60 protein-coding genes (1 of these 60 running past the window's edge) are annotated in these 55,509 nt (G+C 71.6%); 16 read left to right on the top strand and 44 right to left on the bottom strand.

Annotation, left to right across the window (positions count from 1 at the left end; all coding sequences use genetic code 11):
• A protein-coding gene (locus ACFQE5_RS07215; RefSeq protein WP_379584031.1) for a TetR/AcrR family transcriptional regulator crosses the window boundary here: on the top strand, positions 1-103 show its 3' portion. The gene continues 524 nt to the left of window position 1, outside the view; only the last 103 of its 627 coding nucleotides appear in the window; its start codon lies beyond the left edge, outside the window; the stop codon is at positions 101-103.
• 263 nt (positions 104-366) lie between these two features.
• Here ACFQE5_RS07215 and ACFQE5_RS07210 read toward each other — a convergent pair whose 3' ends face one another.
• Together ACFQE5_RS07210 and ACFQE5_RS07205 are read right to left on the bottom strand one after the other, a co-directional pair.
• Entirely contained in the window at positions 367-597 is a 231-nt protein-coding gene (locus ACFQE5_RS07210) for a DUF3107 domain-containing protein (RefSeq protein WP_379584030.1), read from the bottom strand.
• Positions 598-732: 135 nt separating this feature from the next.
• Complete coding sequence (locus ACFQE5_RS07205) at positions 733-1,410, bottom strand: ferritin-like fold-containing protein (protein ID WP_379584029.1); 678 nt, start codon at positions 1,408-1,410, stop codon at positions 733-735.
• 330 nt (positions 1,411-1,740) lie between these two features.
• On the opposite strand from ACFQE5_RS07205, the gene ACFQE5_RS07200 reads away from it, so the two are divergent.
• Positions 1,741-3,501 (top strand): DEAD/DEAH box helicase, encoded by a 1,761-nt coding sequence (locus tag ACFQE5_RS07200; RefSeq protein ID WP_379584028.1) that lies wholly within the window; start codon positions 1,741-1,743, stop codon positions 3,499-3,501.
• A gap of 4 nt (positions 3,502-3,505) precedes the next feature.
• Positions 3,506-4,753, top strand: a complete 1,248-nt coding sequence (locus ACFQE5_RS07195; protein WP_379584027.1) for an Rv3212 family protein — start codon at positions 3,506-3,508, stop codon at positions 4,751-4,753.
• A gap of 24 nt (positions 4,754-4,777) precedes the next feature.
• Here the strand turns inward: ACFQE5_RS07195 and ACFQE5_RS07190 are convergent, their stop codons facing one another.
• From ACFQE5_RS07190 to ACFQE5_RS07170, 5 genes are read right to left on the bottom strand one after another with little or no spacing between them, the layout of a single operon-like run.
• On the bottom strand, positions 4,778-5,107 hold the full coding sequence (locus ACFQE5_RS07190; protein ID WP_379584026.1) for a hypothetical protein: 330 nt from the start codon (positions 5,105-5,107) through the stop codon (positions 4,778-4,780).
• Positions 5,104-5,958, bottom strand: coding sequence for a RecB family exonuclease (locus ACFQE5_RS07185; RefSeq protein WP_379584025.1), 855 nt, complete (start codon positions 5,956-5,958; stop codon positions 5,104-5,106). The genes ACFQE5_RS07190 and ACFQE5_RS07185 overlap by 4 nt, the downstream gene beginning before the upstream one ends.
• 39 nt (positions 5,959-5,997) lie before the next feature.
• Positions 5,998-6,861, bottom strand: a complete 864-nt coding sequence (locus tag ACFQE5_RS07180) for a PHP domain-containing protein (protein WP_379584024.1) — start codon at positions 6,859-6,861, stop codon at positions 5,998-6,000.
• 10 nt (positions 6,862-6,871) lie between these two features.
• On the bottom strand, positions 6,872-7,411 hold the full coding sequence (locus ACFQE5_RS07175; protein ID WP_379584023.1) for a PH domain-containing protein: 540 nt from the start codon (positions 7,409-7,411) through the stop codon (positions 6,872-6,874).
• Positions 7,412-7,415: 4 nt separating this feature from the next.
• Complete coding sequence (locus ACFQE5_RS07170; RefSeq protein WP_379584022.1) at positions 7,416-7,622, bottom strand: hypothetical protein; 207 nt, start codon at positions 7,620-7,622, stop codon at positions 7,416-7,418.
• Between the two features lie 59 nt (positions 7,623-7,681).
• Between ACFQE5_RS07170 and ACFQE5_RS07165 the strand changes: the two genes are divergently transcribed.
• Positions 7,682-8,077 (top strand): NUDIX hydrolase, encoded by a 396-nt coding sequence (locus ACFQE5_RS07165; protein ID WP_379584021.1) that lies wholly within the window; start codon positions 7,682-7,684, stop codon positions 8,075-8,077.
• A 51-nt stretch (positions 8,078-8,128) separates the two neighbouring features.
• Here ACFQE5_RS07165 and ACFQE5_RS07160 read toward each other — a convergent pair whose 3' ends face one another.
• Positions 8,129-8,632 (bottom strand): MaoC family dehydratase, encoded by a 504-nt coding sequence (locus tag ACFQE5_RS07160; RefSeq protein ID WP_379584076.1) that lies wholly within the window; start codon positions 8,630-8,632, stop codon positions 8,129-8,131.
• Positions 8,633-8,892: 260 nt separating this feature from the next.
• Between ACFQE5_RS07160 and ACFQE5_RS07155 the strand changes: the two genes are divergently transcribed.
• Together ACFQE5_RS07155 and ACFQE5_RS07150 are read left to right on the top strand one after the other, a co-directional pair.
• The gene (locus ACFQE5_RS07155; protein ID WP_379584020.1) at positions 8,893-9,984 is read left to right on the top strand and encodes a magnesium and cobalt transport protein CorA; all 1,092 of its coding nucleotides are present in this window, start codon (positions 8,893-8,895) and stop codon (positions 9,982-9,984) included.
• Between the two features lie 120 nt (positions 9,985-10,104).
• A complete protein-coding gene (locus tag ACFQE5_RS07150; protein WP_379584019.1) occupies positions 10,105-11,085 on the top strand; it encodes a DUF5914 domain-containing protein in 981 nt (326 codons plus the stop codon).
• Positions 11,086-11,105: 20 nt separating this feature from the next.
• Here ACFQE5_RS07150 and ACFQE5_RS07145 read toward each other — a convergent pair whose 3' ends face one another.
• Complete coding sequence (locus ACFQE5_RS07145) at positions 11,106-11,924, bottom strand: class I SAM-dependent methyltransferase (protein ID WP_379584018.1); 819 nt, start codon at positions 11,922-11,924, stop codon at positions 11,106-11,108.
• Positions 11,925-12,084: 160 nt separating this feature from the next.
• Here ACFQE5_RS07145 and ACFQE5_RS07140 point away from each other — a divergent pair, with 160 nt between their 5' ends.
• Entirely contained in the window at positions 12,085-12,930 is an 846-nt protein-coding gene (locus ACFQE5_RS07140; protein ID WP_379584017.1) for a chromosome partitioning protein ParB, read from the top strand.
• A gap of 12 nt (positions 12,931-12,942) precedes the next feature.
• On the opposite strand, the gene ACFQE5_RS07135 is transcribed toward ACFQE5_RS07140, so the two are convergent.
• From ACFQE5_RS07135 to ACFQE5_RS07100, 8 genes are all read right to left on the bottom strand, one after another.
• Positions 12,943-14,151, bottom strand: a complete 1,209-nt coding sequence (locus ACFQE5_RS07135; RefSeq protein WP_379584016.1) for an ABC transporter ATP-binding protein — start codon at positions 14,149-14,151, stop codon at positions 12,943-12,945.
• A 12-nt stretch (positions 14,152-14,163) separates the two neighbouring features.
• Complete coding sequence (locus ACFQE5_RS07130) at positions 14,164-15,006, bottom strand: carbohydrate ABC transporter permease (RefSeq protein ID WP_379584015.1); 843 nt, start codon at positions 15,004-15,006, stop codon at positions 14,164-14,166.
• A gap of 2 nt (positions 15,007-15,008) precedes the next feature.
• Positions 15,009-15,959 carry a carbohydrate ABC transporter permease gene (locus tag ACFQE5_RS07125; RefSeq protein ID WP_379584014.1) on the bottom strand — a complete coding sequence of 317 codons (951 nt, stop codon included), beginning with the start codon at positions 15,957-15,959 and terminating at the stop codon, positions 15,009-15,011.
• Complete coding sequence (locus ACFQE5_RS07120) at positions 15,956-17,257, bottom strand: ABC transporter substrate-binding protein (protein ID WP_379584013.1); 1,302 nt, start codon at positions 17,255-17,257, stop codon at positions 15,956-15,958. Before ACFQE5_RS07120 ends, ACFQE5_RS07125 begins: the two co-directional genes overlap by 4 nt.
• A 249-nt stretch (positions 17,258-17,506) precedes the next feature.
• Positions 17,507-18,028 (bottom strand): general stress protein, encoded by a 522-nt coding sequence (locus tag ACFQE5_RS07115; protein WP_379584012.1) that lies wholly within the window; start codon positions 18,026-18,028, stop codon positions 17,507-17,509.
• A gap of 185 nt (positions 18,029-18,213) precedes the next feature.
• Complete coding sequence (locus ACFQE5_RS07110; protein WP_379584011.1) at positions 18,214-19,422, bottom strand: acyl-CoA dehydrogenase family protein; 1,209 nt, start codon at positions 19,420-19,422, stop codon at positions 18,214-18,216.
• Between the two features lie 119 nt (positions 19,423-19,541).
• Positions 19,542-20,501 carry an HpcH/HpaI aldolase/citrate lyase family protein gene (locus tag ACFQE5_RS07105; RefSeq protein WP_379584010.1) on the bottom strand — a complete coding sequence of 320 codons (960 nt, stop codon included), beginning with the start codon at positions 20,499-20,501 and terminating at the stop codon, positions 19,542-19,544.
• Between the two features lie 123 nt (positions 20,502-20,624).
• Positions 20,625-21,500: a PhzF family phenazine biosynthesis protein gene (locus tag ACFQE5_RS07100; protein ID WP_379584009.1), complete on the bottom strand. Its 876-nt coding sequence runs from the start codon at positions 21,498-21,500 to the stop codon at positions 20,625-20,627.
• Between the two features lie 60 nt (positions 21,501-21,560).
• On the opposite strand from ACFQE5_RS07100, the gene ACFQE5_RS07095 reads away from it, so the two are divergent.
• Together ACFQE5_RS07095 and ACFQE5_RS07090 are read left to right on the top strand one after the other, a co-directional pair.
• Positions 21,561-22,889 (top strand): magnesium transporter MgtE N-terminal domain-containing protein, encoded by a 1,329-nt coding sequence (locus ACFQE5_RS07095; protein ID WP_379584008.1) that lies wholly within the window; start codon positions 21,561-21,563, stop codon positions 22,887-22,889.
• Positions 22,882-23,436, top strand: coding sequence for a DUF1003 domain-containing protein (locus tag ACFQE5_RS07090; RefSeq protein WP_379584007.1), 555 nt, complete (start codon positions 22,882-22,884; stop codon positions 23,434-23,436). Before ACFQE5_RS07095 ends, ACFQE5_RS07090 begins: the two co-directional genes overlap by 8 nt.
• On the opposite strand, the gene ACFQE5_RS07085 is transcribed toward ACFQE5_RS07090, so the two are convergent.
• Positions 23,414-23,908: a MarR family winged helix-turn-helix transcriptional regulator gene (locus ACFQE5_RS07085; RefSeq protein WP_379584006.1), complete on the bottom strand. Its 495-nt coding sequence runs from the start codon at positions 23,906-23,908 to the stop codon at positions 23,414-23,416. The genes ACFQE5_RS07090 and ACFQE5_RS07085 overlap by 23 nt on opposite strands.
• Positions 23,909-24,021: 113 nt before the next feature.
• Here ACFQE5_RS07085 and ACFQE5_RS07080 point away from each other — a divergent pair, with 113 nt between their 5' ends.
• Complete coding sequence (locus ACFQE5_RS07080; RefSeq protein ID WP_379584005.1) at positions 24,022-25,176, top strand: Mrp/NBP35 family ATP-binding protein; 1,155 nt, start codon at positions 24,022-24,024, stop codon at positions 25,174-25,176.
• A gap of 33 nt (positions 25,177-25,209) precedes the next feature.
• Here the strand turns inward: ACFQE5_RS07080 and tatB are convergent, their stop codons facing one another.
• The 5 genes from tatB to glgC form a co-directional block, all read right to left on the bottom strand.
• The gene (tatB, locus tag ACFQE5_RS07075) at positions 25,210-25,644 is read right to left on the bottom strand and encodes a Sec-independent protein translocase protein TatB (RefSeq protein WP_379584004.1); all 435 of its coding nucleotides are present in this window, start codon (positions 25,642-25,644) and stop codon (positions 25,210-25,212) included.
• A gap of 70 nt (positions 25,645-25,714) precedes the next feature.
• Positions 25,715-27,253, bottom strand: a complete 1,539-nt coding sequence (locus tag ACFQE5_RS07070) for a S1C family serine protease (RefSeq protein WP_379584003.1) — start codon at positions 27,251-27,253, stop codon at positions 25,715-25,717.
• 74 nt (positions 27,254-27,327) lie between these two features.
• A complete protein-coding gene (locus ACFQE5_RS07065) occupies positions 27,328-28,008 on the bottom strand; it encodes a hypothetical protein (protein ID WP_379584002.1) in 681 nt (226 codons plus the stop codon).
• Positions 28,005-28,670: an RNA polymerase sigma factor SigE gene (sigE, locus tag ACFQE5_RS07060; protein WP_379584001.1), complete on the bottom strand. Its 666-nt coding sequence runs from the start codon at positions 28,668-28,670 to the stop codon at positions 28,005-28,007. The genes ACFQE5_RS07065 and sigE overlap by 4 nt, the downstream gene beginning before the upstream one ends.
• 214 nt (positions 28,671-28,884) lie before the next feature.
• The gene (gene glgC / locus ACFQE5_RS07055; RefSeq protein WP_379584000.1) at positions 28,885-30,141 is read right to left on the bottom strand and encodes a glucose-1-phosphate adenylyltransferase; all 1,257 of its coding nucleotides are present in this window, start codon (positions 30,139-30,141) and stop codon (positions 28,885-28,887) included.
• 143 nt (positions 30,142-30,284) lie between these two features.
• On the opposite strand from glgC, the gene glgA reads away from it, so the two are divergent.
• Positions 30,285-31,466 (top strand): glycogen synthase, encoded by a 1,182-nt coding sequence (gene glgA / locus ACFQE5_RS07050; RefSeq protein WP_379583999.1) that lies wholly within the window; start codon positions 30,285-30,287, stop codon positions 31,464-31,466.
• Here glgA and ACFQE5_RS07045 read toward each other — a convergent pair.
• The gene (locus ACFQE5_RS07045) at positions 31,454-32,014 is read right to left on the bottom strand and encodes a CGNR zinc finger domain-containing protein (protein ID WP_379583998.1); all 561 of its coding nucleotides are present in this window, start codon (positions 32,012-32,014) and stop codon (positions 31,454-31,456) included. The genes glgA and ACFQE5_RS07045 overlap by 13 nt on opposite strands.
• 67 nt (positions 32,015-32,081) lie before the next feature.
• Between ACFQE5_RS07045 and ACFQE5_RS07040 the strand changes: the two genes are divergently transcribed.
• Positions 32,082-32,291 (top strand): hypothetical protein, encoded by a 210-nt coding sequence (locus ACFQE5_RS07040; RefSeq protein ID WP_379583997.1) that lies wholly within the window; start codon positions 32,082-32,084, stop codon positions 32,289-32,291.
• A 65-nt stretch (positions 32,292-32,356) separates the two neighbouring features.
• Here ACFQE5_RS07040 and ACFQE5_RS07035 read toward each other — a convergent pair whose 3' ends face one another.
• The 7 genes from ACFQE5_RS07035 to dapE form a co-directional block, all read right to left on the bottom strand.
• Complete coding sequence (locus tag ACFQE5_RS07035) at positions 32,357-32,524, bottom strand: DUF3117 domain-containing protein (protein WP_084795897.1); 168 nt, start codon at positions 32,522-32,524, stop codon at positions 32,357-32,359.
• Between the two features lie 196 nt (positions 32,525-32,720).
• Positions 32,721-33,071: a DivIVA domain-containing protein gene (locus tag ACFQE5_RS07030; RefSeq protein WP_379583996.1), complete on the bottom strand. Its 351-nt coding sequence runs from the start codon at positions 33,069-33,071 to the stop codon at positions 32,721-32,723.
• Positions 33,056-34,039 carry a glucosyl-3-phosphoglycerate synthase gene (locus ACFQE5_RS07025; protein WP_379583995.1) on the bottom strand — a complete coding sequence of 328 codons (984 nt, stop codon included), beginning with the start codon at positions 34,037-34,039 and terminating at the stop codon, positions 33,056-33,058. The genes ACFQE5_RS07030 and ACFQE5_RS07025 overlap by 16 nt, the downstream gene beginning before the upstream one ends.
• Positions 34,040-34,047: 8 nt before the next feature.
• Positions 34,048-34,935, bottom strand: coding sequence for a dihydropteroate synthase (gene folP, locus ACFQE5_RS07020; protein WP_379583994.1), 888 nt, complete (start codon positions 34,933-34,935; stop codon positions 34,048-34,050).
• Positions 34,932-35,498 carry an LOG family protein gene (locus ACFQE5_RS07015; RefSeq protein WP_379583993.1) on the bottom strand — a complete coding sequence of 189 codons (567 nt, stop codon included), beginning with the start codon at positions 35,496-35,498 and terminating at the stop codon, positions 34,932-34,934. The genes folP and ACFQE5_RS07015 overlap by 4 nt, the downstream gene beginning before the upstream one ends.
• The gene (locus ACFQE5_RS07010) at positions 35,498-36,265 is read right to left on the bottom strand and encodes an LOG family protein (protein WP_379583992.1); all 768 of its coding nucleotides are present in this window, start codon (positions 36,263-36,265) and stop codon (positions 35,498-35,500) included. Before ACFQE5_RS07010 ends, ACFQE5_RS07015 begins: the two co-directional genes overlap by 1 nt.
• A gap of 25 nt (positions 36,266-36,290) precedes the next feature.
• Complete coding sequence (dapE, locus tag ACFQE5_RS07005; RefSeq protein ID WP_379584075.1) at positions 36,291-37,352, bottom strand: succinyl-diaminopimelate desuccinylase; 1,062 nt, start codon at positions 37,350-37,352, stop codon at positions 36,291-36,293.
• Positions 37,353-37,482: 130 nt separating this feature from the next.
• Here dapE and dapD point away from each other — a divergent pair, with 130 nt between their 5' ends.
• Both dapD and ACFQE5_RS06995 read left to right on the top strand, forming a co-directional pair.
• A complete protein-coding gene (gene dapD, locus ACFQE5_RS07000; protein WP_379583991.1) occupies positions 37,483-38,421 on the top strand; it encodes a 2,3,4,5-tetrahydropyridine-2,6-dicarboxylate N-succinyltransferase in 939 nt (312 codons plus the stop codon).
• 45 nt (positions 38,422-38,466) lie between these two features.
• Complete coding sequence (locus ACFQE5_RS06995) at positions 38,467-39,417, top strand: CHAD domain-containing protein (RefSeq protein WP_379583990.1); 951 nt, start codon at positions 38,467-38,469, stop codon at positions 39,415-39,417.
• Here the strand turns inward: ACFQE5_RS06995 and ACFQE5_RS06990 are convergent.
• The 3 genes from ACFQE5_RS06990 to fdxA are packed head-to-tail and all read right to left on the bottom strand — an operon-like array spanning position 39,392 to position 42,047.
• On the bottom strand, positions 39,392-40,627 hold the full coding sequence (locus tag ACFQE5_RS06990; RefSeq protein ID WP_379583989.1) for an MFS transporter: 1,236 nt from the start codon (positions 40,625-40,627) through the stop codon (positions 39,392-39,394). The genes ACFQE5_RS06995 and ACFQE5_RS06990 overlap by 26 nt on opposite strands.
• Positions 40,624-41,724 (bottom strand): succinyldiaminopimelate transaminase, encoded by a 1,101-nt coding sequence (gene dapC / locus ACFQE5_RS06985; protein WP_379583988.1) that lies wholly within the window; start codon positions 41,722-41,724, stop codon positions 40,624-40,626. Before dapC ends, ACFQE5_RS06990 begins: the two co-directional genes overlap by 4 nt.
• On the bottom strand, positions 41,721-42,047 hold the full coding sequence (gene fdxA, locus ACFQE5_RS06980) for a ferredoxin (RefSeq protein WP_379583987.1): 327 nt from the start codon (positions 42,045-42,047) through the stop codon (positions 41,721-41,723). Before fdxA ends, dapC begins: the two co-directional genes overlap by 4 nt.
• Positions 42,048-42,196: 149 nt before the next feature.
• Here fdxA and ACFQE5_RS06975 point away from each other — a divergent pair, with 149 nt between their 5' ends.
• Positions 42,197-43,186, top strand: coding sequence for a GNAT family N-acetyltransferase (locus ACFQE5_RS06975; RefSeq protein WP_379583986.1), 990 nt, complete (start codon positions 42,197-42,199; stop codon positions 43,184-43,186).
• A gap of 8 nt (positions 43,187-43,194) precedes the next feature.
• Here ACFQE5_RS06975 and ACFQE5_RS06970 read toward each other — a convergent pair whose 3' ends face one another.
• The 10 genes from ACFQE5_RS06970 to typA form a co-directional block, all read right to left on the bottom strand.
• Positions 43,195-43,953 (bottom strand): hypothetical protein, encoded by a 759-nt coding sequence (locus ACFQE5_RS06970; protein ID WP_379583985.1) that lies wholly within the window; start codon positions 43,951-43,953, stop codon positions 43,195-43,197.
• Positions 43,946-44,329: a hypothetical protein gene (locus ACFQE5_RS06965; RefSeq protein ID WP_379583984.1), complete on the bottom strand. Its 384-nt coding sequence runs from the start codon at positions 44,327-44,329 to the stop codon at positions 43,946-43,948. The genes ACFQE5_RS06970 and ACFQE5_RS06965 overlap by 8 nt, the downstream gene beginning before the upstream one ends.
• Before the next feature lie 8 nt (positions 44,330-44,337).
• Positions 44,338-45,210 (bottom strand): N-acetyl-1-D-myo-inositol-2-amino-2-deoxy-alpha-D-glucopyranoside deacetylase, encoded by an 873-nt coding sequence (gene mshB / locus ACFQE5_RS06960; RefSeq protein WP_379583983.1) that lies wholly within the window; start codon positions 45,208-45,210, stop codon positions 44,338-44,340.
• Between the two features lie 68 nt (positions 45,211-45,278).
• Complete coding sequence (locus ACFQE5_RS06955) at positions 45,279-46,295, bottom strand: ABC transporter ATP-binding protein (RefSeq protein WP_379583982.1); 1,017 nt, start codon at positions 46,293-46,295, stop codon at positions 45,279-45,281.
• Positions 46,292-47,353: an ABC transporter ATP-binding protein gene (locus tag ACFQE5_RS06950; protein ID WP_379583981.1), complete on the bottom strand. Its 1,062-nt coding sequence runs from the start codon at positions 47,351-47,353 to the stop codon at positions 46,292-46,294. Before ACFQE5_RS06950 ends, ACFQE5_RS06955 begins: the two co-directional genes overlap by 4 nt.
• Positions 47,354-47,390: 37 nt before the next feature.
• Complete coding sequence (locus ACFQE5_RS06945; protein ID WP_379583980.1) at positions 47,391-48,335, bottom strand: ABC transporter permease; 945 nt, start codon at positions 48,333-48,335, stop codon at positions 47,391-47,393.
• Positions 48,328-49,308 carry an ABC transporter permease gene (locus tag ACFQE5_RS06940; RefSeq protein ID WP_379583979.1) on the bottom strand — a complete coding sequence of 327 codons (981 nt, stop codon included), beginning with the start codon at positions 49,306-49,308 and terminating at the stop codon, positions 48,328-48,330. Before ACFQE5_RS06940 ends, ACFQE5_RS06945 begins: the two co-directional genes overlap by 8 nt.
• Before the next feature lie 122 nt (positions 49,309-49,430).
• Positions 49,431-51,185, bottom strand: a complete 1,755-nt coding sequence (locus tag ACFQE5_RS06935) for an ABC transporter family substrate-binding protein (protein ID WP_379583978.1) — start codon at positions 51,183-51,185, stop codon at positions 49,431-49,433.
• A gap of 224 nt (positions 51,186-51,409) precedes the next feature.
• Positions 51,410-53,206 carry an ABC transporter family substrate-binding protein gene (locus ACFQE5_RS06930; RefSeq protein ID WP_379583977.1) on the bottom strand — a complete coding sequence of 599 codons (1,797 nt, stop codon included), beginning with the start codon at positions 53,204-53,206 and terminating at the stop codon, positions 51,410-51,412.
• Between the two features lie 53 nt (positions 53,207-53,259).
• Complete coding sequence (gene typA, locus ACFQE5_RS06925) at positions 53,260-55,155, bottom strand: translational GTPase TypA (RefSeq protein ID WP_379584074.1); 1,896 nt, start codon at positions 55,153-55,155, stop codon at positions 53,260-53,262.
• Between the two features lie 91 nt (positions 55,156-55,246).
• On the opposite strand from typA, the gene ACFQE5_RS06920 reads away from it, so the two are divergent.
• A complete protein-coding gene (locus tag ACFQE5_RS06920) occupies positions 55,247-55,453 on the top strand; it encodes a hypothetical protein (protein WP_379583976.1) in 207 nt (68 codons plus the stop codon).
• Positions 55,454-55,509: the final 56 nt, after the last annotated feature.

Genomic DNA, 55,509 nt, shown 5'->3' with positions numbered 1-55,509 from the left:
CTGGCTGGACACCGAACGGTCCGTGCCCCGCGACGAGGCGGTGACGCTGATGTCCGCACTGGCGTGGAAGGGTCTCGCGGGCTTCCCGCTCGTCCACGACTGACCCGCGCCACTCAGCAGGCCGTCGACCGTTGCGAGACGGCGCGCACCAGCGTCGACCGGTGCGCCCGCCCCCACGACGTGCAGCCGGGTCCCGTCGGAGGTGGTGATCTCCGCGATCTCATACCCGGTGCACCTGCGTCGGAGATCGTCGCTCGTCCGCCGAGACCCCGCCGGGCCTACCCGGTCGCGGGGCCCGCGCAACGCCTCCGCCGCAGCTCACGACCTGTGCTGAGCCGGGGAGAACCGGTGCACCCGGAGCGGGCGTCAGTGACCGACGGCGAAGCCGACCCGGCGGACGTCGGCGGGCGCGATCTCGATGTAGGAGATGCGCGCCGCGGGCACGACGAACCGGCGACCCTTGTCGTCGGTCAGGCTCAGCAACCCGTCATCGGACTTCAGCGCATCGCTGACGAGCTTCTCGACCTCGTCCGGAGTCTGGTCGCTGGACACCAGGAGCTCCCGCGGACTCTCCGCGATGCCGATCTTGACCTCCACCGGGACCTCCTGGTCACAAGTTGGTGCGCGGGTCGAGACGCGTCGTCTCGACGAAATCGCGGCCAAGGCTAACCGAGAGCGGACGACCCGGTGGCCGCGACCGCCCCGCCCGCGGTACGCGTTCGGCGAACGAGATCACGTCAGGCCGAGCCGGGCCATCCGCTTGCCGTGATTGGACTGCAACCGCTTGATCAGCGCGGCGAGGCCCTCGATGTCTCCGGATCCTCGTACGAGCAGATCCGCCAGCTCGTCGCGCTCGGCCACGACGTGCTGGGCCTGGGTGACCGCCTCGCCGAGCAGCCTGCGTCCCCACAGCGCAAGCCGGTCGTGCACCCGCTGGTTCGCCTCACACGCGGCCCGCACCTCACGTTCGGCGAAGGCGCTGTGCCCGGTGTCGGCAAGCACCTGCCGCACCAGCTCACCGGTGGCGTCGTCGACCCAGCCCGCGACCTCCCGGTAGAAGTCGGCGGCCAGCCCGTCGCCGACGTAGGCCTTCACCAGCGACTCCAGCCAGCTGCGCGGGGCCGTGGTGGCGTGGTAGGCGTCGACCGGCGCAACGAACGGGGCCATCGCCTCCTCGACCGGCACGCCGAGTTCCCTCAGATGCTCCTCCAGCAGCCGGAAGTGCCCGATCTCCGCCGCTGCCATCACCGAGAGCTGCGCCCGCCCGGTCAAGGTCGGCGCGGTACGGGCATCGGCCGCGAGCCGGTCGAACGCCGACAACTCGCCGTAGGCCAGCACCCCGAGCAGATCCACTGTGGCCTGAGCCGGTACCGCCCGCTTCGCCGCGCCGAGCCCTGTGTCGCCCACCATGGGGCGAGCGTAGTCTCGGCGGCCCGGCTCCGGTCCCCGAACAGGCCTGAATTGCGCTGATATCGGGCGAATCGGAAAAAAGTCGGTATTCCCGCCCCGGGTAGCGGCGCATATCACCCGACGCGCCACGGCGTCCAGACTGCCGAGTGGCCGCCCCGGGCGGGTATCATGTCGAGCAACGCAGCGCCCTAATCGGGTGCGCGTCTTACCGACGGAGCCGGCTTGCGAAGACGTTGACACCTCCGAGCCGATCCGCAACGCACTGGTGCGTACAGCGCCTCGCCGGTTCTCCCGCCCGAGCGTCCAGACGCCGCGGTCGACGGGCCGGCCTTGGGCTCCTGTGCGCGGAGAGAGGCGATCATTCTGTCCGTTCCGAGCGACAACTCAACCACTGCGACGGCCACCGCACATGCGGTCACCGCGGAGGCCGACTCCGAACCGCACGCCGATGATCTCGGCGCCGAAACCGACATCGACGAGGCCCACCCGCTTCAGGCAAGCGCCCCCGTCCGCGCCGACTCACCCACCTTCGCCGAGCTGGGCGTGCGCCCCGAGATCGTCAGGGCGCTGGCCGAGGCAGGCATCGAACGCACCTTCGCCATCCAGGAGCTGACCCTGCCGCTGGCGCTCGCCGGCGAGGATGTGATCGGCCAGGCCCGAACCGGCACCGGCAAGACCCTCGGCTTCGGCGTCCCACTGCTGCAGCGGATCGTCCCGCCCGCCGAGCGCCCCGCCGCCACCGCCGAGGGCGAGGCCGCCGACCGGACCAGGGACGTCCCGCAGGCACTCGTCGTCGTCCCCACCCGTGAGCTGTGCGTGCAGGTGGCCAAGGATCTCGCCGACGCGGGCCGTCACCTCGGCGTGCGGGTCACCGCGATCTACGGCGGCCGGGCCTACGAGCCACAGCTCGCCGCGCTGCGAAAGGGCGTGGACATCGTCGTCGGTACCCCGGGCCGCCTGCTCGATCTCGCCGAACAACGCCACCTGGCGCTCGGCCGGGTGGACATGCTCGTCCTCGACGAGGCCGACGAGATGCTCGACCTCGGCTTCCTGCCCGACGTCGAGCGAATCCTGCGCATGCTGCCCGACAAGCGGCAGACCATGCTGTTCTCGGCGACCATGCCCGGCCCGATCATCCAGCTGTCCCGGACGTTCCTGAACCGGCCGACGCATATCCGCGCCGAGGACGCCGGCCAGGGCTCCATTCACGAACGCACCCGTCAGCTCGTCTACCGGGCGCACGCGATGGACAAGCTCGAGCTGATCTCCCGAGCCCTCCAGGCGCAGGACCGCGGTCTGACGATGATCTTCGCGCGGACCAAGCGCACCGTGCAGCGCGTCGCCGACGACCTTGCCGGCCGCGGCTTCGCGGCCGCTGCCGTGCACGGCGACCTCGGCCAGGGTGCCCGCGAACAGGCCCTTCGGGCGTTCCGCTCCGGCAAGATCGACGTTCTGGTGGCCACCGACGTCGCCGCTCGCGGCATCGACGTCTCGGGCGTGACCCATGTCATCAACTACCAGTGTCCCGAGGACGCCAAGACCTACGTGCACCGCATCGGCCGCACCGGCCGGGCCGGCCGCGAAGGGGTCGCGGTCACTCTCGTCGACTGGGACGAGTTCCCGCGCTGGAAACTCGTGTCCGACGAGCTGGGACTCGGCATCGACGAGCCGACCGAGACCTACTCCACGTCGCCCCACCTGTTCACCGATCTCGGGGTCCCGTCCGGCGCCACCGGCAGACTTCCGCTGTCGAAGCGGACCCGCGCCGGCCTCGACGCCGAATACGTCGACGTCGAGGGCGACCACCCCGAGTCGGGCAGGCGCCGTCGCGGCCGGGGCCACCGTGTCTCCGCGGGAGATGGCGAACGCCGGCAGCGCCGGCGCACCCGCAGCCGGGGCGGGGTCGTTCTCACCACCGGCCCTGCGGCGTCCGAGACCGGGACGGCGCCGGCGAGCGGACCCGAGACCGTGACCGAGGAACAGGCCAAACCGGCTCGCAGGCGCCGGCGCGGCAGGTCCGGACGGGGGCCCGGCGCCCAGTCCGAGGGCAGCGGACCCGCGCAGGCAGCTCCGGACGTCGCCGCAAGCTGATGGCATGTTCCGGCTGCGCCTGACCGAGCCCGAACGGCGCCGCCGCGGTGACGTGCTGGCCGCCGCTGTGCTGGTCGTCGTCCTGGTCACGACCGCGGTGCTGTACTGGCGGCAGAGTCCAGCGGCCAACACGATCTCGGAGCTGGCCAGCCGGGCCGCGGCCGCGGCACCGGCTCCACCCGCCGCGGTGCCGCAGCAGCTGACCGAGGCGTGGCGGGCGGCCAGCGGGGCGACCGCCGTCCCGCTCGTCGCCGGACCGGTGGTCGTCACCGCCGACGGTTCGGCCGTGGTGGGCCGGGACGCCGCGACCGGGGCGACCCAGTGGAGCTACACCCGCAACGTGCCGCTCTGCGCCGCGGCCGAAGGCTTCGGCCGAGTGCTCGCGCTGTTTCACAACGGCTCGGGCCGGGACAGCGACTGCAGCGAGCTCACCGAGCTCGACGCCGTCACCGGAGCCAGGGCCGCGCAGCGTAACCCCGACCTCCGGCCGGGCGCCCAGATGATCACCGACGGCAGCCACGTCGCGGCCACCGGCACGAACTACCTCGAGGTGTGGCGCTCGGACCTGGTCAAAACCCTCGAGTACGGCGACATCCGCACCCCTGCGCAGCCGGGACGGCAGCCTCGTCCCGACTGCCGGTACGGCTCGTTCGCGATGGCCCCCGGCAGGCTCGCGGTGCTGGAGCGGTGCGCGAGCGACTCCGGCGACCGGCTCACCGTGCTCAAACCCGATGGTCGGGACGCCACCCGCCCGGAGGTCGAATCCTCCACGCCGGTGCCCGGATCCGGGGCGCAGGTCCTGGCTGTGTCGGCCGAGCGGGTAGCCGTGGCGCTGCCCGACCCGGCTCGGCTGCTGATCCTCGACAACGCCGGAAGGCAGGTCGGGCTCGTCCCGATCGACGTGCCCGCGGCCGACCTGAGCTCCGATCCGCCCGGCGGCGTCGCGTCCGTGACGGGCGACGAGCGCCGGTACTACTGGTGGACCGGCTCGCGGACGGTCGCGCTCGACCGCACCGATCTGGTTCCCTTGTGGACCCTCCGGGACACTCTCGGCCCCGGCGTCGACTACGCCGGCTCGCTGTTGGTCCCGGTACCCGGCGGGACGTGGGTCGTCAACCCCCTCGACGGGGTCGCGGAGCGGACGATTTCGGTCGACCGCGGCGGCTGGACCGGCCCGGTCGCCCTCGCGACCCAGGGTGCGATCGTCCTGGAACAGCGCGGTCCCGAACTCGCAGCTCTGCGCGCCCCGTGAGTGCGTAACAGTGTTAGAACACTGTTACGCACTCACGGGTGGCCATAACCAGTAGATTCCCAGCACCGCGGCGGTGACCGCCAGCACCCCGAGGGCGGCGATGGTGCCCGTCCGGTCCGTCCGACGGTCGGCGACGACCTGAGCCACGCCGGCCACGACCGCGGCCAGCCAATGCCCCATGAGCATCCCCGTGCCCGGTCCCGCCGATCCCGTCCGTGTCGTGAAGAACCACCCGGCCAGCAGCACCATCGCGAAGGTCACGAGGCCGCCTGCGAGAACCCCGGAGCAGCCGCGCAGCACCCGTCCGACGCGACCGGGACGAGCCGGGGTCGCGCGCTCTGCGGATCGGCTCACGACGCCAGCAGCGCCCACGGCTCGAGGACCGGACCGGCCGCTTTCCCCTCCGGGCAGAACCTGCGCATCTCACAGGTCGCGCAGCGGGACGAGGGATGCGGTGGGAACAGCACGTCCGGGTCGCCACCGGACTCCAGGCCCGCGGTGGCGGCCTCGATGGCGGCGGCGCTGTGTTCGGCAGCCTCGACGTGCTGGTCCAGCGATGCGGCGTCGTGCTCCCAGGCCAGCACCCGCCCGCTCGGCAGGTGGTGCAGCTCCACCCGGCTGCAGGGACGGTGCAGCATCGTCCGCACGGCCACGGCGTAGAGCGCGAGCGCCTGCGAGTCGCGCGCATCGGCGGTCTCGAGCCGACGTCGTCCGGTCTTGTAGTCGACGATCACCAGCTCGTCGCCGCGGGCGTCGATCCGGTCCACCCTGCCCTCCGCGACGAGGCCGCCCACCGGAGCGGACACCCACCGCTCCACGCCGACCGGCTCGATATCGGGGTCGAGATCGGCGGCGTAGTCGGCCACCCAGCCGCGGGCGCGGTGGCGGTACTCCACGGCCTGCGTCCGGTCCCGGAATCCCTCAGAGGTCCAGTGCCGGTCGACGAGGGCCGCGGCGGCCTGCGGGGTGCGCCGCGCGGCGGGAATCGCGAACAGGGACCGCAGTGCCAGATGCACGACCGCGCCCAGCGTGGTGTGGGCCCATGCCCCGCCGCGGGCCGACGTCGGGCGATCGAGGTAGGTCATCCGGAACCGGCGCGGGCACTGCGCCCATGTCGCCAACCGCGCGGGTGTCACCCGGACGAGGGGCTTCGCGGCGAAACCGACCCCGAAATCGAGCCCGAGTTGCCCGCCGTTCGCGCCCATGTCGCTCAACGTAGCGGCCTCCCGCGATCGGCCCGTCGACTACCCCAGAAGGACCTCAGCGCCGTCGGCCTTGGCGACGAGCTCCTCGAACGCCTCCGGGTCGGTGGTCTCGGCGGCGATCGGGATCGGCTTGTTGGTGCCGTGGTAGTCGCTGGAACCGGTGCCGACCAGGCCCAGCTCGGCGGCCAGCGCGCGCAGCAGCGCCCGGTCGGACGGGGCGTGATCGGGATGGTCGATCTCGATCCCGGTCAGCCCGGCCGCGGCCAGGTCCCGGAGCACCGAGAGCTCGACGACGCGACCGCGTCTGCGCGCCAGCGGATGGGCGAACACGCTCACGCCCCCCGCCGCACGCACCATCTCGATCGCTCGCCGCACCGGGGTGTCGGCTCTGGGCACGTAGAACGGGCTACCGGTGTACAGCAGCGTCGCGAACGCCTCGTCGACCGACCCGACCACCCCGGCGGCGACGAGCGCGCGGGCCAGGTGCGGCCGCCCCGCGCTGGCCCCGTCGGCCAGCAGCCCGAGCACCGTGTCGACGTCCACCGGATAACCGGCGTCGGCCATCCGCTGGGTCATCAGCCGCAGCCGCCGCATGCGCTCGGCACGCAGCCGCCGCTGCTCGGCCACGATCGACTCGTGCGCGGGGTCGAACAGGTAGCCCAGTAGATGGACCGAGATGTCGCGACCATGGCCGTCGTCGCTGACGCACGAGAACTCGGCGCCACGGACCAGCCGCATTCCGGACGGCAGCGCCGCGGCGGCCCGGTCCCAGCCTCCGGTGGTGTCGTGGTCCGTGATCGCGAGGACATCGAGCCCCGCCGCGGACGCCGCGGCGACCAACTCCTCGGGCGTGTCGGTGCCGTCGGAGGCGGTCGAGTGCGTGTGCAGGTCGATCCGGGCCACGACCGCCACGCTATCGGGAACGCCAGCGCGACTTGGCGAGCATGCCGGTCGCGCGTGTCTTGCCCTTCTCACCGAAGACGAGCTCGGACAGGGCCTCGTAGATCTCCTCGGGACGGGGCATGTAGTCGATGCGGTTGAGCGCCTGGATCTGGCCCGCCGACTCCACGACCATGGTGCCGTAGCCGAGCATCCGGCCGAACAGGGTGCGCTGGAACGTCAGGTCGGTCACCTTGCCCAGCGGCATCATGCCGACGCTGTGCGTGATGATCCCCTGGGCGAGCATCACGCGCTTGTCGGTGATCACGATGCGTTCGATCCACCACAGCATGGTCAGGACCGTGAATCGGATCACAGCGGCCAGCGCGAGGTAGAAGGCCAGGTTGTCCAGGAGCACGCTGTCCGGCAGGAGGCCTTCGCCGACCACCACGAGCAGCAGGAACGCCAGGGTCTGCACGACGTGCTTGCCCATGACGGCCCAGTGCTGACGTACCCGGATGACCCTGCGTTCGGTGGGGAGCAGGTACTCGTCGATCTCGCGGGGAGCGAGCACCGTACTAGCTCACAACTTGGGTGAAGAAGCTGGTGATGGAGTTCGCAGCATCGCGCAGGATCGTGCCGATGTTGCCCAGGGCGTTCGCTGCGCCCGTCGGCTGGGTGACGATGAAGAACACTACGAGAGCGACTCCGAGCAGCGTCAGAATCTTCTTGAGGTTCAACGCAACCACCGTTCGTTCCGGCACGAGGGACTCTGGCGTGATCATTCCTACCGCACCGCGTCGCCTCGGGGTACCGGCGCACGGGGAGCGTACCGTACTGGCTGATGACTGAGGGTAGCGGACATATCCCCTGCGTGGGAGCGATCGTGCGTGACCGATCGGGGCGGCTCCTGCTCGTGCAGCGGGCCAACGAGCCCGGCGCCGGGTTGTGGGCCGTGCCCGGTGGCCGGGTGGAGCCGGGCGAGACCGACCATGCGGCCGTCGTGCGCGAGACCGCCGAGGAGACGGGCCTGACCGTGCGGGTGGGCCCGCTCGCGGGCGAGGTTGTCCGCGGGCCGTTCCGCATCGCGGACTATCACTGCGAGCCCGCGGGCGGGCGGCTGCAGGCCGGCGACGACGCGACCGACGCGCGTTGGGTCGACGCCGCCGGCCTGGCCCAGCTCCCGCTCGTCGACGGGCTGCTGGAGGCCCTCACCGAATGGGACGCCCTCCCCCGCTGACCCCGCGAGTCGGGGGATTTCCGCGACCGAGTCGGGGGATTTCCGCGATCCTCATCCCCGCGGTTCCGGCCGCCCCGGCTGCTCCCCACCACGGGTGTCGCCGTAGCTGCGCTTGGGCACCATCACCTTGCGCCGGAACGTGCACACCACCGTTCCGTCCTGCTTGTAGCCGCGGGTCTCGACGTAGACGACGCCGCGATCGTCCTTGGACTTCGACTCGGTCTTGTCCAGGACCTCGGTCTCGCCGTAGATCGTGTCACCGTGGAAGGTCGGCTTGGTGTGCTTGAGCGACTCCACCTCGAGGTTCGCGATGGCCTTGCCCGACACGTCCGGCACCGACATACCCAGCAGCAGCGAGTAGATGTAGTTGCCGACGACGACGTTGCGCTTGAACTCCGTCGTCTCCTCGGCGTAGTGCGCATCCATGTGCAGGGGGTGGTGGTTCATGGTCAGCAGGCAGAACAGGTGGTCGTCGTACTCGGTGACCGTCTTTCCCGGCCAGTGCTTGTAGACCGCCCCGACCTCGAACTCCTCGAAGTACCGCCCGAACTGCAACGTCAACGCCTCCAACACCGATACATCCTGTGGATGGGTAATCTAACCCGTGGACCAGCCGTAGGCCCGATGCCGGAGATCACAGGTCAGGAGGTGAGCGCGGTGCCGTCAGCACCCGGCTGCAGTACCTGCCGCGTCCCCACGCCCGTGTTCAGCAGCACCGGCTGAGCGGCCCGGCGAGCCGACCGGGGACGCGACGCACCGTTCTTCGCAACAGCCCTTTGCGGGCCTTGCGTCCGTCTCCCCTCAGGAGGTCCGCCGTGCCGTCCCTGTCCTCGACCCGGTCCGCCGTGTCCCGCACCCGCCTGATCGCTCGTGCTCCCCTCCCGCTGCCGAAACTGCGGGTGCCCATGTCGGCATATGTCGTCGACTGCGCCGTCTATGTGGACGGCAGGCGGCTGCCGGGCCGCTGGACGCACGAGAAGGCGGTCGCCGAGGTGCGCAGGCGCGGTGAGGGGTTCGTCTGGATCGGCCTGCACGAGCCGACCGACGAGCAGATCACCGGAATCGCCGACACCTTCGGTCTGCACGAGCTCGCCGTCGAGGACGCGGTGCACGCGCACCAGCGGCCGAAGCTGGAGCGCTACGACGACACGCTGTTCATGGTCCTCAAGACGGTGCGTTACATCGGCCACGCCGAGCCGCGGACGGCCACCGAGATCGTCGAGACCGGCGAGGTGATGGCCTTCCTCGGCCGCGACTTCGTGGTGACCGTCCGGCACGGCCAGCACTGTGCACTGCGGGACGTGCGCCACAAGCTGGAGGCCGACGCCGAGCAGCTGGCGCTCGGTCCGGCCGCGGTGCTGCACGCGATCGCCGACCACGTCGTCGACAGCTACCTGGAGGTGACCGAGGCGATCGAGGACGACATCGACGAGATGGAGGGGGAGGTCTTCACCCCCCGCTCGGCGATGGACGCCGAGCAGATCTACGTCATGAAGCGCGAGGTGCTCGAGCTGCGTCGGGCGGTGACGCCGCTGGTCGCGCCGGTGCGCAAGCTGGCCGAGGGCTACTCGGCGCTGGTCCCGCACGAGGTGCGGTCCTACTTTCGCAACGTCGACGACCACCTGGGCACCGTCGCCGAGCGGGTCGCGGGCTTCGACGAGCTGCTCACCACGCTGGTCGACGCGATCCTGGCCAAGCACACGATGCAGTCGAACAAGGACATGCGCAAGATCACCGCCTACGCCGCGCTGATCTCCGTGCCGACCATGATCGCCGGCATCTACGGGATGAACTTCGACGTCATGCCCGAGCTGCACTGGAGGTTCGGCTACCCCGCCGTGCTCATCCTCATCGGAGTGCTCTGCATGGTGCTCTACCGCAACTTCCGCAAGAACCAGTGGCTCTAGCCCATCGGTGGCCGAGCCGCCGGTCGGACCTCGGGCCACAGCTGACCCGGCCGTCCGCCGACGACCCGGCCGGGGACGGCCGGTTCCGGTATCCGAGCGAGGCGACCTAGCCTCGAGGATGTGAGGGAGCGTCTGCCGGGCAACCCGCTTCGCCGGCTGCGCACGGTCGCCTGGGTGCAGCAGCGGCCGACCTTCGGCGAGGCGGTGCCCGGGGTCATCTCCGCGGCCCTGCGTCGCGCGCTGGCCCGACCGTCCGGTGGCTGGTACGTGCTGGCTGGCAGCCGCGAGGTGCGGCCGGGTCGTGCGTTCGGCCGGGTCGTGGCCGGTCGCGAGGTCGTGGCCTGGCGCGACGGCTCCGGCGCGCTGCACGTGGGCCCCGGCTCCTGTCCGCATCTCGGGGCCCCGCTTGCCGACGCGGCGGTGCACGAGGGACGGCTCGTCTGCCGCTGGCACGGGCTCTCCCTGGGCCCGTGCGGGCGGCCGGACTGGCGGCCGTTGCCGGCCCACGACGACGGCGTGCTCGCGTGGGTACGGCTGGCCGACGCGAACCCGCCCACCCCCGTCCCGATCCTGGGCCCGCGACCCGATCCGGCGGCCAGTTTCGCCTCCGTCGCGACGGTCGTCGGTGTCTGCGAACCGCAGGACGTCCTCGCCAACCGGCTCGATCCCTGGCACGGCGCATGGCTCCACCCGTACTCCTTCGCCGCGCTGCGGGTCACGAGCGCCCCGCCGATCACCTGCCCGCCCGAGGCGGACCGATTTCTCGTCGAGGTGACATTTCGGGTGTCGAGGCGACTCGGCGTCCCGGTGGTCGCCGCGTTCAGCTGTCCGGACCCGCGCACGGTGACCATGGAGATCGTCGACGGCGAGGGCACCGGCAGCGTCGTCGAGACACACGCGACCCCGCTGCGCCCCGGACCTGACGGGCGACCACGCACCGCGGTGATCGAGGCCGTCGTCGCGCATTCGCGACGACCCGGGTTCCGGAACGCGCTGCGGATCGCCGCAGCGCTGCGCCCGCTGGTGGTCGGCGCCGCGACGCGACTGTGGCGCGACGACATCGCGTACGCCGAGCGGCGCTACGCGCTGCGCAGCGGCTGATCGCGCTGCGCCGGCTCCACTCAGCCCACGCTCGGGGAGCCCGCCGGTGGAGTCTCGACATCGGCGAGATCAGCGGGCCGCCCGGCGTCGGCATCGAGCGCCGGATCGTCCTCGACGGGACGCCTGCCGAGGAAGGTGTGCACGATATGGGTCTGCCACCCCGTCATGGTCTGGGTGCGGATGTCGGTGAAGCCTGCGCGCGCCATCCGGTCGGTGAAGGCCCCGACACCGTCGAACTCGCGGACGCTGCGCCACAGGTAGCGGTAGAGCTCGGTGGAACCACTGCGTAGCCGTCCCATCGGGATGATCACGCCCCAGCACACGGCGTCCCAGACCATCCGGCTGCGCAGCGAGTCGCGCGCGGAGTACTCGTGCACCGCGATCGGCGCACCGGGCCGCAGCAGATCGTGCAGAACGCGCAGGCCGGCGTCGGGATCAGGGAGGTTACGCACCAGATAGGCGGCGAGAATGGCGTCGAAGGGCCCGGTGATCCCGGCGCGGTCGAGGTTCTCGAGTCGCGCATGCACGAACCGCACGCCCGGGGGCCAGTTCTTGCGCCGGGCCTGGGCGAGCATCTCGGCCGAGGCGTCGACCGCGACAACCTGCGCGCCCGGCACCGCGTCGAGCAGCGCGGCCGTCGAGGCGCCGGTACCGCAGCCCACGTCCAGCAGCCGCAGGCCTGAGCTTCTGGCCAGGCCCATCCGGCGCGCGGAGAGTCGGAGGTGATCGTGGTAGCGCCGGTTCGAGGCCACCATCCGGTCGTAGCTGCGGGCGTGGGCGTCGAACGCGCGGGGCAGGCTCGCAGGCCCCAGCGGCCGTCGTGGGTCGGGTCCGGGCACGTCCGCATCCTGGCGCACGTGCCCGGCGCACCCAAGCGGACGCGCCCGCAGGTTCCGGATGGCCGAGGCCCGCCCTATGGTGATCGCGTGCCCGCCCGCGTCCCTGGTCACTCCCGTGCGCGCCCGGTCGCGGGGCACCGGACGCCGGAGTGCCACTGACATGGACACCGGATTCAGCCACGCCGACGCCGAGAACGACTTCCTGCGGGTCCGGCGCCGTCAGGTACTGTCCCGGCTGGCGTCGTGGCTGCGCCGCGAGCCCGACGACATCTCCGAGATCCTGCCCTTCGACGAGGTCGTGACCGCGCTCGGGCGCACCGGCGAGCGGCCGTTGGGGCTGCAGGTCATCCCGCTGGACTCCATCGTCGGCAGCGTCGATCGGACCGCCGACTTCGACCGCTGGTTCCGGCCGCGCTCCCAGCGCACCCGGGAGCGCTGGGAGCGTCTCGCGCGGGCCCAACGCCGCGGCGAGCCGATCCCGCCGATCGACGTCTACCGGGTCGGCGGCCTGCATTTCGTCCGCGACGGGCACCATCGCGTCTCGGTCGCGCACGCCGTGGGCCTGCGCGTGATCGAGGCCAGGGTCACCGAGGTGACGACGCGGCTCGACACAGCCGGGATCGAGCACCGCAGCGACCTGATCACGAAGGATCTGCGCCGGGTGTTCCTCGACCGGGTCCCGCTGACCGGCCGGGCGCTGGAATCGATCCGGATCACCGACGCCTGGAGTTATGCCGAGCTCAGCGAGACGGTCGAGGCCTGGGGGTTCCGGCTCATGCAGCACGAGCGCCGCTATCTCGATCGGGAGACGGTGGCCCGTCGATGGTGGTCCGAGGAGTTCCAGCCGGTGGTGCGCATGCTGCGGGACGCCGACCTGATCGATGGCCGCACCGACGCCGAGGCCTATCTTCAGCTGGCCGGCCAGCGCTACCGGCTGCTACGCACCCATCGCTGGGACGATGAGGTGGTCGCCCGCCTCCGCCGCAACCCTGGCCGCCACCACTGACCCCCTGCCCCGCTAGCGCGACTCGCGGGCGAGCGGCACGGGTTGAGGGATGGTCAGGTTCGCCCCGGTGGTGGGGTTGAAGATCTGGATCTTGTCCGTGTCGACCCAGACCTCGCAACGGGCGCCCTCGGTCGCCGCCGAGGTCGCGGAGAACCGGGTGACCAGCTGTCCCGCGCTCTCCGGGACGTCCGCGGTGCCGGCGTCGGCGGCCAGGTCGGCCAGATCGGCGGACATCGCCTGCTCGCCCTCGACCTTGAAGTAGGCGAACTTGTCCGACCCCATCGACTCCAGCACATCCACCTGGGCGGCGAACACCGAACCACGGGCCCGGACATGGTCCTCGACGAGCGCGGCGTCCTCGAAGTGCTCGGGGCGGATGCCCGCGATCACCTCGCGCGGCGCCTCGGCATCCTCCAGCGTGCGGCGCAGCTCGTCGTTGAGGGCCAGGTCGCCCAGGGCGGTGCGCAGCGCCCCGTTCTCCAGCCGGGCCGGCAGGAAGTTCATCGCGGGCGAACCGATGAACCCGGCGACGAACAGGTTGGCGGGGTGGTCGTAGAGGTGCTGCGGCGAACCGATCTGCTGCACCACCCCGCCGCGCATCACGACGATGCGGTCCCCCAACGTCATCGCTTCGGTCTGGTCGTGGGTGACGTACACGGTCGTGGTGGACAGCCGCTGCTGCAACTTCGCGACCATCGTGCGCATCTGCACACGCAACTTCGCGTCCAGATTGGACAGCGGCTCGTCCATCAGGAACGCCTTGGGGTTGCGCACGATCGCCCGCCCCATCGCCACGCGCTGGCGCTGGCCACCGGACATGTTCGCCGGCTTGCGATCCAGGTGCTGGGTGAGGTCGAGGATCCCGGCCGTCTCCTCGACCTTGCGGTTGATCTCCGCCTTGTCCATCTTCGCGATCTTGAGAGGGAACGCCATGTTCTCCCGCACGGTCATGTGCGGATAGAGCGCGTACGACTGGAACACCATCGCGATGTCGCGATCCTTGGGGGCGCGTTCGTTCATCCGCTGGCCGCCGATGCGCAGCTCGCCCTCGGAGATGTCCTCCAGACCGGCGATCATGTTCAGGACCGTCGACTTCCCGCAGCCGGACGGTCCGACGAGAATGATGAACTCACCGTCGGTGATCTCGACGTTGACGTCGTTGGCGGCGACGGTGCCGTCGGGGTACCGCTTGGTCACGTGGTCCAGGACGATGTCAGCCATTGTCGGTACCTTTCAACCCTTCACTGCGCCGGAGGTCAAGCCGGCGACGATCCGGCGCTGGAAGAACAGCACGAAGACGATGATCGGGATGGTGAGCAGGACCGCGGCCGCCGCGATCGAACCGGTCGGCTCGGCGAACTGCGACGCCCCGGTGAAGTTCGCGATCGCCACCGGCGCAGTCTGCGAGGCACTGGTCGAGGTGAGCGAGATCGCGAACAGGAAGTCGTTCCAGCAGAAGATGAACACCAGGATGGCCGTGGTGAACACCCCGGGTGCGGCCAGCGGCACGATCACCGATCGGAACGCCTGCAGCGGGGTGGCTCCGTCCATCTTCGCGGCCTTCTCCAACTCCCACGGGATCTCCCGGAAGAACGCGGAGAGGGTGTAGATCGCCAACGGCAGCGCGAACGTGATGTACGGGATGATCAGCCCGGTCCAGGTGTCGAAGATCCCGAGTCCGCGCTCGATGTCGAACAGCGGAGACACCAGCGAGATCTGCGGGAACATCGCGATCAGCAGCGAGACCCCGACCAGGAGCTTCTTGCCGGGGAACTGCAGCCGAGCGATGGCGTAGGCCGCCATCGTCCCGATCACCACGGCGAACACGGTGGAGATCAACGCGATCCCGATGGAGTTGCGCAGCGCCGCGGTGAACAGACCGATCTGGAAGATCTCGGCGTAGTTCTGCACCGTCCAGCTGCGCGGGATGAAGTTGCCGTCAGTGATCGTGTCCGCGGTCTTGAACGACAGCGACAGGATCCACAGCACCGGGATCAGCGCGTAGAGCAGGACCAGCAGGTCCGCGACGGCCCACCAGCCCTTGCGGCCGGTGCCCGCGCTCGTCGCGACGGCCATTCTCAGCGCCTCCCCTCGACCTCGGCACCGGGCGCGGAGGCCCCGAACGCCTTGATGAACAGCACTGCGATCAGGGCGACCGCGATGAAGATCAGCACGCTGATCGCCGATCCGATGCCGAGGTTGAACGCCTTGAACAGGTTGTCGTAACCGAGCATCGACACCGAACCCGTGCCGTTGGAGCCCTGGGTGAGGATGTAGATGTTGTCGAACACCCGGAAGGCGTCCAGGGTGCGGAACAGCAGCGCGACGAGGATCGCCGGCTTCATCATCGGCAGGATGATCTTCGTCAGCCGCTGCCACGGCCCGGCGCCATCCACCTGCGCGGCCTTGAGCAGGTCGTCGGGCACGAGTGCGAGGCCGGCCATGAGCAGCAGCGCCATGAACGGCGTGGTCTTCCAGACCTCGGCCAGGATGATGATCGCGATGGCCGAGACCTGATCGGTCAACGGGGCGGTCCCGCCGGGCAGCAGCGCCGCCAGGTAGCCCTTGTCGGGGGTCCAGGCGAACTGCCAGCTGAACGCGGCGACGACGGTGACGATGCCGTACGGGATCAGCACGACCGTCCGGGTCAGTCCGCGGCCGACCAGGGTGCGGTGCATGACCAGGGCGAGCGCGAGGCCGAGCACGAACTCGATCGCCACCGAGATCACCGTGATGATCATGGTGACGAGAAACGCCTGCCACCAGTAGCTCGAGGTCAGCACGGCCACGTAGTTGGACACCCCGGCGAACGTCCGGTCGGCCGGGAAGCGCAGGTCGTAGCGCTGCAATGACAGCCAGACCGCGTAGATGATCGGATATGCGGTGACCGCGAGCATGATCAGTGCCGCGGGGGCGCAGAGCAGCCAGCCGAGCCTGCGTTCGGCCTTCACGCCCTCCGACACCGCCGCCCGGCGCGGCGGACGCCCGAGGGTCGGCGGCGCGGTCGTCGTGGGAGTCGCCGTGCTCATGGGACCAGCCCCTCCGATCTCGTGGCCTGGCCGATCTGGTCGGCCAGGATGGGGACCGCGGTGTCCGGGTTGATCTGCGCGGGTGGGTTGAGCAGGTCGGAGATGACGATCGAGATGCTCTGGTACGCCGGGGTCTTCGGCCGGACGCTGGCGTTGTCGAGCGACGACTTGATCGCCTCCCACGCCGGGTACTCCGCCTGGAAGGCCGGGTCGGAGTAGAGCGCCTCCAGGGTCGGCGGAACGCCGCCCTCGACGGCGTTGCGCAACTGGTTGTCGCGGTTGCGCAGGCACTGGATGGCCTCGAACGCCAGATCCGGGTGCAGCGATGTCGTGCTGACCCCCAGGTTCAGCCCGCCGATCGTGACGCTGGCCGGTTTGCCCGGCTCCACCGACGGGTACGGCGCCCAGGCGAACTCGTCGATCACCCGCCGTCCGGTGTCGGTGCCGGTTGGGCGGCCCTGCTCGTCGATGAAGGTGCCACCACCCCCGCCGTCCGGCGGCGGGGTGTGGATCGAGGCGTAGACGAACGGGTAGTTGACCTGGAACGCGGCGGTGCCCGCCTCCATGGCCAGCCGTCCGTCGTTCTCCTTGGCCACCGAGATCGACGGGTCCGCCCCCGGCGCGGCCGCCACCCGCTGCATGATCGACAAGGCCTGCTCCGCGGCGTCGCCCTTGTCGACGAGCACGTCGCCGTTCTCCGCCACGATCTGGCCGCCCGCGCTGGTCAGCAGGGTGTTGAACCACACGGTCAGGCCCTCGTACTGAGCACCCTGAACCTCGATGTAGGAGGGCAGCCCGCGCGCGGCCAGATCGGTCGACGCCTTGATCATCTCGTCCCAGGTCGCGGGTGGGGTGGGCGAGAGGTCCTTGCGGTACCAGAGGATCTGGGTGTTGGTGTTGAGCGGGGCGGCCCACAGGGCGCCCTGGTAGGTGCCGGTCTCGTAGGCCGCCTTCAGCGTGCCGTCCCGGACCTTGGCGGCCTGATCCGCGGGAAACTCCTTGATCCACCCAGCCTCGGCGAACTCGGCGGTCCAGGTGACGTCGATGGCCACGATGTCCACCGCCGAGTCGCCTGCGACCAGCCGACGTGCCAGCTGCAGGCGCTGGTCGTCCGCGCTCTTGGGCAGGGTCTGCTGCACGATCGAGTAGCGGCCGCCGGCGGCGGCGGAACAGTCCTCGGCCGCGGCGGCGTACTGCGTGGCGCCGTCGGCCGGGGTGTAGAAGTTCAGTACCGGCGGACCGCTCGCCTCCGCGGCGCAGCCGGCAAGCATCGCCGCGGCCAGCAGGGCGCTGCTCACGACCGCGGCCGACCTGCGACCCCGGCGGCGTCCCCCTTGATCCGGCGGCCTACTCATCCCGTCCCCCTCCGCCCCGCCCACTGGCCCGAGTGGGCGTCCCCCAGTCGTGTGGTCGACCGGTGATGGAAATCACGACATGTGCAGTCAGGCCGAACCTAGGACGGGTTGCCTGGACTCGCAATCGGGCGCCACGGGGCTGAGATCGATCCGAGACCTTCGCCGGTCACGGCGAGGGGCCGAGCCCTGGGATCAGGTTCCGGGATTGGGTCCCATCGCCAGCTTGGCGAGCAGCTCGCGGGCCTTCTCGGCGTTGCGCGGCTGGCAGAGCACGTCGTAGCGGCCGGCGACCATCTGGCTGGCCGAGGTGAAATCGCGGCGACCGCGGCTCGCGCCGTAACCGACGGCGGCGAAGACCAGACCGAAAACCAGACCGCTGGCCAGCCCGACCAGAATCGGGCCCAGCGGACCGGAGGAGGTGGCGAACAGGCCGAGCAGCAGGCCGACGAACAGGCCGAACCAGGCGCCGGACGCGGCGCCGGACAGCAGGACCCGCCCCCAGCTCAGCCGGCCGATGACGCGCTCGACGAGCATCAGGTCGACGCCGACGATCGTGACGTCGCGCACCGGGAAGTCACTGTCGGCCAAATGGTCGACCGCCCGCTGCGCCTCCGCATAGGTGGCGTAGGAGCCGACCGGCCACCCGGTCGGCGGAGTGGGAAGGTTGGGCAGCCCGGGCGCGGTTCGCGCGGGGCCCCCGAACGGGGTGGTCACGGCCGTCTCCTTGGTATCGGAACACCTGGACATCAGGCGCCCACATCATGCCAACGGATGCAGATCCGTCGCAGTGCCCATCGCAACCATCGCGAGAGGGACGAACGACACTCGACCGAAATCACCAGGTCACCAGTGGCTGTGAGTGGATAACAGTGTTAGAACACTGTTATCCACTCACAGGGTCAGGTGCGCTGCTTGTACTCCCGCAGCAGGCCTCGGCTGATGATCGTCTTCTGGATCTCCGAGGTTCCCTCCCCGATCAGCAGGAACGGCGCCTCGCGCATCAACCGCTCGATCTCGTACTCCTTGGAGTAGCCGTAGCCGCCGTGGATGCGGAAGGCCTCCTGGGTGACCTCCGCGCAGTACTCGCTGGCGAGCAGCTTGGCCATCCCGGCCTCGACGTCGTTGCGGTTGCCCGAGTCCTTCAGCCGCGCGGCGTTGACCATCATCAGGTGCGCGGCCTCGACCTTGGTGGCCATCTCGGCGAGCTTGAACGCGATGGCCTGGTGCTCGGCGATCGGCTTGCCGAACGTGCTGCGCTGCTGGGCGTACTCGACGGCCAGCTCGAACGCCCGGATCGAGATGCCGCAGGCGCGAGCGGCGACGTTCACGCGGCCGACCTCGACACCGTCCATCATCTGGGCGAAGCCGGCACCACGCTTGCCGCCCAGGATCTGCGCGGCCGGCACCCGGTGACCCTTGAACACCATCTCGGTGGTGTCCACGCCCTTGTAGCCCATCTTGTCGATCTTGCCGGGCACGATCAGCCCCGGCGCGACCTCGCCGTAGCCGGTGGGCTTGTCCACCAGGAACGTGGTGAGGTTCTGATACGGCTTGGGCGCCCCCTCCTCGGTGCGGACCAGCACCGCGGTGAGGTTGGAGGTGCCGCCGTTGGTCAGCCACATCTTGGCGCCATCGATCACGTAGTCCGCGTCGGCCCCGGCGCCGTCCTGCACGGCCTTCGTCTTGATCGCGGCGACGTCGGAGCCGAGATCGGGCTCGGACATGGAGAACGAGCCGCGGACCTCACCCGTGGCCATCTTCGGCAGGTAGCGCTGCTTCTGTTCGGGCGTACCGTGCTGGTTGATCATGTACGCCACGATGAAGTGGGTGTTGATCACGCCGGAGACGCTCATCCAGCCGCGCGCGATCTGCTCCACCACCAGTGCGTAGGTGAGCAGCGACTCACCGAGCCCGCCGTACTCCTCCGGGATGGTGAGGCCGAACAGCCCCATCTCCTTCATCCCGTCGACGATGTCCTGGGGATAGGTGTCGGCATGCTCCAGCGCGGTGGCGTGCGGGAGGATCTCCTTGTCCACGAACGTGCGGACGGTGGACAGGATCTCCTGCTGGATCTCGGTCAGACCGGCGGTCTGGGCGAGCCGGGCCATGGGGGGTTCCTCTCGGTGACGGTTGCCTGCGGAACGGATCGCTGCGCCCCGATCGCTACGGTACGGCGGTTTCGGTCCTGCTCGAACGACCGTTCCGTAGCGTTCGCAGCGAATCGGGCTCACTCCGCGGGCGGGGTCCAGCGGTCGGTGCGCTGCATGCCGGCGGCCCGGCCCTTGCCCGCGATGACCAGGGCCATCTTGCGGCTGGCTTCGTCGATCATCTCGTCGCCCAGCATCGCCGCGCCCCGCGCGCCACCCGCCGCCGAGGTGAAGTACTCGTAGGCGTCGAGGATGTTCTCGGCGTGGTCGTAGTCGGCCTGGGCCGGGGAGAACGTCTCGTTGGCGGCATCGATCTGGCCGGGGTGCAGCACCCACTTGCCGTCGAACCCGAGCGCGGCGGAGCGGCCTGCCACCCTGCGGAACCCGTCGACGTCCTTGATCTGCAGGTACGGGCCGTCAATGGCCTGCTTGTCGTGGGCCCGCGCGGCCATCAGGATGCTCATCAGGATGTGGTGGTAGGCGTCGCCCACGTCGTAGCCGGGCGGCTGCTCACCCACGACCAGCGACTTCATGTTGATGCTCGCCATGAAGTCGGCCGGACCGAAGATGATCGTCTCGACCCGCGGGGAGGCCGTGGCGATCGCGTTGACGTTGATCAGGCCCAGCGCGTTCTCGATCTGCGCCTCGATGCCGATGCGGCCGACCTCGTAGCCCATCGTCTTCTCGATCTGGGTCAGCAGCATGTCCAGCGCGACGATCTGCTCCGCCGTCTGGACCTTCGGCAGCATGATCGCGTCGAGGTTGGCTCCGGCGCCCTCGACGACCTCGGTGACGTCGCGGTAGGTCCACTCGGTGGTCCAGTCGTTCACTCGGACGACCCGGATCTTCTCGCCCCAGCCGCCCTCGTTGAGGGCGGCCACGATCGTCTTGCGCGCATCGGGCTTGGCCAGCGGGGCGCAGGCGTCCTCCAGGTCGAGGAAGACCTGGTCGGCGGGCAGGGTGCGGGCCTTGTCGATGAACTTCTGGCTCGATCCCGGCACTGCGAGGCAGGAACGGCGGGCGCGGTTGGGCGTGCTCACGGGCATACTCCTCGTCGAGGTCGGCACAGGGTTCCCAGCATGCTGGCACGTTTGGGCCGACGTGACCTCACAGGGTGATTGGTTTCTCACCCAGCCGAGGTGAGACCGGGTTACCGAGCAGTACTACCCCTGCGGCACCGCCACCAGCTCACCCCGGGACACCGCGGCCACACCGCCACCGACCCAGGTTTCGGTCGCACGGCCCCCACCGGCGCGCACCCGCACGTGCAACGTCGAGGGCCGGCCGATCTCGGCCCCCTGGGCGATGGTGAAGCCCGCCTCGCCGTCGGGCCCGAGCAACCCGCGGTCGACGAGGAACACCGCGAGCGCGACCGCCGCCGAGCCCGTCGCGGGATCCTCCGGCACCCCCGAGCCGGGCGCGAACATCCGCAGGTGGATGCGCTCGCACGCCGCGTCGGCGTGGAAGACGACCAGCCCCGTCACCCCCTCGGTCTGCGCGCGCACCGCGGCGTCGTCGCAGACCGCCCTGGCCACCGCGTCCTGACGCACCGGGAGGAAGACGAACGGCACCCCGGCCGCGGCGATGCCCGCGGCCGCCGCGCCGTCGACATCGTCGGGCCCCAGCCCGACCGCGGCCGCGAGCAGCCCGGCATCGGCGTCGTCGCCGACCTCCGGCAGGCCGCCGCGGACATGCGCCCCGACGGCGTCGACACGGGCAGGAAGCAGGCCCGCGCCGCACTCCTGCACGACCTCACCGGACTCGATCACCCCGTCCCGGGCCAGTACCCACGCCGCACCCACGCTCGGATGCCCGGCGAAGGGCAGCTCGACCGTCGGAGTGAAGATCCGCACCCGATAGTCGGCCCCGGCCTGGGTCGGGCGCAGCAGAAAGACGGTCTCGGACAGTCCGAACTCGGCGGCGATCGCCTGCATGGCCGCGGCGTCCAGCTCGTCGGCCCCGTGGACGACGGCCAGCGGGTTGCCGGCGTACGGCCGGTCGGTGAACACGTCGACGACATCGAATCGAAGGTTCCGCACAGAGTGGACCCTAGAGTGACGTGCACGGACGCGTGCCCCCGGCGGTTCTAGTCTGTGCCCATGAGCGCGGCGCAGGTCTACGTGGCACGCATGGTGGGCCTCGCCGTCATCAGTCCTGGCGGCGAGCGGATCGGCAAGGTCCGCGACGTCGTGATCTCGCTACGGGTCGATCCGAGCCCGCCGCGGGCGCTCGGGCTGGTCGTCGAGCTCGTCACCCGGCGGCGGATCTTCGTGCCGATGCTGCGGGTCACCACCATCGACGCCGAGGCGGTCAGGCTGGCCACCGGATCGGTCAGCCTCCGAGGGTTTCGCCAGCGTCCGAACGAGGCGCTCCTCGTCGGTCAGGTCATCGACGCCCGCGTGCACCTGGCCGACTCCGGCGAGGAGGTCGTCGTCGTCGACGCGGCGATCGAGCCGACCCGCTCCCGCGACTGGGTCGTCGGACGGCTCGCGGTGCGCCCCCGGCGGACCCGCCTGGCCCGGCGCGGCGCGGTCAGCATCGTGCCGTGGCGGGCCGTGCAGGGGCTGACCCTGTCCGACCGGCAAGGCACCGAGGGACTGCTCGCGGTGTTCGAGACGATGCGGGCGGCCGACGTCGCCGCCGCGCTGTCCGAGCTGCCGATCAAGCGCCAGCACGAGGTCGTCGACGCCCTCGACGACGAACGGCTGGCCGATGTGTTCGAGGAGCTGTCGGAGTCCGACCAGCGGCTGATGCTGGGGCACCTCGACGCCGAGCGCGCCGCTGACGTGCTCGGCGCGATGGCCCCCGACGACGCGGCGGACCTCCTCGGCGAGCTGCCCGACGACGAGTCCGACCGGCTGCTGGCCCTGATGGAACCCGAGGAGTCCGCACCGGTCCGCAGGCTGATGCGGTACTCGGCCGATACCGCGGGCGGCCTGATGACCCCCGAGCCGGTCATCCTGCGCCCCGACGCCACGGTCGCCGAGGCGCTCGCGCATATCCGCAACCCGGACATCCCGCCGGCGCTGGCGAGCATGGTGTTCGTCTGCCGACCTCCGACCGAGACGCCGACCGGACCCTACCTCGGCTGCGTGCACTCTCAGCGGCTGCTGCGGGAGGCGCCGTTCGAGCTGGTCGCGGGGCTGGTGGACAACGAGCTCGCGCTCTCGCCGGATGCGACGCTGCCCCAGGTCACCCGCTACTTCGCGGCGTACAACCTCGTCGCGGGCCCGGTCGTCGACGCCGGGGAACATCTGCTCGGCGCGGTCACCGTCGACGACGTGCTCGATCATCTCCTGCCCTGGGGCTGGCGGGACGAGCTGGCCGAGCCGATCGGCGGCGTCGTCGGGAACCCCGGCACGGGACGCCCCGACGGCCACCGCAACGGTGTCGTGAACGAACCCACGGGAGGTCGCGACCATGCCTGAGCTGCGCGCTCGCCGCAGGCTCGACCAGCCGCGCCCGGCCAGGCGGCGACTCGACATGGATCCCGAGGAGTTCGCGCGGTTCTCCGAACGGCTGGCCCGCTTCCTCGGCACCGGCCGCTACCTGGCGATCCAGACCGTGATCGTCGTGGTCTGGATCGCGCTGAACCTGTTCGCCCTGTCCCTGCAGTGGGATCCCTACCCGTTCATCCTGCTCAACCTGGCGTTCTCCACCCAGGCCGCGTACGCGGCGCCGCTGATCCTGCTGGCGCAGAACCGGCAGGACGACCGGGACCGGGTCTCGCTGGACGAGGATCGCAGGCGCGCCGAACGCACCAAGGCGGATACCGAGTATCTGGCCCGCGAGTTGGCCGCGCTGCGGCTCGCGATCGGCGAGGTGGCAACGCGCGACTACCTGCGCGGAGAGCTGGACCGGCTCGTCGAGCGGATCGATGCCGCACGGAACGACGGGTCCGAGCGGGCCATGGCCCGCGCCGAGCGGGGCCTTGGCGACGCTCCGATCGATGTCAGTCGACCAGCCTGCGACTGATCCGTTCCAGCGCGGCCATCTCGTCAGCGCCCAGCCGGTCGACGAAATGCGTCACCACACCGGCGAGATGGGTCCGAGCGGCGATGCGCAGCCGGCTCAGGCCGGACTCGGTGAGGGTGGCCGCGACGCCGCGGCCGTCCCCTTCCACCGCGCTGCGCCGGACCATCCCGGCCCGCTCGAGCCGGTCCACGATCCGGGTCACCCCGGACCGCGACAGCAGCACGGCCGCAGCCAGCTCGGTCATCCGCAGCGTGCGCTGCGGCGCCTCGGCGAGCTGCACCAGCACGTCATAGGAGGCCAGGGACAACCGCTGTTCCGCCACCAATTCCGTCTCCAAGGCCCGGGTGATCGTGGCGTGAGCCCGCAAGAAAGCGCGCCATGAGGCGAGGTGCTCTCGGCTCGGCACGCGCCGCCGTCCCCCCGGAACCGCCGCCGGGCGTTGCCCCGCGGCGGCGTCGGCGATGTCTGTCACGACGAGAAATGCTACGGCGGACGGATCCGGCGGACACGCACGTAGCATGGACGACGAGTCGCGGCCGGTGGCCGCTCGTAGCGACGTCATAGGAAGGTCCAGCGGAGAACCTGATGTCCGTCATCGGAAATGCACATTCCGACTCCGTCGCGCAGGCTGTTCGGGCCGCCCTGGCGAAGGTCGATGACCCCGAGATCCACAAGCCGATCACCGAGCTCGGCATGGTCAAGGACGTCACGGTCTCCCCGGACGGTATCGCGCACGTCGGGGTGTATCTCACGGTCGCGGGCTGCCCCATGCGCGACACCATCACGTCCCGGGTCACCGCGGCGGTCTCCACCGTCCCCGGCGTCCGGGCCGTGGAGGTCGACCTCGACGTGATGAGCGACGAGCAGCGCACCGCGTTGCGGCGCAGCCTGCGCGGGGATGTCGAGGAGCCGGTCATCCCGTTCGCCCAGCCTGGCTCACTGACCCGGGTCTACTGCGTGGCCTCCGGCAAGGGTGGAGTGGGCAAGTCCTCGGTCACGGTCAACCTCGCCGCGGCGATGGCCGCCCGCGGGCTGCACGTCGGCGTGGTCGACGCCGACATCTACGGTCATTCGGTGCCTCGGATGCTGGGGACCGCGGCACGCCCGACCAAGGTCGAGAACATGATCATGCCGCCGCAGGCGCACGGTGTGAAGGTCATCTCGATCGGCATGTTCGTCGAGGGCAACACGCCGGTGGTGTGGCGGGGCCCGATGCTGCACCGGGCGCTGCAGCAGTTCCTGGCCGATGTCTACTGGGGCGACCTGGACGTGCTGCTGCTGGATCTGCCCCCGGGCACCGGGGACATCGCGATCTCCACCGCCCAGCTGATCCCGAACGCCGAGCTGCTGGTGGTCACCACCCCGCAGCAGGCTGCGGCCGAGGTGGCCGAGCGGGCGGGCGCGATCGCCCTGCAGACCCGCCAGCGACTGGCCGGGGTGGTGGAGAACATGTCCTGGATGGAACTGCCCGACGGCACCCGGATGGAGGTCTTCGGCGTGGGCGGCGGCCAGACCGTGGCCGACTCGTTGAGCCGAGCGCTGGGTGCCCCGGTGCCGCTGCTGGGGCAGATCCCGCTGGAGCCGCGGCTGCGCGAATGCGGCGATGCCGGCACCCCGATCGTGCTGGCCGAGCCGGAGTCGGCCTCCGGCGCGGCGCTGCGTGCGGTGGCCCAGACACTCAGCACCCGCTCACGCGGGCTGGTCGGCCGGTCGCTGAACATCGCACCCGTTCGCCACTGACGCCCGGGCGGGCGAGGCGTGGTCCGCGGAGCCTCAGGTGGCGTCGGGGTCGATCGGCGGGCGTTCGCCGGGGGAGAGCTGGGGTGCGGCCGGTCCCGTCACCCGTGGACCTGGCACCGTGCCGTTGCCGGACGAGCCGTTGCCGGACGAGCCGTTGCCGGACGAGCCGCCCACATCTGAGCCGTTCGGCCTCGGCGCCGGCCCCTCCTCGAACAGGGTGCGACGCACGGCGGTGCGCGGGTTGAAGTCGCGCAGCCCGCGCAGGTCCTCCAAGGGCTTGCGCAGCTCGTCGAACTCCGGGCCGAACTCATGGCGCAGCTGGTCGCGCGCCCCGGTGGCGTACTCGCGCACCTGACGGATCGCCTTGCCCAGCCAGGCGGCGGCGGCCGGGAGCCGTTCCGGGCCGAGGACGAACAACCCGACCACGATCAGGACCAGGATCTCCGCCCAACCGACGCTGTCGAACACGGCGTCAGCTTACCTGCGCCCCAGCTCAGCACGGACGTGCGCACCGCGCCGGGGCTCGGTCGACCGAGGCTCAGTCGGAGGTGAGCACGGCCGTGACCGTGAGCGGCCTGCCACCCCGGATCAGCTCGATCGGCACGCTCTGCCCGGGTTGGTGCTCCCGGACGGCGACCACGAGGTCATCCGCCCCGGCGATCGCACGTTCGCCCACCTTGACGATCACATCACCCTCGTTGATCCCCGCCGCCGCGGCGGCACCGCCCTGCACCACGTTCTGCACCTGCGCGCCGTCCGTGGCGCCGTCGGTGACGGACTTTGCGTTCACCCCCAACTCGGCGTGCGTGACCGTGCCGACGCGGATGAGCTGCTCGGCGATCCGCCGGGCTTCGTCGATCGGGATCGCGAAACCGAGCCCGATCGAACCGCCCTCGCCCTGGCCGAGGCTGCGGATCGCGGTGTTGATCCCGACGACCGCGCCGGTCGAGTCGACGAGTGGGCCGCCCGAGTTGCCCGGGTTGATCGCGGCATCGGTCTGGATGGCGTCAATGACGGCGTCGCCGGCGTTACCCTCGCCGTCGAGCCGGACCGGGCGCTCGATCGCGCTGACGATACCGCTGGTCACCGTGCCGGCCAGGCCGAGCGGAGAGCCCACAGCCAGGACCGCGTCGCCGACCGCGAGTCCGGCCGAGGAGCCGATCTGCGCGACCGTCGGGTTCGCGACCCCGACCTTGACCACGGCCAGGTCCGTCTTCGGGTCACGCCCGACGATCGGGGCGGGCGCCCGGCTGCCGTCGCTGAAGACGGCCTCGACGGTGGCGCCCTGGACCTGCGCGGCCGGCGCGACGACGTGGTTGTTGGTGAGCACATAGCCGGCCGGGTCGATGACGACACCGGACCCCGTGCCGCCCTGGTCACCGACCCGGATCTCCAGCGAGACCACGGCCGGGACCACCTTGGCCGCGATATCGGCGACCGAGCCGGGAGGTCGTTCCTTGGCCGGGGCGGCCGCGGCGATCGTCGCGTCGGGCGCGGTGAGCCTCGCCGCCCCGCCCGCGGTCAGCCTGCCCACCAGACCGCCCGCGACACCGATGAGCAGCGCCACGAACGCCAGCAGGGCCAGCGCGCGCGGATGCACCCGCCGGCCGAAGAGCACCTCCCGGACGCTCAGTCGCGCGCCCGGACCGGACGGGGCCGGCGCCGGCTCGGGCCCATCCACGGGTGGCGGGCCGAGCACCGCCCCGCTGTCCGGGTCACGCCACGGGTCCTTCTCGACCGGGGCCGCGGGATCCGCCCAGAACGCCGGGGGCGGCTGGGCCGGGTCCTGGCCGGGATGCGGCGGCCGTTGCAACGCCGCGGCGTCCCCGTCGGGGCGGCCGAACGCGCTGGCCAGCGCGGCGGGCGGGGGCCCAGGTCGCAGCGGGCCGGGCGCCGCCGAGCCGTTGCCGCGCGGCCACTGCGCGAACCCGCCGTCGACCCCCGCGGGCCTGCCGAAGACCGACGCCTCCCCCGCGTCGACGGGTGGGCGCACCAGTGGGCGCGGACCCAGCCGCGGGGGCGCGGGCCGCTCCGGCGTGGGCTCGCCGTTCGTCGTGCCTTCGTGCTGGTCGCTCATCGCTCCTGGCTGCGGGTCGGGTCCGAGAGTCCCAGCTTGCCGCACCGGGGGTGAAGTCTGCGTAGCCGCCGACGTCAGCGCAGGTACGCGACGGAGAAGGCGGGGGCCATCAGATCGACGCGCCGGGCCAGGTTCGTCAGCTGAGGTGACTCACCCGAGGCCGGAGCCGCCGGGTTCGTATTCGGTCCGAACCGGGTGTCCAGGACCGCCGGGACGGTGCCGCCGAGGACGGGTCCACCGAGCACACCGCGGTCGACCGGTGGGGTGCCGGCCACGGAGTCGACCGACGCCGATGGTGCGCTGAAGACCAGCGCACCGAGGGCGAGGCCGGTGACGGCGACCCCGGCACCCGCCCGCATCCGGCGCCGCCCGGACGCCGGCCGAGGCACCGTCTCGCCGAGCGGGAACACCTCGGCCGGAGGGTGGCGAAGCGCGGTGACGAGCTGGCCGTCGGGGGACACCGCGAGACCGGCGGGTGGCTCGGGCAGGTCGACGTCCTGCGGAATCGCCCGCAGGCTCGACAGCAGGGAGGACGGCATGCTCGGCGTCGCGGCCGACCGCAGCGCCGACCGCACCTGAACCTGGGCCACGACCTCCTCGGCGCATTCGGTGCAGTGGTCGAGGTGCTGGGTCGCGCGGGCGTGCGCGCCGGCGGCGAGCTCGTCATCGACGAACGCGACGATCGCATCGAGGGTGAGATGCCCTTCCCCCCAGCTGGGGGTACTCACCGAGAAGCGCCGGCGCGCATGCGTCATCCTGCGACCTCCCCAGCCAGAGCCATGTCGCCACGACGGGTATCGGAGGGTGCCACCTCGGCCCGGAGCCGCTCGAGCGCGTTGCGCAGCGCCGCCCGGCCGCGGTGGATCCTGCTTCGCACAGTACCGAGCTTCACGCCGAGAGTCGCACCGATCTCCTCGTACGAGAGGCCTTCGACGTCACACAGCACCACGGCCGCGCGAAACTCCGGCGCCAGCTCGTCGAGCGCTGCCTGGAGCGCAGGGTCGAGATGGGTCTCGGAGAAGACGACCTCGGGCTCCGGTCCCTGGCCGGGGATGCGGTCCGAGTCGTCCGGGAGGGCCTCCATCCGGACCCGGGATCGCCGCCGCACCATGTCCAGGAACAGGTTCGTGGTGATGCGGTGCAGCCAGCCCTCGAAGGTGCCGGGCTGGTAGGAGGACAGCGAGCGGAAGACCCTGATGAAGGTCTCCTGGGTGAGGTCCTCGGCGTCGTGCGGGTTGCCGGTCAACCGGTAGGCGAGACGGTAGACCCGGTCACCGTGCTCACGGACGATCTCGTCCCAGCTCGGCGGCCTCCAGTCCGCCGCCTCCCCGGGAACCGCGACGGATGCCGCAGCTTCCGCCGGCCCGGCGGTCGCCGGCCCGGCACCGAACGTCGCGGTGGCTGGGCGAGCGGTCATGTGCGGTGCGCACCTCCTGGGGCGGGTCGTACCTGTCGGAAACGCCCGGCGTGAGCACCGTGTTCCCCGCTCCCCCCGGCGGCAACGGCCGACGACCCCGGCCGCGCACGTACAAGGTTCCCCCGCGGCCGTGAACGATACGTGAAAAAAGTCTGAGAAATACCTGTGAACGTGGGGGTTGGGGTTCGTGAGGGCACCGGGCCGCACGCGGACCTTACAGCGCGATGGCACCTTTGCCCAGCACCACGACGCCGCCCGGGCTGACCGTGTAGCGGGCACGGTCCAGCGCCAGGTCGACGCCCACGAGCGTCCCCGCCGGGACGACCACGTTCTTGTCCAGGATCGCTCCCCGTACGACCGCGCCGCTGCCGATCCGGGTGCCCGGCAGGACCACCGAGTCGGATACCTCAGCGCCCGCGTCGATCCGGACGTTCGGGCTGATCACCGACCGGCGCACGATCGCCCCGGAGATGATCGTGCCCGCGCCCACGATCGAGTCCTGCGCGATACCGCCCTCGACGAACTTGGCGGGCGGCAGCGGCGCCATCGACGTGCGGATGGGCCAGCGATCGTTGTACAGGTTGAAGATCGGGTGGATCGAGACCAGATCGGTGTGCGCGTCGTAGTAGGCGTCGATGGTCCCGACGTCGCGCCAGTATCCCGCGTCCCGTTCGGTGGCTCCCGGGACGACGTTGTCGGCGAAGTCGTAGACCGCCGCCTCCTGCTGCCGCACCAGCCGCGGAATGATGTCGCCGCCCATGTCGTGGTCGGAGTCGCCGTCCTCGGCGTCGGCGCGCAGGCCGTCGAGCAGCACCTCGGTGGTGAAGACGTAGTTGCCCATGGAGGCGAACGTCACGTCCGGATCGTCGGGCACCGCGGGTGGGTCGGACGGCTTCTCGAGGAAGTCGACGATGCGTCCGTCGGGGTCGGAGTTGATGCAGCCGAACGCCTTCGCCTCCACCCGCGGCACCCGGATCCCCGCGACGGTGACCCCGGCCCCGCTCGCGACGTGGTGGGCGATCATCTGCGCCGGGTCCATCCGGTACACGTGGTCGGCGCCGAACACCGCGATGTAGTCGGGTTGTTCGTCGTAGACGAGGTTGAGGCTCTGGAAGATCGCGTCGGCGCTGCCGGTGTACCAGCGGCGACCGAGCCGCTGCTGGGCGGGCACCGTGGTGATGTACTGCCCGAGCACGCTCGACAGCCGCCACGTCGTGGAGATGTGCCGGTCCAGCGAGTGCGACTTGTACTGGGTGAGCACGCAGATCCGGTGCAACCCGCCGTTCACCAGGTTCGACAGCACGAAGTCGATCAGCCGGTAGTTGCCGCCGAAGGGGACCGCGGGCTTGGCCCGGTCGGCGGTCAGCGGCCACAGCCGCTTGCCCTCGCCACCGGCGAGGACGATGCCCAGCACGCTCGCCTGCGGCCTGCCCGGCGTCGCGAAGGGCCGGCCCGCGATCATCGGCGCCATCCGAACATCGTTGCTCCCCCGGACCGATGGTCCGGCAGGCCTCGCGCGGTCACGGACACGACCCTAGTGTTCCCCGGTGCGGCCGGGCCATACCGAGCAAGCCAGGGTCGCTGCGCGTGCCCGGGGAGGAATAGCGTCAGCGCGTGCACATCGGCCTGCTCACCCGTGAATACCCGCCCCAGGTCTACGGCGGCGCCGGGGTACACGTCGGGCATCTGGTGCCGGCGCTGCGCGCCCTGGGTCCGCACATCCGGGTCGAGGTGCACTGCTTCGGCGATCCGCCGGCGGGGGCCGCGCACACCCGCGGGCATCGGCCGCCCGATTTCCTGGCCGGCGCCAACCCCGCGCTGCAGACCCTCGGCGTGGACCTGTCGATCGTCGCCGCGCTGGACGCGAACAGCGCCGGCACCCTCGACGTCGTCCACTCGCACACCTGGTACGCGAACCTGGCCGGGCATCTGGCCAAGATGCTGCACGACGTCCCACATGTGGTCACCGCCCATTCGCTCGAGCCGCGGCGGCCGTGGAAGGCCGAGCAGCTCGGCGGCGGCTATCGGCTGTCCTCGTGGGCCGAGCGGACCGCCTACGAACACGCCGACGCGGTGATCGCGGTCAGCGAGGGCATGCGGGCCGACGTCCTCGAGTGCTACCCGGCGATCGATCCGGCTCGGGTGCACGTCGTGCACAACGGCATCGACGTCGAACACTTCCGTCCCGTTCCGGGCCGGGGCGCCGTCGTCGCCGCGGGCATCGACCCGGACCGACCGATCGTCGTCTTCCTCGGGCGGATCACCCGGCAGAAGGGTCTCGGCCATCTGATCGAGGCGGCGCACGCGATCGACCGGGGCGCGCAGATCGTGTTGTGCGCGGGCGCACCGGACACGCCGGAGATCGCGGAGGAGACCGAGAAGGCCGTCGCCGAGCTGTCCGCGGCGCGTCCGGGGGTGGTCTGGTTGCGCCGGATGCTGCAGACCGGTGAGGTCCGCGAGCTGCTCTCGGCCGCCAGCGTCTTCGTCTGCCCTTCGGTCTACGAGCCGCTGGGCATCGTCAACCTCGAGGCGATGGCGTGCGGCACCGCTGTGGTCGCCTCCGACGTCGGTGGGATTCCCGAGGTCGTCGCCGACGGGGAGACCGGGACCCTGGTGCGGTTCGACGAACATGCCGTCGAGGAGTTCCGCGCCGGGCTCGCCGACGCGGTCAATGCGCTGCTCGGCGACCCGGCGCGGGCCGCGGCGATGGGCGCGGCCGGCCGGGAGCGCGCGCAGCGCGAGTTCTCCTGGACGCGTGCTGCGCAGCGGACGGCGGAGATCTACTACTCGCTCTGAGCGAGCCTGCGCAGCCTTTCCCGTGCCCGGTGGGCCGCGACGGCCGAGCGGTTGGCGCAGGCCGGTGAGCAATAGCGGCGGGCGGCGTTGCGCGAGGTGTCGGCGTAGACCCTGCTGCACCCCTCGGCCGCGCACACACCGTGCCGGTCCGCCCCGTACTCCGAGACGAGCATCGCGAGCGCGAACGCCGTGGTGGAGCGCACCCGGTCGACGAGCGAGGCCTTCGGCGGGGTGTAGTGCAGGTGCCAGTCCTGTCCGTCGTGTCTGGACAGATGTGGTCCGATCACGACATCGGCGAGCAACGCGTTGACGGCCTGCGCGGTGGCGTCGAGATCTCCGGCCTCGAACACGGTGCGCAGCCGCAACGCCCAGCCCCGCAGCGCCGGCTCGACCGAGGCGGACGCGTGTCCGGCCAGGTAGCGATGCTCGACGAGGACATCCCGCAGCCTCGGCTGCGGTTCCACGGGACCGGCCGGGCCGCTCGCCATCGCGTTCACCAGAGCCACGGCGGCGCCGAGTGCATCACTTCGGTAACCGATGAAATCCATTCGTCTATATCACCTGCTAGCCTTGATGTAAGAGGCCAAACACAGTCATATATTACCGGAGGACATCGTGACGCTGCGGGGGATGCGCTGCGCGCAATGCGGCTGGCCCAGCGAGGAGACCGAGGTGCTGTCGACGCACCACACGTCCGAGGGGTGGGTGCGCTATCGGCGCTGCGCCTGCGGCGAGGTCTCGATCGAGGTGGTCACGCTGGCGGACCGCCGCGGGACGCACTCTCAGCTCGTGCACGACCCGGCCGCGGCCGCACTGCCCGTCTGACCGCTGATCGGCCGGACATCGATGGCCCGGTCGCCGGCGCGGCGACCGGGCCATCGGATGAGCGGTCAGCCCGTTGCGGCCTTGAGTGCGTCGCCGAGGTCGCTGGCCTCTTCCGGGGTCATCTCCACGACCAGGCGGCCGCCGCCCTCGAGCGGGACGCGCATCACGATGCCCCGACCCTCCTTGGTCACTTCCAGTGGACCGTCACCGGTCCGGGGCTTCATCGCCGCCATCTCGTGCTCCCTCCGTATCTACTCGTCCAGGGCGCCGGTGCGCTGGGGAGCGCGCACGGGCGGGGATGCCGTACCATTCTCCCCCATCGCTCCGCGGTGCGTACAACCGGAGCGATCAATGCGACGGGGCACCGCCGCTGTTCACGCTGTGCATTCGCGCCATCGCGCTGCGTCGGCGGAGCCGCTCTCGCAGGGGTCACCGGCCGTCCTCGCCGCGGTGGGTATCTCCCGCCGCGGCACAGGTGGACTCCAGCTGCGCGAGCCGGGCGCGCAACTCGTCGCGTTCGGCGCACCGCCGGTCGAGCTCCTCGGCCAGCCGGTCGAGCACCCAGTCCACCTCTGCCATCCGGTAGCCCCGTACCGCCTGCGGAAACTGCAGCTGGCCGACGTCCCGGCCGCTGATCTCACCGATGGGCAACCGGGTGGGCGTCACGCCGGGAGCGAGCGGGGCGAGTTCCTCCCCGCGTCCGAAAACCGCGGCAGCCAGCCCGAAGACCACCACCGCCACCACGAGTACGACCAGCAGGTAGATCAGCGCGGTCCCCATGGATCAAATCTCACCACGGGGGCGGGAGCGGGGCGACCACCCGGGAACACCACCTCCCGCAGCGGTGGGCGCTCCAACACCTCGACACGGTGCGGCGAGGGCAGCCACTCGCCGTCGATCTGCCGGAACTGGGTGAGGGCGTCGCCGGAGTCGGACACCCCGCAGCGGCGCAGCACGGCGGCCAGGATCTGCCGGGCCATCACCCCGAGCTGGAGCAAGGACCGGTTGCGGTGCTTGCGGACCCCGAGGTTGACCTGGGCCAGACCGTCGAGGCCGAGCCGGTCGCAGGTGTCGATGAGCAACCCGATCTCCACGCCGTAGCCCGCCGCGAACGGCACGGACTCCAGCAGCTCACGGGTCGCGGCATACTCCCCGCCCAGCGGCTGCACCACCGCCGAGAGCTGTGGGCGCAGCGCCGCCAACAGCGGCCTGGCCAGAAGCTCCGTGACCCGGCCGCCGCCGGTGTCGTTCTGCACGGTCTCCAGCCGCAGGGGGCGCCGGTAGAACCCCTTGACCATCGCCACGCCCGGCACCGTGAGCAACGGGCCCAGCAGCGCCGGGACGAAACCCGCGTCGAAGTCGACGAGATCGGAGTCCAGGAACACCACCAGATCGCCCTCGGTCGCCGCCAGCGAGCGCCACAGCACCTCGCCCTTGCCCGGCACCGGTGCCAGATCGGGCAGCACGTCCTCGCGGTGCACCACCCGCGCCCCGGCCGCGGCGGCCCGCTCGACCGTGCGGTCGGTCGAACCGGAGTCGACGACGACCAGCTCGTCGACCAGCGGGTCCGGCCCTCGGGTCAGGGGGACGATCGCGGCCACGATCGCACCGACCGTTGCCTCCTCGTCGAGCGCGGGCAGCACGACCGACACCCGCCTGCCCCGTTTGGCCGCGGCCAGCTCGTCGACGGTCCAGCCGGGTGCCTGCCAGGTCCGCTGCGCGAACCACCGCTCGGTGACGGCGTCCATGCCCCTCCTCAGGCCAACGCGCGCACGGTGCGCGCCGGCGGCCGGGTGCCCAGGATCGAGGCGACCATGTCGACGGTGCGGCGGGTGGCGGCCACCTCATGCGCCCGGAACGCCATGGCCCCGGCCGCCGCGGCCAGCGCCGTCGCCGCGAGCGTGCCCTCCAGCCGCTCGGTCACCTCCGTCACCCCCAACGTCTCCCCGACGAAATCCTTGTTCGACAACGCCATCAGCACCGGCCATCCGGTCGCGACCAGCTCGTCGGCGCGGCGCAGCAGGGCCAGGCCGTGCCAGGTGTTCTTCCCGAAGTCGTGGGTGGGGTCGATGAGGATTCCGGCCCGCGGCACACCGAGCGCGACCAGCTTCTCGGCCTGCCCGGTCAGCTCCTCGATCACCTCGGCGACGACGTCCGCGTACCGCACCCGGTGCGGGCGGCGGCGCGGGATCGCCCCGCCGGTGTGCGAGCAGACGATGCCGACACCCGCTTCGGCGGCGACCTCGCCGAGCGTCGGATCGGCCCCGGCCCACGTGTCGTTGAGCAGGTCGGCGCCCTCGGCGACCGCGCGCCTGCCGACCTCGCCCCGCCAGGTGTCGACGCTGATCACGATGTCCGGGTGCCGGTCGCGGACCGCGGCCACGAACGGCACCACCCGGCGGATCTCCTCCGCGGCGTCAACCTCCGGGCCGGGGCCCGCCTTGACCCCGCCGATGTCGATGATGTCGGCGCCCTCGGCGACCGCGCGGTCCACCGCCGCCATCGCCGCATGATCGGAGAACGTCGCACCGCGGTCGTAGAACGAGTCCGGCGTGCGGTTGACGATGGCCATCACCAGCGCGCGGCCGGCCGCCGGGACGCGGCTGCCGAACCGCAGCCCGGGAGTGACCCCATCGATGGTCATGACACCGATGCTGGCATGTCATCGACCGAGGCGCAGGCGTCCAGCGCCGTCGCCACATCGGTGGCAACGACGAGCCGGGCCAGCGCCTGCGGGCTCACGAAGCCGCGTTCGACGAGCTCGTGCAGCCAGGCGAGCAGCCCGGCCCAGTGGCCGTCCGGGTCGAGCAGCACCACCGGCTTGGTGTGCATGCCCAGCGTCCCTGCCGTCCAGGTCTCGAAAAGCTCCTCGCAGGTGCCGATACCGCCGGGCAGCGCGAGGAAGGCGTCGGTATGCGCCTCCATGACCGCCTTTCGCTCCCGCATGGTGTCGGTGACCAGGAGCTCGTCGGCGAACACGTCGGCGACCTCGCGGTCGACCAGTGCGCGCGGGATCACCCCGATGGTTCGCGCGCCGCCGTTCCGCGCAGCCGCCGCGACCGCGCCCATCATCGAGACGCGGCCGCCGCCGGAGACGAGGTTCCAGCCGCGTTCGGCGATACCGGCCCCCACCGCGGTGGCCAGCTCCAGGTAGCGCTCGGGTACCGAGTCCGACGAGGCACAGTAGACGCAGACGGTGTAGCGCATCAGTGCGTCTCCTCCCAGGCCCGGTAGGCCTCGTGCACCACCTTCACGGCGTCGTCGATCTCATCGGTGAGGTGGATCAACCCGAGATCCTTCTCGCTGATCTTGCCGCTGGCGACGACGGTGCGGACGATCCAGTCGTAGAGCCCACCCCAGTACTCCTCGCCGAGCAGGACGACCGGGAACTTGGTGACCTTCTTGGTCTGCACCAGGGTGAGCGCCTCGAACAGCTCGTCGAGCGTGCCGAACCCGCCTGGCAGGCAGACGAACGCCTGCGAGTACTTCACGAACATCGTCTTGCGGGCGAAGAAGTACCGGAAGTTGATCCCGACGTCGACCCAGTCGTTGAGGCCCTGTTCGAACGGCAGCTCGATGCCGAGCCCGACGCTCAGCCCGCCGGCCTCGGAGCAGCCGCGGTTGGCGGCCTCCATCGTCCCCGGCCCGCCACCGGTGATCACCGCGAAGCCCGCATCGGCCAGCGCGGCGCCCAGGGCGCGCCCCAGGGCGTACTCGGCGTGATCACGGGGGGTGCGGGCCGAACCGAACACGGTCACGGCACGCGGGAGCTCGGCGAGCGCACCGAAGCCCTCGACGAACTCGGCCTGGATGCGCAGCACCCGCCAGGGGTCGGTGTGCACCCAGTCCGAGGGGCCGCGCGAGTCGAGCAGCCGCTGGTCCGTGGTGGTCGGCTCGATGCGATGCTCCCGGCGCAGCACAACGGGCCCCCGTTGCTTCTCCTCCGGGCGCGGACGGTCACCGTCTCGGGTCATCCGTCAAGACTAATGACGGTTGGTGTCAGCTCAGGAAACGCGTGAGCACGCTCGCGCATCGCGTGATCATCGAGATGTCGACGCTCTCCTCACGGGTATGCGCCTGGTTCGGGTCGCCGGGACCGTAGTTGAGGGCCGGGATGCCGAGAGCGGCGAAGCGGGCGACATCGGTCCAGCCGTACTTGGCCCGTGCGGTGGCTCCGGTCGCGGCGAGGAACTCCTGCGCCGCGGGTGTCGACAGTCCCGGCAGCGCACCCGGTGACAGGTCGGTGATCGTGAGGTCGAAACCGTCGAACACCTCGCGGACGTGCGCGACGGCGGCCGCTGCGCTGCGGTCGGGGGCGAACCGGAAGTTGACGGTGACGACGCACTCGTCCGGGACGACGTTGCCCGCCACGCCGCCCGCGATCCGCACGGCCTGCAATCCCTCGCGGTAGCGGCAGCCGTCGATCTCGACCTGGCGTGCGGCATAGGTCGTGAGCCGCTCCAGAACGGCGCCCGCGTGGTGCACGGCGTTGTCGCCCAGCCAGGAACGGGCCGAATGAGCCCGGCGCCCCTGGGTCCGCACCTGTGCCCGCAACGTGCCCTGACAGCCCGCCTCGACCGTGCCGTTGGTCGGCTCGCCGAGGATGGCCAGGTCCGCGCTCAGCCATTCGGGCAGCTCACGCTCAATGCGGCCCAGGCCGTTGCGGGCGGCCTCGACCTCCTCGCAGTCGTAGAGGATCAGTGTCAGGTCGTGCCGCGGCCGGGTCAGGGTGGCCGCCAGATGGACGATGACGGCGTCCCCGGCCTTCATGTCCGACGTGCCGCAGCCGAACAGGAGGTCCCCCTCGCGTCGGCCGGGCAGGTTCCCGGCGACCGGAACCGTGTCGAGATGCCCGGCGAGCAGCACCCGCCGTTCCCGGCCGAGCCGGGTCCGCGCGAGCACCGCGTCGCCCGAGCGCACGACCTCCAGGTGCGGGGCCTGGGCGCACAAGGCCTGCTGCAGCGCCGTGGCCAGCACCGCCTCGTCGCCCGACACGCTCGGGATGTCGACGAGCGCGGCGGTGAGGTCGATCGGATCGGCGGTCAGGTCGAGGGTCGGCACGGCGGGCACGACCTGACGCTACCGTCCGGCCGCAACGCCGGGCGCCGACCCGGCGTCCGTGGCCGCCGTCCGCGCTCGAGCCGGCATCCGGAGGGCGCCGGACCACCTCCGCCGGTTACCGTTGCCACCCGTGAGCACCGCACTGCACGCCGAGGGCGCATCCGGCACCGGACTGGCCACCGTGACCGCCGACGGGACCGTCCTGGACACCTGGTACCCGGCACCGGCCCTGGGCTCGGGCGCCGCCCGCGACGCGGCCGCCGAGCTGGAACCCCTGGTCGGCGCGGACCCGGCACGGGGGGTACGGACGAGCATCGTCCGCACCGAGATCGCCTCGCTGGCCGATCCGGCCACCGACGCGCACGACGTCTACCTGCGGCTGCACCTGCTCTCGGCGCGGCTGGTCCGCCCGCGGGAGATCAACCTCGACGGCGTGTTCGGACTGCTCGCGAACGTCGTCTGGACCAACCACGGTCCGTGCGCGGTCGCCGGGTTCGAGCTCGTCCGGGCCCGGCTCAAGGCGCGCGGCCCCGTCGTCGTGTACGGCGTGGACAAGTTCCCGCGGATGGTCGACTACGTGCTCCCCACCGGGGTGCGCATCGCCGACGCCGACCGGGTCCGGCTGGGCGCGCATCTGGCCGAGGGGACCACGGTCATGCACGAGGGGTTCGTCAACTTCAACGCGGGCACCCTCGGCGCCTCGATGGTGGAGGGGCGGATCTCGGCGGGCGTCGTCCTCGGCGACGGCTCCGACCTCGGCGGCGGTGCCTCGATCATGGGGACGTTGTCGGGTGGCGGGAAGGACGTCATCTCGGTCGGCAAGCGCTGCCTGATCGGGGCCAACGCCGGGATCGGGATCTCCTTGGGCAATGACTGTGTGGTCGAGGCCGGGCTGTACGTCACCGCGGGTACCAAGGTCACGCTGCCCGACGGCAGCACCCTGGCGGCCCGGATGCTGTCCGGGAAGGACGGGCTGCTGCTGCGCCGCAACTCGGTGACCGGAGCGGTCGAGGCACTGCCGCGCACCGGCGACGGCATCGCGCTCAACGAGGCGCTGCACGCCAACTGAACGTTACGGGCGAACGGAATCATTCGGGTGGCCTAGAATGCGGCCGTGTCCGCTGCTGCGCCCCGTCGTGCCCGACGTGCCCCGACCGGCACACATCTGGTCGAGCTGCCGAGGCCGGTGACCGCGAAGCCCGGCGACCCACCCGTGCACCAGGTTCGGGCGGCGCTGGATCTGCGGCTTCGGGCGCTGCTCAGCCACGACCCGGGCACCCGAAGCGGAGTCGACATCGAGGACCTGCACCAGATGCGGGTCTCGGTGCGCCGCATGCGGGCCACGCTCAAGGCCGCCCGGCCGCTCCTGGACGCCGAGTGGGCCGACGAGCTGCGCACCGAGCTCGGCTGGCTGGGCGGAGCCCTCGGCCCGGTGCGCGACCTCGACGTCATGCTGCTGCGGCTGCGCGGTGAGCTCGCCACGCTCCCGAAGAACGAGCGGAAGGCCGGCGACGTCCTCGTCGGCGCGCTGGTCCGCGAGCGGGTGGCGGCGCGGGAAGTGATGATGGCCGCTCTCGAGGCGCCGCGCTACACCTCGCTGCTCGAGAGCCTCACGGCGGCGATCCGGGGGCCGCTGCCCACGGCTCCGGCCGGCGGGGATCAACCCGAGCTCATCGATCTGGTCCGGACCGAGGCCCGCAAGCTCGAGAAGGCCGTCGCCCGCGCGGGTACGGACCCGTCGGACGAGACCCTGCACGCGCTGCGCATCCACGGCAAACGCCTTCGCTACACCGCAGAGCTGACCCAGCCCGCCCTCGGCAAGCCGGTCACCCGGCTGCTCAGGGCCACCGAGCACCTGCAGGAGGTGCTCGGCGACCACCAGGACGCCTGCGTGGCCGAGCAGCGCATCCGCGGCCTGCTCGACGATCTCGGCGAGTACCCCGACGCGCACGTCGTGTTCGTCGCCGGCCGCCTCGTCGAGCGCGAACGCACCCGGGCCGAAGCCAAGCGCGGCGAATGGCGGGACGCGTGGCTGGCGGTCAGCCGGCGGGCGGCGGAGCTGTAGCGGCCCGTTCGGGTTCGACCGGGGCGTCCCCGGGACGGGGCCGGTCCCCGATCCGCCAGATCGCCGTGGCCTGCAGCAGCCCCGCGGCCAGCAGCACCGCGATCGCGGCCGCGAACCCGCCGGTGAGGTCGATCAGCACGCCCATCAGCAGCGGACCGGCGCCGGCGGCGGCGTAGCCGACGCCCAGCGCCAGGCCGCTGACCGCCGCACTGGAGTCGCCATCGGGGGTGCGCCAGGCGATCACCGCCAGGCCCAGCGGGAACCCGGCACCCAGCCCGACCCCCACCAGCACCACCCACAGCCACGGTCCGAGGAGCCCGAGCTCGGGCACCAGCAACGCCCCGAGGGTCCCGGCGATCCCGCAGGCCAGTGTCGTCCCGGACCAGAACCGCCAGCGCCTGCGACGCTCGGCCAGCATCGGCACCAGCAGGGCCACCGGGATCTGGGTGATGCTCCAGACCCCCAGCAGCAGCCCCGCCCGCTGCGCGCTCCAGCCCTGCGCCTGGTAGTAGGGCGACAACCAGGTCAGCCAGCCGTAGAACATCATCGACGTGCCCACCATGTAGCAGGCGGCGCGGCGGGCGAACGGGTCGCGCACCGGCAGCGGCAGCCGCGGCGCCGCCCGGTCCGGGCCGCCCATCCGCCAGGCCACCGGCGTCCAGGCGGCCACCGCGAGCACCGCGGGCACCGCCCACACGGCGAGCGAGACCGACCAGCCGCCCAGCGCCACGGCCAGCGGGACGGCGGCGGCGCTCGCCGCCGTCGCCCCGACCATCATCGACACGACGTAACCGCCGGTCGCAGCGCCCGCCCGGTCGGCGAGGTGTTCCTTGACCACCCCGGTCAGCAGCACCCCGGCCAACCCGATGCCCAGGCCGATGAGCACGCTGCCACCGATGAGCGGGCCCAGCGCCGGAAGGCCGCGCACCAGGCTGCCGAGGGCGACGAGTCCCACCGAGATGCCGAGGGCGCGCTCACGCCCGAACCGGCCACCGAAGGCCGAGCCGGCGAACGAGCCCACCGCCATCATCAGCACCGCCGAGGCCTGGACGAGCCCGGCGGCGCCCGCGGAGATGTGCAGCTCGTCGCGGGCGGTCTCGATCAGCGGCGGATAGCCGGCCAGCGCCGCCCGAAGGTTGGCCGCCAGAGCGAGCAGGCCCAGCAGCACCACGATCGGGCGGACCGACCGGGACCCCCCGGATCCGGTCACGAGGTCAACCGGCGCACCGCCGCGTCGATCCGCTCGTCGCTCGCGGTGACGGCCACCCGGACATGCTCCGCCCCCGCCGCCCCATAGAACTCCCCCGGTGCCACCAGAACACCATGCGCGGCCAGGTCGCGAACGGTCAACCGGCAGGGCTGACCCGCGGTCGCCCACAGGTACAACCCGGCCTGCGAATGGTCGACCCGCAGCCCGGCCTTCTCCAGCGCATCGCGCAGCCGGGCCCGTCGCGCGTCGTACACCGCGGCCTGCGCGGCGATGTGCTCGTCGTCGGCCACCGCCGCGGCCATCGCGGCCTGCACCGGCCGCGGCAGCATCATCCCGGCGTGCTTACGCACCTCGAGCAGACTCGCCACCAGCGCCGGGTCGCCCGCCACGAACGCGGCCCGATAGCCCGCGAGATTCGACGACTTCGACATCGAGTGCACGGCGAGCAGGCCGGTATGGTCGCCGCCGCAGACCTGCGGGTGCAGCACTGAGACCGGCGCCGGGTCGGCGTGCCCCGGCAGCGCCAGATAACACTCGTCGGAGGCCACGACGGCGCCCCGGTCCCGAGCCCACGCCACGACCGCGCGCAGCCGCTCCACCGGCAGGACTCGGCCCGTCGGGTTCGACGGCGAGTTCAGCCAGACCAGCCGGACCCGGCGCGGCCCGGCCGCATCGGGCTGGTCGGAACGCAGCCAGTCGGCGCCGGCCAGCCGGGCGCCCACCTCGTAGGTGGGATACGCCAGCTCCGGGATGACGACGACGTCACCGGGCCCGAGCCCGAGCAGCGTGGGCAGCCACGCGACGAGTTCCTTGGAGCCGATCGTGGGCAGTACCGCGGCCGGGTCGACCTCGGACACGCCGAACCGCCGCACGAGTGAGGCGGCGATCGCCGCACGCAGCGCGGTCGGTCCGTGCGTGGTCGGATAACCGGGCTCACCAGCGGCGGGACCGGTCAGCGCCGCCCGGACGACGGCCGGAACCGGGTCGACCGGCGTGCCGACCGAGAGGTCGACGATGCCGTCCGGATGGGCCTCGGCCAGAGCCTTCTCCCCGGCCAGCGAGTCCCAGGGAAAATCGGGCAGCGCGGTCGGTCTCACTCGTCGTGCGACTGCGGGGGCAGGCTCGCGGCCGGCTCCATGTCACGAGCGATCTTACCCACCTTGGACGCGCCACCCGGCGAGCCCAGCTCCTCGAAGAAGTCGGCGTTCGCCTTGGTGTAGGCCGACCACTGCTCGGGGACGTCGTCCTCGTAGTAGATCGCCTCCACGGGGCACACCGGCTCACAGGCACCGCAGTCGACGCACTCGTCGGGGTGGATGTACATCATCCGACCGCCCTCGTAGATGCAGTCCACCGGACACTCTTCGATGCACGCCTTGTCGAGCAGATCGACACAGGGCTCAGCGATCACGTAGGTCACTTCGGTGGTCCTCCACTCGGGCAACAGAACGCTCCCAGTATCACCCTCTGGTCCGATCACTTCGGGACCGGGGGACGGTACGCGTCGCCAGGCAGACTAACCCGCCCTGAACGCCCATTGCGCGGCAGGTGCGGAAGGATGGCCCCATCATGGGCACGGCCGAGCAGTTGGACACGCTGGTGGGCTCCCGGGTCGCGCTGCGGCACCGGATCGGCGAGCGCGATGGGCGCCCACTGTTCACCGATGTCGTCGGCGAGCTGTCCGACGGGGGCGTGCGCGAGGGCGTTGCGACGGTCGTCGTGGCCACCCGGCGCGGACCCGTCGCGGTGGCCCGCTCCGCCGTCGCCGCCGTGCGAGCGGTGCCGCCGGCCCGGCCGAAACGGCCGTCGTGGCAGGCGGTGGCCCGGCTGGAGTCGTTGTGCGCGGACGCCTGGCCCGCGCTGGTCGATCGCCCGCTGGGGGACTGGCGGCTGCGGGCCGCACACGGTTTCACCGGACGGGCCAACGCGGCGCTGGCGATCGGCCACCCGGACGCACCGCTGCCCGCCGCGCTCGCGGCCGTCCAGGCGTTCGCGGCCGAGCATGCGATCCCGCCCCGCGTCCAGGTGCCGATCGGCTCTCCCTGGTCCAGCGCCGTCGCCGCCGAGGGCTGGGTGGTCGACGAGGAGCATGATCCGGGACCGCGGATCGGCGTCCTGGTGGCCGACCTGGACCGGCTGGCGACGGCGCCCGACCGGCCCGGGCTGCGGGTCGAGATCGGCCCCCGGCCCGGCGCCGAGTGGTGGGCGCTCGCGCTGGGCGGGCCACCGACCCCGGCGCAACGGCGGGTGGTGGCACCCGAGAGCGGCCTGCGCACAGGTTTCGGGAGCGCCCGCGGCCCGGACGGCGAGACCGTCGGCGTTCTCCGGGCCGCCGTGGTGGCCGACCACCTCTATCTCGCCCTGGTGGCGGTTCGGCCCGAGGTCCGGCGCACCGGGGTGGCCACCGCGCTCACCGCGGCCGCGGCGCGGTGGGGGCGGGAGCGAGGCGCGCGCTGGGCGGTGCTGCAGGTGGAGCTGCGCAACACCGGCGCGCTGGCGTGCTACGAGGCGCTGGGTGCCACCGAACACCACCGCTACCACTTCCTCGTCCCCCGGTGACGGGCGGCTCAGCGGGCGGCCATCCAGTCATGTGCCTTCCGTGCGGCCCGTTTGAGCCCCGACCACTCCCCGAGGTACCGCCCCATGACGCCGACGAGGGGCACCATCTGGATCGCATCGTGGTAGAAGCGTCCGTGCGGTCGCTTGTCCAGTTCGTCGGAGTACGCGAACAGGGCCCGCCCCAGGCGCCACACCGCACCCGCGATCTGGCGCAGGGTCGGGGCCGACCGGCGGTCGGCGAGATCACCGGTCAGCTCGGCCGCCCGCGCGGCGACGACGGCGTCGTCGGCCGGACTCAGCGCCCGCGGGGTGAGGTCACGCCGGAACAGCACCGCCCCCAGCAACGCGACCAGCGTTTCCTCGTCGGTGATTCCGTGCTCGCCGGCGAGCGCACACAGCAGCAACCCCTGACCGGCCGCGGCCACCGTGTCCGACACCGGAAAGCTGCGGGCCAGCGCCCCACCCAGCCCGGGAACCGCCGCGATCACGGTCGTGAACCGGCCGACCCGGTGGATCCACCACTGGCACCGCTGCTCGACGTCCATCGCGGCCCAGGCCGCCGTCCCCGGCACCTTGACGGAGGCCAACGCGTCCAGCGCCCTCTCACGCAGGCGGCGCTGCTCCATCGACCCGGGCGCCGCGCCCTGCGCCCGCGTTTGCAGCCCGAACGGGTCGGCCTCGCGCAGCCCGGTCAGAACCGGACGCGCGGCCCGCACGAACGGTCGTAGGACGGCGACGACCGCCGCGTCGCTGATCGCTTCACCCACGTGCGCTCCCGGCCGGGCGAGAACGCTCCCCCGCCGCGCGGGTGTCGTGCAGGTCGAGGGCGCGGCGCCAGGCCAGCAGCCCGGTCGCGAGCCCGGCGATCACCAGAAGCAGCGACTGCCACGTCCCGGGCAGCAGCGCGTCCCCGCCCGGTCCGGCGAGCCCGAGGACGCCGGTGACGAGCACCCACACCAGAATCGGCGATCCGGCGACCGCCGGCGCGGTGTCCACCTCGGCCGCCCGCCGGACCAGCCACGGCAGGGTCACCGCCACCACGACGGTCCCGATCGGTGCGGGCACGGCACCGATGTACGACGGCTGGAACATCAGCTCCACGGCGGCCAGCAGCGCCGAGTCGACGAGCAGCACGGCCAACACCGCGACTCTCACGGTATGACGCCGTCGAACAGGTCGGTCTCGGTTCGCGCCGCCCCACCGGCCAGCACGAACTCCTCCACGTCCAGCAGCGGCTGGGCGACCCCGTTGCTCATCGCGAACGCGACGGTGTCCCCGCGCTCCCAGACGCTGATCTGGGTGGCGTGCGCGCGCATCGCGGCGATCCGGGCCGCCCGCTGCGCGGCGACGTCGATCCGGGTGGTGATCCGCTCATCGGCGACGCTGGGCAGCTCGTCGGCGGCGGGGAGCCGGAACGGCATGCCGTTGCGCCCGGACAACGCGGCGAGCCCGGCCGCGAGGCCGGACCGGCCCACCGCGGTGAAGTAGACCTTCTGCACGTCCGGCGTGGCCTCGGCGGCGGCGACGGTGATCTGGTGCGCACGGACGTGATCGGGATGTCCGTAGCCACCGTCGTCGGAGTAGCTGACCACGACCTGTGGGCGCAGCTGCGCGAGCAGCGCGCGCAGCTGCGCGACCTGCTCGTCGAACATCGCCGGGTCGGCGAACGCGCGCGGGTGCAGCTCGGCCGGGGTGGCCGCCCGGACACCGTGCCCGGCGAGCACCATCCCGGAGTCGCGCCAGCGGCCGACCCCACCCAGGAAGCGCTGGTCGCGCAGGCCCAGCGCGGCCGCTGCGCGAGCCAGCTCACCGATGCGGTAACCCCCGAGCTGGTCGGCGCGGTCCGGGGCCAGCTCGGCGAGCTCGGGCGGGATGACCTCGCCCTCCTCGCCGAGCGTGCACGTCACGAGGGTGACCGCGGTATCCGGTTCGGCGGCGTAGCGGGCGATCGTGCCGCCGGTGGTCAGCGTCTCGTCGTCCGGATGCGCATGCACCAGCACGAGCCGACGCGAAGGAAGCGTCACCGCCTCAGCATCGCAACTCGCGGCGTCGGCGCTGCTGCCGGGGTGGTTCGGCGGCGACCGCCGAGGCTTCAGAGCAGGCGTCGCTGCCGGGCGTAGTGGCAGGCCACCGGATGGCCCTGCCCGCGGTCGGCGAGCTCGGGCTCGGCGTCGATGCACTGGCTGCGCTCCGCCTCGCTCAGCTCGCCCGCGAAGGTGGGACAGCGGGTGCGGAACCGGCAGCCGCTGGGCGGCGAGACCGGGTTGGGCACGTCCCCCACGACGGTGATCCGCTCCCTGGCCCGCTCCTTGCGTGGGTCGGGCAGCGGGATCGCCGAGATCAGCGCCTGGGTGTAGGGATGCGCGGGACCGGAGAACAACTGGTCGGCCGGGCCGGTCTCGACGATCTTACCGAGGTACATCACGGCGATCCGGTCGGCGATATGCCGCACGACCGACAGGTCGTGCGAGACGAACAGGTACGCGAGCCCCAGCTCCGACTGCAGTTCGGCGAGCAGGTTGAGCACCCCGGCCTGGATCGACACGTCGAGCGCGGAGACCGGCTCGTCGAGCACCAACACCTTGGGGCGCAGGGCCAGCGCTCGGGCCACCCCGATGCGCTGGCGCTGCCCGCCGGAGAACTCGTGCGGGAACCGGTTTCCGTGCTCGGGTTTGAGCCCGACGGTCCGCATCAGGTCGCGCACCTGCTCGCGGCCGCCACCGGCGTAGCGACCGTGGATGCGCAGCGGCTCGGCGATGATCTCGTTGACCGGCAGCCGCGGATCGAGCGAGGCGTACGGGTCCTGGAAGACGATCTGCAGATCGCGGCGCAGCGCCCGCATCTCCGTGGTACTCAACGCCGTCAGGTCCTGGCCCCGGTAGCGGACGCTGCCCGAGGTGACGGGCAGCAGCTGCAACACCAGGCGCGCCGTCGTGGACTTGCCGCAGCCGGACTCCCCGACCAGCCCCAGCGTCTCGCCCTCGGCGAGCTCCAGCGACACCCCGCACACGGCGTGCACCATGCCGACATCGCGGCGGATCAGGCCCTTGGAGCGCACCGGGAAGTGTTTGACCAGGTCCCGGACCTCCAGCAGGGGGGCGGCGCTCATGACGTCGCGTCCGTTCCCTCGGCGAACGTGGACAGCGCCGCGGCGTCGGTCTCCGCGCCGCGGAACAGCTGGTCCGCGCTCACGTCGACGAGCTCGTCCGAGAAATGGCAGGCCGCCAGGTGGCCCGCACCCGTGGTCGCCAGGAGCTCGGGCTCGCTCTGCTCGCAGCGCTCCCGGGCCAGCGGGCAGCGCGGCGTGAACGGGCAGCCGGGCGGCATGTTGATCAGTGACGGCGGGGAGCCGCTGATCGGGGTGAGCCGCTTGCTGGGCCGGTCGAGCCGGGGCAGGCTGCCGAGCAGGCCGAGGGTGTAGGGCATCCGCGGGGCGTAGAAGACGTCGTCGGCGCTGCCGACCTCGACGAGTTTGCCCGCGTACATCACCATCACCCGGTCGGCCTGGCCCGCGATCACCCCCAGGTCGTGTGTGATCAACACCATCGCCGCGCCGGTGCGGTGCTGCGCGGTCTCCAGCGCCTCCATGACCTGCGCCTGCACGGTCACGTCCAGCGCGGTCGTCGGCTCGTCCGCGATGATCACATCCGGGTCGTTCGCCATCGCGATCGCGATGACGACCCGCTGGCGCATGCCGCCGGACATCTCGTGCGGGTAGGCGTTCGCCCGCTGCCTCGGGTTCGGGATCCGCACGACCTCGAGCAGCTCGACGGCCCGATCGAGCGCCGCGGCCTTGCTGACGTCGTGATGCGCCCGGACCGCCTCGGCGATCTGGTATCCCACCGTGTAGACCGGGTTCAGCGAGGTCATCGGGTCCTGGAAGATCATCGCAATGCGTTTGCCCCGGAACCGGCTGAGTTCGGCGTCCGACGCGCCCAGCAGTTCGGTTCCGTCGAACCGGGCCGATCCGCTGACCTTGGCCGAGCGCGGGAGCAGACCCATCACCGCCAGCGAGGTCACCGACTTCCCGGAGCCCGACTCCCCCACGATGCCCAGCACCTCGCCACGACGAAGTTCGTAGTCCACCCCGCGCACGGCCCGTACCAGCCCGTCGTCGCTGGGGAAGGAGACGGTGAGGCCGGAGACCTCCAGGAGGGTGTCGGTCATGATTCCGCCTTCGCGGGAGACAGCACGTCGGCGGGGGTCACTGGCGCACCTTGGTCTGCTGCGGATCGAACGCGTCGCGCAGGCCGTCACCGATGAAGTTGATGGTCAACGCGATGACGATGATGAAGATGCCGGGGAAGTAGAACAGCCACGGCCGGGTCGTCAGCGCCGTCTGGGCCTCGCTGACCAACAGCCCCAGCGAGGTGTCGGGGCTTTGCACACCGAACCCGAGATACGACAGCGCGGTCTCCAGCAGGATCGCGAGCGCCACCAGGATCGTCAGGTTCACCAGGAGCGAGCCGAGCGCGTTGGGGATCAGGTGCCGCAGGATGATGCGGGTGTGGGTGGCCCCCAGCGCCCTGGCCGCCTCGATGTACTCCTTCTCGCGCAACGAGAGGATCACTCCGCGCGCCACGCGCGACACGTACGCCCAGTACAGCCCGGCGATCACCAGCGCGATCAGGTACCAGGTCCCGCCGAAGTTGTGCGCGAGCATCGCCGCGACCGCGATCAGCGGCAGGGTCAGCACCAGGTCCGAGATCCGCATCATGATCGTGTCCGCTCGACCGCCGAAGTAGCCGGCCACCGAGCCCCACAGGGTGCCGACGGCGGTCGCGAACAGCGCGACGAGCACCGCCACCTGCAGCGAGATCCGCGTCCCGCGCAGCACCTGGGCGAACTGGTCCCGGCCGACGGCGTCGGTGCCGAACGGGTGGTCCAGCGACGGCGGCTGCGAGTTGTCCGGGGTGATCTGGCCGGCCTCGTAGTGCCAGAGCGCGCCGCCGACGTAGGCCAGCAGCACGACCGCCAGCAGCACGAGCAGACTGATCATCGCGGCCCGGTGCTGCACGAAGCGGCGCAGCACCAGCTGGGCCTGGCTGCGCTGTTCGACGGTGAACTCGCGCTCCGGTGACGCGGCCGGCCCGGGTTGCGCCGGGGCGGACGCCGGAGCCGAGGAGGCCTCACGGGCGGTCTCAGGCATAGCGGATCCTGGGGTCGAGGACGCCGTAGAGCAGGTCGGCGATCAGATTGAACCCGATGACGATGGTGGCCGCCACGAGCAGCCAGGACGACGCGGCGTAGACGTCGTCGGCGCGGATGGACTGGAGCAGGAAGTCGCCCATCCCCCGCCACTGGAAGACCGTCTCGGTGACCACCGCGCCGCCGATGATCGCGGCGATGTCCAGCGCCGTGACGGTGGTGAGTGGGATCAGCGCGGTGCGCAGCGCGTGCTTGACCAGCACCCGGCGTCGCGACAGCCCCTTCGCCCTGGCCAGCCGGATGTAGTCGCTGTTGATCACTTCGAGCATCGAGGCACGGGTGAAGCGGCTCCACGCGGCGTACGAGATCAGCGCGAGCGAGATCGTCGGTAGCACCATGTGCCCGAGCACGTCGGCCACCTGGGCGCCGAACCCGGACGGAGGCGGAACCGAGCTCGCGCCGATCGTGTAGAGGACCTGGTCACCCATCGCGTTGTTGAACTCGATCCCCCCCTGCTTGAGCAGGATCGCCAGCCAGAACGAGGGCATGGCCAGGAACAGGAAGCCCAGGAAGGTCGCGGTGTAGTCGACCGCGGAGTACTGCTTCACCGCGCTGATCACGCCGACGACCACCGCCAGGATCAGCGCGATGACCATCGCGAGCGCGATCAGCCGGAGCGTGACCCAGAACCGGGCGCCCAACTCGGATCCGATGTCGACGGTCGAGACCACCGAGGGGCCGAAGTCGCCGCGGAACAGGCCGCCGAGCCAGGCGAAGTAGCGCGGGATCAGCGGCTGGTCCAGATGCAGCCGCTGCGTCTCCGCGGCGATGACGTTCGGCGGCGCGGGTGGGTTCTTCGCCAGCAGGGGGTCGAGGGGGTTGCCCGCGAACGTTCCCAGCGCGAAGACGATGAAGGACGCGACGAGCAGGATCGGGATCGAGATGAGGATCCTGCGCACTGCAAAGGCGAGCATGCAGGCACTTCCTCCGGCAGAACGGGCGGAACGGTGCTTGTGGCACCGAACCGGCGCTGGTCAGGTGAACGACCGAGGTGCCTCCGGGCGGCCTGGGTGGCCGCCCGGAGGCACCTGCCGGGTCAGCTCGCGGGCCGCAGGCCCCATTCGGCCGTGTTGTAGGTCGGGCCGTCGAGCGAGGAGTTGTTGCGGACGTTGGCGACGCTGTTCTGCACCGCCACGAACGTCGGCTTCTGGTAGAGCGGCAGGACGTAGGCGTCCTCGGACATGATCGTGCTCGCCTGGTTGAGCTGCTGAGCGGCGGCGGCCTCATCGGTGGACGAGGCGGCCGAGTTGATCAGCTCGTCGACCTGGGCGTTCTTGTACTTGCCGTAGTTGCTGCCCGAGTCCGAAAGCCACAGCTGCTGAGCGCCGCCGTACGGGAACGGCGAGGCCACCCAGGCGTAGACGATGACGTCGAAGTCGCCGGTGGTCAGGGTCTTGCCGAGCGAGTCGGTCGTCTGGATGTCGACGTTGACCCCGAGCTGCTTGGCGGACTGGGCGAACAGCTCGCTCTCGTGCTGGCGGATCGCGTTACCCACGGTGTAGCGCATCCGCAGCGTCGGCACCGGCTGGCCGTCGGGTGCCACCAGCGCGGTCCCCACGCCGGTGTAGCCCGCGTCGGTGAGGATCTTCTTCGCGGCGTCGACGTTGCCGGCGCCCTGCCCGGTCGGGGTGATCGTGTCCTCATACCCCTGCTGCTGCGGGACGAACATGGGGCTGCCCAGCGGCTTCACGTCCGGGTTGAACTGGCCGACGCTCTTGGCGATCATCTCCTCCCGGTTCACCGCGGTGTACAGCGCCTGCCGCAGCGGCTTCTCGGCCAGGAACGGGTTGACCAGGTTGAGCTGAAGCAGCTCCCACGTCAGGCCCATGCCCTGCGCCTGCGACACGTTCGGGATGTCCTTCACCTGCTGCACGAGGTCGACCTGCGGCTGCGGGTACAGCACCTGCACCTCGTTGTTCTGCAGCGCGATCGGTTCCTGGGTCGCGTCGGTGATCACCCGCAGCACCAGCCGGTCGAGCCTGGGCTTCTCAGCCCCGAACCACTTCGGGTTCGGCACCAGGGTGAGCGCGATGTTGTCCTGCCAGTTCTCGACCTTGTAGGGGCCCGCGGTGTAGTTCGGCACGGTCGTGCCGAAGTAGTCGAAGGCCGCCTTCAACCCGGCCGGGGTGTTCAGGTCGCCCTGCTGCGCGGCGATGTGCGCCGGGTAGAGCGGGTTCGCCGAGCCGAAGGGGCCCTTCCAGTCGGTGTAGGGCTTGGTGTAGGTCACGGTGACGGTCTTGCCGCCGTCCGCGCCGGTCACGCTGGTGATCTGGTCGTATCCGCCGTTGCCGGCCGCCTCGCAGTCCGGGCAGTCCCGGCCGTTCTGCGTCTTCCAGTTGAAGACGAAGTCGTCGGCCGAGACCGGGGTGCCGTCGTCCCACACCGCCGCCGGGTTGATCTTGTAGGTCACCGTGAACGGGTCGGTGCTGGTGACCTCGGCCGAGGTCATGAAGTCGGTGTTCAGCGTCGAGGTGAGGTCGGGCGCGGTGTAGAAGGTGTAGGGCAGCATGGGCTTGGTGGCCATGCTGGTCTCGAAGACGTTCCCCTCCGAGGACGTCACGTTCCAGTTGGGGATGTTCTTCTCGATCGCCATGGTGATCTGCCCGCCCTGGCGGAGCTGATCGACGGGCACGCCGTTGCACGTGTTCGGGTTGGTCGCGCAGTCGGCGAACTCGCCGGTGTTGGTGCTGCCATTGCCGCCACCCCCGCCGCCACCACCCCCGCAGGCCGCCAGCACCATGGCCGCCGCGGCAGTGACCGCGACGATCGATCCCAGTCTCGACCTTCTCATCGCTTCAGTAGGCCTTTCTGCATTGTGGGGACGCCTGCCGAGACATCCCCGGGACTCGGGCCGGAGCGGCACAACGCCGACCTCGCTCCTGGCCAGCACCGTAGGAAGACCACTGTGGCGCGTCATCCAGGGATCAGCGATCGTGACCAAAGGGAGACCAGAGATCGACGTAGCGGCACCGACGACCTACCCGACAGTAACCTAGCGCAACCGGACATCGCGGCTCATTCCGTCGGCTGGACCCACCGCTGCGCACCGGTCATCGGGCCGGTCTGCAGCGGCCCCGGGCCGATCCCGGTCGCGGCATCCGCGGCCGGTGTGCTCACGACGAGCGTCACGGGCTCGAAGAGCGGCAGCGCGGGCAGCTGCGCCCACAGCACACGCTCCACCGCCGCGGTCGTCGCGGGGTCCGCGGGTTCGGTCAACAGCCGGTACAGGAGCGGCTGCAGCGCGGGAAAACAGAACCCGGTCGGCGTCGCGGGCGGCTCGGCCACCCCGGTCGTGGGGTGTGGGCAACCGTAGTCCGACGCGAGCCGCGAGCCGAGGTCACCGCCGACCACCCGGGGCAGCACCAGCAGGTCGACCTGCACGCCGCCCGGCGCGGCCGGGACGGGGGTGCTGGTCGGCGCGGCGGACGATCCGGTCGAGGACGGCGTGGCCGGTGTCGGGCCGGGCGCGGCATCCGTCGGCGTCGGCGGGGCGCTCGTCGGCGGCGGGGTGGGCGGCACGGGCCCTCCGGCGAACAGGTCCACGGCGGGCGGCGCGACGACCGCCGCGCCCACCCCCGCCGCGTCGAGCTGCGCCGCGATGGCCTCCGCCAACCGGACGTCCTGCGGGCGTTCGGCGGCGGCTCCGACGACCAGCCGAAGCGGCTGCCCGTCCCGGCCCCATCGGCCGTCGGCATCGCGGACATACCCGGCCGCGGTGAACGCCCGCTCGGCCGCTCCCGGATCGGGGTGCACCGGTGCGCCGGCCGGTGCGGTGGGCGCGTACCCGGGCTCGGCGGGGGCGAGCCCGAAGGCGTCGGCGACCAGCGCGTCGGGTGCCACCGCCGCCCGCAGCGCCGCGCGGTCGAGCAACCAGGCGAGGGCATGGCGCACCCGGGGGTCGCTGACCGGGCCCCCGTCGGCGCGCATGCCGAGGTCCGTGACCACCGGCTGCGGGGCCTCCTGGACGCGGACCCCGGGCCCGAGCGCCGACAGCGCCTGGCGCACCATCGGGCTGGCCTCGGGCAGCGCCACATCCACGTCGCCGACGCGCAGCCCGTCGGCCATCGTCGTCGGGTCGACCCGGCGCAGCACGATCTGGTCGAGCGCCGCAGGCGTCGCCCAGTACTGGTCGTTACGGGTGAGCTGGATCTCGCCCCGGGCCCGGTCGACCGAGACGATCCGGAACGGGCCGCCCGACGCGGGCAACCCGCCGGCGAGCGCGCCGGTCCACGACCCGGGTGCGTCCTTGAGGATGTGCGCGGGCAGCAGCCCCGAGAACAACTGCTGCCACTGCGGGTAGGGCCGGGAGAACACGACGTCGACGGCCTTGCCACCGGCCCGGGACCGCACATCGGTGATCAACCGGTAGCCCGCGGCGTCGACCACGCCGGGCTGGCTGCGCATCTGCTCCCAGAGGTAGACGAAGTCCTCCGCGGCGATCGGCGCATTCGACGACCAGGACGCCTTGACGTTCAGCTCGTAGCTCACCGTGAACGGGTCGGTGGCCACGACGCGGGCGCTCGTCGCGATCGTCTCGTCCAGGTGCAGCGTCCCGGTTGCGTCCGGCCGGAACACCGAGGGGAGCACCAGGGTGGCCAGCGCCGTCGTCACCACCGACTGGTGGGCGAGCAGATGCGGGTTGAACCCGGCGCCGAGGGCGTCGATCCCGACCACCAGCCTGGTCGGCTCCGCGGCCGCGACCGTGGTGGGCGGCGGCGGTTGCTGCGGCGCGGGCCGGTCGACGCACGCGGCGAGCAACGCGCACAGCAGGAGCACGACGGCGGCGCGGGCGATCGTGCCGATCCGTCTCACCGTCGTCCTCCCCCGGTCCGCCCGCGGCCATCGTCGCACCGCAGGCGTCGACCTCAGCGGGCGGCCGCCCGGGCCCGCGCCCGGGTACGCGCGCGGGCGTGCGAGTCGAGCTCTACCTTGCGGATCCGCACGAACTCCGGGGTGACCTCGACGCATTCGTCGGGCGCGCAGAACTCCAGCGCCTGCTCGAGGGACAGGATCGTCGGCGGGGTCAACCGCACCAGCTCGTCGCCGGTGGACGAGCGCATGTTGGTGAGCTTCTTCTCCTTGGTGATGTTGACCTCGAGGTCCTCGGGACGGGTGTGCTCGCCGATGACCATGCCGTTGTAGACGATGGTCCCCGGACCGACGAACAGCACGCCCCGGTCGGCGAGCTGGTCGACGGCGTAGCCGGTGACGGGCCCGTCCCGATCGGCGACGAGCGAGCCGCGCAGCCGGGTGCGCAGCTCGCCCACCCACGGGGCGTAGCCGTCGAACACATGGCTGGCGATGCCGGCGCCGCGGGTGATCGTCAGGAACTCGGTGCGGAAGCCGATGAGACCACGGGCGGGCACCCGGAAGTCCATCCGGACCCGGTTCTCGCCGTGCACCATCTGGTGCATCTCGCCCTTGCGCGCGGCCAGCAGCTGGGTCACCGCGCCGAGATGCTCGGCGGGCACGTCCACGCTGAGCCGTTCGAACGGCTCGTGCACCCGGCCGTCGACGGTGCGGGTGACGACCTCGGGCTTGCCGACGGTCAGCTCGAAGCCCTCCCGGCGCATCGTCTCGACCAGCACCGCCAGCGCGAGCTCCCCACGGCCCTGCACCTCCCACGCATCGGGGCGCTCGGTGGGCAGGACCCGGATGCTGACGTTGCCGACGAGCTCGGCGTCGAGCCGGTTGCGCACCAGCCGCGCGGTGAGCTTGCTGCCCGGGTGCGGGTCCCGGCCGGCCAGCGGCGAGGTGTTGGTCCCGATGGTCACCGAGATCGCGGGCTCGTCGACGGCGATGCGCGGCAACGGGTTCGGGTACTCGGGGTCGGCGAGGGTGTCGCCGATCATGACGTCCGCGATGCCCGCGACGGCCACCAGGTCGCCTGCGCCCGCGGACTCGGCCGGGACGCGGGTGAGCGCCTCGGTGCGCAACAGTTCGGTGATCTTGATTTTGGTGACGGTGCCGTCGGCCCGGCACCAGGCCACCTGCTGGCCGCGGCGGATCGTGCCCGCGCGTACCCGGCACAGCGCGATCCGGCCGAGGAAGCTGCTGGCATCGAGGTTGGTGACATGGGCCTGCAGCGGCGCGAGCGGGTCATCGGCGGGAGGCGGAATCGTCGCGATCAGGGTGTCGAACAGGGCGTCGAGGTTCGGCGCCCCGGGCAGCTCGCCGTCGGCCGGGCGGGTGCGGCAGGCACGTCCGGCGCGGCCGCTGGCGTAGACGACCGGCAGGTCGAGCAGCTGGCTGGTGGTGGCCTCGTCGAGGTCCAGCTCGTCGGCCAGCTCGAGCAGCAGTTCCAGGCTCTCGTCGACGACCTCGGCGCAGCGGGCGTCGGCCCGGTCGGTCTTGTTGACCACCAGCACGACCGGCAGGCCCGCGGCGAGGGTCTTGCGCAGGACGAAGCGGGTCTGGGGAAGTGGGCCCTCGCTCGCGTCGACCAGCAGCACCACACCGTCCACCATGGACAGACCGCGCTCGACCTCGCCGCCGAAGTCGGCGTGGCCGGGGGTGTCGACGACGTTGATCGTCATCCCGCGCCAGCCGACCACGGTGTGCTTGGCGAGGATCGTGATGCCCTTCTCGCGCTCCAGATCGCCGGAGTCGAGGACCCGGTCGACCGGCTCGGCGCGCTCGCCGAACGCGCCGGCGGCGCGCAGCATGGCATCCACCAGCGTCGTCTTGCCGTGGTCGACGTGCGCCACGATGGCGACGTTGCGCAGCCCGCCGCGGGCGTCCGGGAGACCGCGGTCGGCGATGTCCGGGGCGGCCTCGAGCGTGGATCCGGTGGTGCTCACAGTGCACGTTATCCCGGGCGAGGGGTGGCCCGATCGGGGGAGTACCGGGCCTATGATCAGCGAACGGGCGCCGGCAGCCGCGGCTGGCACGGTCGGGGCTGCCCAGACGACGATCATCAGGTGGAGGCCGGAGGCCTGGCTGACCTCGTTCGGTGTGGGTCCGCGGTCGATCCGCCGCGGGAAGATCGACGGCCGGGAGCCGCGAACCGCGGGGATCGCGGCCGGGGCCGCCGAAACGGCGATCATGGTCAGCCGGTGAGGGATATCACGCCGGGAAGGTGCTCGGCCAACCTCCCCCAGCCAACCTCCCCCAGC

It is taken from the genome of Pseudonocardia hispaniensis (assembly GCF_042658695.1).
Taxonomy (GTDB): domain Bacteria; phylum Actinomycetota; class Actinomycetes; order Mycobacteriales; family Pseudonocardiaceae; genus Pseudonocardia; species Pseudonocardia hispaniensis.
Note: the sequence above shows the minus strand (reverse complement) of the source record. Positions and strands in the feature narration are given on the sequence as shown.

Coding starts and splice junctions, on each gene's coding strand:
- ACFQE5_RS07205 (WP_379584029.1), bottom strand. CDS start 1,410: ATGGTGGGCGACACAGGGCTCGGCGCGGCGAAGCGGGCGGTACCGGCT.
- ACFQE5_RS07195 (WP_379584027.1), top strand. CDS start 3,506: ATGTTCCGGCTGCGCCTGACCGAGCCCGAACGGCGCCGCCGCGGTGAC.
- ACFQE5_RS07185 (WP_379584025.1), bottom strand. CDS start 5,958: ATGGGCGCGAACGGCGGGCAACTCGGGCTCGATTTCGGGGTCGGTTTC.
- ACFQE5_RS07170 (WP_379584022.1), bottom strand. CDS start 7,622: ATGATCACGCCAGAGTCCCTCGTGCCGGAACGAACGGTGGTTGCGTTG.
- ACFQE5_RS07165 (WP_379584021.1), top strand. CDS start 7,682: ATGACTGAGGGTAGCGGACATATCCCCTGCGTGGGAGCGATCGTGCGT.
- ACFQE5_RS07140 (WP_379584017.1), top strand. CDS start 12,085: ATGGACACCGGATTCAGCCACGCCGACGCCGAGAACGACTTCCTGCGG.
- ACFQE5_RS07135 (WP_379584016.1), bottom strand. CDS start 14,151: ATGGCTGACATCGTCCTGGACCACGTGACCAAGCGGTACCCCGACGGC.
- ACFQE5_RS07130 (WP_379584015.1), bottom strand. CDS start 15,006: ATGGCCGTCGCGACGAGCGCGGGCACCGGCCGCAAGGGCTGGTGGGCC.
- ACFQE5_RS07125 (WP_379584014.1), bottom strand. CDS start 15,959: ATGAGCACGGCGACTCCCACGACGACCGCGCCGCCGACCCTCGGGCGT.
- ACFQE5_RS07110 (WP_379584011.1), bottom strand. CDS start 19,422: ATGGCCCGGCTCGCCCAGACCGCCGGTCTGACCGAGATCCAGCAGGAG.
- ACFQE5_RS07095 (WP_379584008.1), top strand. CDS start 21,561: ATGAGCGCGGCGCAGGTCTACGTGGCACGCATGGTGGGCCTCGCCGTC.
- ACFQE5_RS07090 (WP_379584007.1), top strand. CDS start 22,882: ATGCCTGAGCTGCGCGCTCGCCGCAGGCTCGACCAGCCGCGCCCGGCC.
- ACFQE5_RS07080 (WP_379584005.1), top strand. CDS start 24,022: ATGTCCGTCATCGGAAATGCACATTCCGACTCCGTCGCGCAGGCTGTT.
- ACFQE5_RS07070 (WP_379584003.1), bottom strand. CDS start 27,253: ATGAGCGACCAGCACGAAGGCACGACGAACGGCGAGCCCACGCCGGAG.
- ACFQE5_RS07065 (WP_379584002.1), bottom strand. CDS start 28,008: ATGACGCATGCGCGCCGGCGCTTCTCGGTGAGTACCCCCAGCTGGGGG.
- sigE (WP_379584001.1), bottom strand. CDS start 28,670: ATGACCGCTCGCCCAGCCACCGCGACGTTCGGTGCCGGGCCGGCGACC.
- glgC (WP_379584000.1), bottom strand. CDS start 30,141: ATGGCGCCGATGATCGCGGGCCGGCCCTTCGCGACGCCGGGCAGGCCG.
- ACFQE5_RS07045 (WP_379583998.1), bottom strand. CDS start 32,014: ATGGATTTCATCGGTTACCGAAGTGATGCACTCGGCGCCGCCGTGGCT.
- ACFQE5_RS07035 (WP_084795897.1), bottom strand. CDS start 32,524: ATGGCGGCGATGAAGCCCCGGACCGGTGACGGTCCACTGGAAGTGACC.
- ACFQE5_RS07030 (WP_379583996.1), bottom strand. CDS start 33,071: ATGGGGACCGCGCTGATCTACCTGCTGGTCGTACTCGTGGTGGCGGTG.
- ACFQE5_RS07025 (WP_379583995.1), bottom strand. CDS start 34,039: ATGGACGCCGTCACCGAGCGGTGGTTCGCGCAGCGGACCTGGCAGGCA.
- folP (WP_379583994.1), bottom strand. CDS start 34,935: ATGACCATCGATGGGGTCACTCCCGGGCTGCGGTTCGGCAGCCGCGTC.
- ACFQE5_RS07015 (WP_379583993.1), bottom strand. CDS start 35,498: ATGCGCTACACCGTCTGCGTCTACTGTGCCTCGTCGGACTCGGTACCC.
- ACFQE5_RS07010 (WP_379583992.1), bottom strand. CDS start 36,265: ATGACCCGAGACGGTGACCGTCCGCGCCCGGAGGAGAAGCAACGGGGG.
- ACFQE5_RS06975 (WP_379583986.1), top strand. CDS start 42,197: ATGGGCACGGCCGAGCAGTTGGACACGCTGGTGGGCTCCCGGGTCGCG.
- ACFQE5_RS06955 (WP_379583982.1), bottom strand. CDS start 46,295: ATGAGCGCCGCCCCCCTGCTGGAGGTCCGGGACCTGGTCAAACACTTC.
- ACFQE5_RS06950 (WP_379583981.1), bottom strand. CDS start 47,353: ATGACCGACACCCTCCTGGAGGTCTCCGGCCTCACCGTCTCCTTCCCC.
- ACFQE5_RS06945 (WP_379583980.1), bottom strand. CDS start 48,335: ATGCCTGAGACCGCCCGTGAGGCCTCCTCGGCTCCGGCGTCCGCCCCG.
- ACFQE5_RS06940 (WP_379583979.1), bottom strand. CDS start 49,308: ATGCTCGCCTTTGCAGTGCGCAGGATCCTCATCTCGATCCCGATCCTG.
- ACFQE5_RS06935 (WP_379583978.1), bottom strand. CDS start 51,185: ATGAGAAGGTCGAGACTGGGATCGATCGTCGCGGTCACTGCCGCGGCG.
- ACFQE5_RS06920 (WP_379583976.1), top strand. CDS start 55,247: ATGATCAGCGAACGGGCGCCGGCAGCCGCGGCTGGCACGGTCGGGGCT.